Raw genomic sequence first — 57,671 nt, forward strand, 5'->3', positions numbered from 1 at the left:
GTCCGTTTGAAGACAAATGGCATGAGCTGGGCGAGAAATTACATATCATTGGTGGTGCAGACCATGCTGGGGAATTGGATGCGGTTCGCGCCATCCGCCAGGGTGTGAAACTGGCTGTCAAACTGTAAGTATCATTCTTTCTTAACTATTTTGCTGCGCCAAGTGCGCAGCTTTTTTTTGCCTACTTAACGCCTAGAAATCTAAAATTGGCTATCTAAATCCCCAGAAAACAGGTTGTTATTCGAAAGTTTGGATTATGCTAAAGTGAGCTGCGTAAAAATAATAATTCAATCAAATAAGGACTTGTTCATGGAAGCTCTCGATCTCTTGCTTAACCGTCGTTCTATCGGCAAATTGTCAGCGCCAGCACCAGAAGGGAAAGCTCTGGAAAATATTATTCGTGCGGGTTTACGTGCGCCTGATCATGCAGGTTTAACTCCTTGGCGTTTTGTGATTGCTCAAGGCGATGGCCTTAAAAAGCTTTCTGATATTTTAGTACGAGCAGCGGAAGCGGAAAATAGCGACGAGGCGGTTATTGAAAAAGTGAAGAATGCACCTTTCCGCGCGCCTATGGTGATTACCGTTATTGCAAATGTGACAGAGCATGAAAAAGTGCCAGCAATGGAACAATACCTCTCAGCGGGCTGTGCTGTTCAAGCAATGCAAATGGCGGCGGTAGCACAAGGTTTTCAAGGGTTTTGGCGTTCAGGTAAATGGATGTTCCACCCAGAGGTCCACCAAGCTTTTGGCCTAAAAGGCGAAGATCAAATTGTCGGTTTCCTTTACTTAGGTACCCCAGGTTGTACACCGATGAAAGTGCCGGAGCGTGACTTATCTCAGTTTGTTGAGTTTCAGTAACCTAGAAAGTGACGCTATAACTGTTCATCTGTACAGTTTTTCTTGATTTGTTAGGGCTACATTAGATAATGTGGTCCTAATTATTATGATTTCCAAAACCTTATGTCTCGTCTGTTTATTGCTGAAAAACCAAGTCTAGGCCGTGCGATAGCGGCTGCTCTGCCAAACCCTCAAAAGAAAGACCAAGGCTTTATTCGCTGTGGTAATGGTGACGTAGTCACTTGGTGTATCGGTCACTTGTTAGAGCAAGTCGAACCTGATGCCTACGATGAACGCTATAAAAAATGGAATATAGCTGACTTGCCGATTATTCCTCAGCAATGGCAGCTAAGACCGAGAAAAAGTGCCAGTAAACAGCTCACGGTAATACGTAAACTCCTTAAAGATGCGACAGAAGTTATCCATGCAGGCGACCCGGATCGAGAGGGGCAACTGCTGGTGGATGAGGTGTTGGACTACTGTAAGCTCTCCAAAACCAAGAAAGAAGCGACACAACGACTTCTCATTTCAGACTTGAACTTACCCGCGGTTAAGCGTGCATTGAGCTCGATGCGTAGCAATCGCGATTTCATTCCTCTTTCTGTTTCAGCTTTGGCGCGCTCTCGCGCTGATTGGCTTTACGGAATGAACATGTCTCGCGCTTATACTTTGCTGGGCCAAAAAGCAGGCTACCAAGGCGTATTATCGGTCGGGCGAGTTCAAACGCCTGTACTTGGTTTGGTGGTACGTCGCGACGAAGAAATCGAAAACTTTGTACCCAAAGACTATTTCACTCTGCATGCATTGATCCCTTATCAAGATCAAAATGGTTCGTTTGATATTCGCGCTCGTTGGAAGCCAAGTGAGGCATGTAAGCCTTGGCAAGATGAGGAAGGTCGTGTTCTTAACCGAAAGCTCGTCGAGAACGTGGCTAACCGCATTGCTAACCAGCCTGCGAAAGTCACGGAATCTGAGCAAAAGCAAACTAAGCAGTCTGCGCCACTTCCTTATTCATTATCAGCCTTGCAGATTGATGCTGCCAAACGCTATGGCATGAGTGCCCAACAGGTTTTGGATACTTGTCAGGCGTTGTATGAGAAGCACAAACTGATCACGTACCCACGTTCTGATTGTCGTTACTTACCGACGGAGCATTATTCGCAAGCGGGTTCTGTCACTTCCGCTATTGCTAACAATGCCAAAGAGCTACAAAGCGCGGTGCAAGGTGCGGATTTATCGATTAAGTCTAAAGCGTGGAACGACAAAAAAGTTGATGCTCACCATGCAATTATTCCAACGCCAAAACAAGCAAATGTGAATGCATTATCAGGTAATGAGATGAAGGTGTATCAGCTCATTGCCCGTCAATATTTAATGCAATTCTATCCAGCTGCAGTTTATGCGGAAGCGAAGCTCGTCTTTGATATTGCTGGTGGTACGTTTATCGCTAAAGGTCGCCAGCTTGTTTCTCCGGGCTGGAAAGCGTTAATGGGGAAAACAGACAAAGAAGATGAGGGTATTGATGCTGTGCCACCTTTAACAGAAGGCACCGTACTGACATGCCGTGAAGGGGAAATTAGAGATCGCAAGACAGAGCCGCCAAAGCATTTTACCGAAGCGACGTTATTACAAGCAATGACGGGTATTGCTCGTTATGTTGCCGATAAAGAATTGAAAAAGATTTTGCGAGATACCGATGGTCTTGGTACGGAAGCGACTCGAGCAGGCATCTTAGATACCTTATTCAAACGTCAATTGCTGACTCGTCAGGGTAAATCGATTTTGAGCTCACCAGCAGGACGTGGCTTGATCCACGCTTTACCAATGGACTCGACGTACCCGGATATGACTGCGCATTGGGAACACCAATTACAAGGCATGGCAGAAAGAAACCAAGCATATCAACCTTTTATGCAAGCGTTAGAACAACGCATAGACGGGCTGATGGGCGAAGTGAAATCAGGTCCGATTCCGGAATCTCTGCGTCATCTTCCTAAAGTAGAGCGACCAGCATTCAAGCGTAAGAAGCGCAGTTACAACAAATCTGGTGCATCAAAAACGACGACCACCAAACGTAAATCCTCCAAGTAATTCATGCCTTCCGGCGACTAAGCGGCACCAGCTAGTGCCGCTTTTGATATCAATATGATGACTAGTCGAACAAGTTATCGTTCTTGTCGATTGCGCCTCTGACGTCATCTTGCGTTAATACGCGTTTACCTAAATCCTGCTTTACTTGTTTACCCAAGTCGATCAATGCATCTCGATTTGCTTGAGTTTGACGCTTGCCTGCACTTCTTAAGCAGTAATTGAGCTCATGCTCTTCACTAAAATTCACCAGATCTTTATCTGCGGCCATTGTTACTCTCCTTAGTGGGGTTAATACCTCACTAAGTCTGGATAGGAAACGGTGAAATTCAAGTTAAGTAATGAGATTGGAGAATGGGCGACGAAACTGGGAACCTTTCGTCGCCTAACGTTAACTTATTGATACTTGACTATTACCAAGGAAGTTCGGTGCCATCATAGTTAATAAACTGCCCCGAATTTTCTTGCGTGCTTTGCTCAATCACTTTTGCTAAACCATCAGCAGATGTTTGGGTGTCGATAAGCGCATTGGGTCCACCCATCTCAGTACGAACCCAGCCCGGATGGAGTGCCAAGACAGTGAAGCCCTCATCGGTTAGGTCATTACTCAAACTTTTAACAACAGAGTTGAGTGCCGCTTTGGAAGAGCGATAGATGTAACCACCACCAGAGGTGTTTTCCGTCATGCTGCCGACTTTAGAGGAGATACACGCAATTTTCTTCGCTTTGCCTTGTTGTAGCAGCGGATAAAAGCTTTCCACTAACTTCAATGGAGCGATGGTATTTATCTCGAAGACTTGTCGCCACTCTTCGATGTCGGTGTTACTAAAACCATAGCCTTTAGGCCCGTAGTAACCTGCATTGTTGATCAGCAGATCGATTGCTGGGAGTTCGCTTGCGAGTTGGGCAACTCGTTGGTAATCCGTCACGTCCAATTCATGTAGCACCAAGGTATTATAATGTGATGCTAATGCGTGTAGTTCTTTACTGTCTGTGAGGTTACGGCTTGTCGCGTGAACTTGATCGCCTTGTTGCAAATAGAGCTCGGTTAAACTCAAACCGATACCGCGATTCGCACCAGTAATAAAGACTGTCTGACTCATGAGTACACCTATCTGTCTGATTCAATAAGGTTAAGTGGAAACAGAACCATTGTGTTAGCTAAGGGCGATAAAATCAACTAACCACCATGCACCTAACATCATCGACATGAACAGAGAAATCGCGCAGAAAGAACCAAAGAAAGCTCCGAGTATCGTATATAAGGTTTTATTCATAACAGGTAGAAATTTAATTGATATTGAAAATCATTATCAATTAAATTTCTTTTTAATCAACTCTGGGAGTTGGTACTATTTCACAACGTTTTATGAAAAGAATGTCCCATGCTGCCACTGATTTATCACCCTATTTACTCGCAACTCGATCTACCAGATGGTCACCGTTATCCGATCATGAAATATCGCTATCTTTATCAAACTGTGATGGAAAAACTCGCGAGTGAGGGTTGGGGAGGGCAAATTGAATTCTTCCAACCAAGCCCTCTAAGTACGGATGATATTAAACAGGTGCATGATGGGGAGTATGTCGACTTGTTGGTGACGGGAGCTATGCCTGCGGCCAAAATGCGTCGAATTGGGTTTCCTTGGAGCGAGGTCCTGATAACACGGACACTGACATCCACCGCCGGAACAGTGCTGACCGCAGAAAAGGCATTAGAGCATGGTGTCGCGATTCACCTAAGCGGTGGCTATCATCATGCGCACAAAAACTTTGGCAGTGGTTTTTGTCTATTCAACGATCTGGCGATTGCTGCTAAGCACATGCTTGATCATGAACACGTCGATAAAGTGATGATCATCGATAGTGATGTCCACCATGGCGATGGCACGGCAACGATTTGTGAAAGTGAACCCGACATTGTCACCTTGTCTTTCCACTGCGATAAAAATTTCCCAGCGAGAAAGCCAGACTCTGACCTTGATGTTCCATTAAGTCGTGGAACCAGTGATGAAGCTTTTTTGATGACGTTTAAAGAAGTGGTCGAAATGGCAATTAATCTGCATCGCCCTGACATGGTGATTTACGACGCTGGTGTGGATATTCATGTCGACGACGAACTGGGGTATTTCAACGTGTCGACGGAAGGCATATTCGAACGTGACCGCTTTTTAATGCAGTTAATGAAAGATAGAGGGATTCCTATTGCGGCTGTCGTCGGTGGTGGTTATCGAAGTGAACACGCGGATTTGGTGCCTATTCATATGCAGTTGTTGAATGCCGCTGAATTCGTTTTTAAAGACTGAATCTAGAATGTTGAAATTGAGGTAGCGGACTCAGTTCTCGAATGAACATTTAAGGCTGGGAATCCTTTCCCAATTTTATTTTCCTAGCCTTTGACGTTGTCTAAAACAACAAATGGATGGATTTAGCTAATGCAGAAAGAAGATGCTCCTGCCTTATGCCGAGGCGAATATTAGGGGGCTTCGCGGCATTTAGATAGTTATAAACACCTTACAATTCGTCTGATAAAAAATGTAATCAGCAACTAACCTGTTGATTGGCAAGCCCGCATCTCTTAATGTGGGCTTTTTTAGTGATAATGAACCATTGTCGATTAAATTCACTGAGAGAGTAGTTTCTATCACTTTGAGTGGCTTTATTTGAGCGGAATTGACCATTTAATTGTTTTTTCGGTGAATTTGAATTCATAATTAATATGTATTTTATAAATAATTGATGTTTAGTTTGCTTATGGTAGTCAAGTTTATCAATTTATGAATGAGATAGGATAACGCCTTTAAATTCATAAAATTAAATAAACTATTCGGACTGTATATGAACCATCAACGCATTTCCAATACCATCTCTTTTAAAGGGCGAGGGGGAGAGTTTTTTGGCATCTGGATTGTCAATGTTCTACTTTCTATCGTTACGCTTGGAATTTACTCTGCTTGGGCCAAAGTAAGAACAAAGCGCTACTTCTACGGTAACACGTACATCGACGGTGATAACTTTGAGTATCATGCTGAGCCAATGCAAATTTTAAAGGGGCGTTTAGTCGCGCTGGCGATTGTATTGGTATGGGGTATCGCAAACTCGTTCATTCCCCAACTGGCGCTTGTGCTCTTACTTCTGTTTTATGTCGCTCTGCCATGGTTGTTATGGAGCAACGCACGATTTGATTCTGCAATGACGAGTTACCGCAATGTTCACTTCTCTTTTAATTCGTCACTGAAAGATGCTTACATGACCATCCTTGGCCGAGGCTTTGGTGCAGCGCTGGCGGTCATGGTTTTCATTGGTATCTGTGTGGCGGCTGCGAGCGTTTCGCAAGCTGCGTCGGTTATTTTAGGGCTTTGCTCAGTTGTCGTTATGGCTGCACTTTATGGTTGGGTTGTGGTTGGCGTTCAACGTTACTTTGTTAATGGCTACCGCTATGGTGATTGGCAGTTCAGTGGCGAACTTGAAACCAGTTTCTTTGTAAAAACCTACCTGAAAGCCGTAGCAATCGGCCTTAGCACAGCTGTCGCGATTGCGATTGTAGCGGTCATTGTGATGGTTGGGAGCTCAGGGCTAATGGAAGCAGCAACGGGCGACTTGGCTTCACTGAATAAATCTAGCCCTGTCATTACAATGGTTGTCATGTACCTTGGTATGATTGGTTTAACCATCGGCTTGACGGCATACACAGCAACAAGAACTCGTAACTACTTGTTCTCTCAAATGAAGCTAGAAAAAGAAGGGCAAGAAGAAAACAACTTTACCTTTAAGTCTACCTATACAGTTGATGGCTACATGTGGCTGATTATCTCAAACTTCCTATTACAAGTTGCGACCTTGAGTATTGCGAGACCATGGGTAATGGTTCGTACTTCTCGCTATGTTGCTGACAAGACGGTCGTCGTTGGAGACATGAGCCAACTGAAAGCAGCAGACCAAGATTCAAAAGTGAAATCAGCGATTTCTGATGAAGTTGCACAAGCCTTCGATCTCGGTGTTGGAATCGGTTAATGCAGTTTGAAGGAACCGCGTTTCCACCAAAAAGCTCTGAGCGACATCAAGCCAAATTGGATGTCGCTCAAGCTAACTCGCTGAGTTTGGTTGTTGCTGACAATATTTTTAGCTGTGATCAGCAACATGCAGACATTACTGCTCCAGTCGGCAATTTACCCGTCAGATTTAAGCTGCCCAATGGTTGGGTTTTCGTTACCGAACGGACTGAAGAAGTGTCTCGGTGGCTACAGGCAAATAAAAGATCGAGCTTCATTGATAAAATAGAATCAAACTGGCTTGCTTGGGTCGTGTCTGCGATGGCATGTATTGCCGTTGTGCTCGGGGGATATTATTACGCATTACCTTGGGTGAGCGACAAAGTCGCATACGCGATTCCTGACAGTGTCTCAGTTGTACTTGGCGAAAAGGTACTTCAAAGCTTGGATTCCCGTTGGGAACCGAGCGAGCTGAGTAAAGCCGAACAAGAAGCTATTCGAAGCAGGGTAGAGCAGCACTTAACACAGTTAGAGGCGTTGCCTTACCAAGTAGAGATTGTTTTCCGATCTTCTGAGCTAGGGGCGAATGCGTTTGCCTTACCTGGTGGAAAGATTGTGCTGCTCGATGAATTAGTTGCGTTGTCTAAAAATCAGCAACAGTTGGACAGTATTATTCTTCACGAGCTTGGTCATATTCATCATCGCCACATGCTAAAGAGGTTGGTGTATTCGAGTGTCCTTTCTGTTGGTGTCGCCCTGTTAACTGGTGAAAGCTCTGGTATCGTGGACAATCTTGCCGGCGCAAGCGTGTTTGTGTTGTCCAGTGGTTACTCCAGAGAAGCCGAAATACAAGCCGATGCATTCGCAAGAGAGGCGATGCTCAAGGTTTATGGCGACACAAAGCCGATGGCTGAAATGTTTGAGTTGTTCCGTAACCAAGGTTATGAAGAGTTGCCTGAGTGGTTGAGTACTCATCCAGATCTCGATAAAAGGATTGAGGCAGCGAAAGGAAACTAACTCTTTCATACCAATACTTAACGATGAGAGCTCACTAAATATTAGTGGGCTTTTTTCTTGCATATTGAAAAGTGCTTCGAGGATTAGACAGGTTTTTTCTGGATGTGGCTGAGTGCGGGGACGCCTAGTTCGGGGTTGCGTTCAACTAGGGATTTAGAAATCCCGCAATTTCCCAAGCGCTAAAACGACGAAAGCCCGTTGATTTCTCAACGAGCTTTCTGAATGTGGCGTGAGTGCTGGGCTTGCATTCAAGGAGGGATTTGTCTAAATCCCTCTTTAAGCCTTCAGATACGAAAAAGCCCACTAATTACTTAGCGGGCTTTTTCTAAATGTGGCTGAGTGCGGGGACGCCTAGTTCGGGGTTGCGTTCAACTAGGGATTTACAAATCCCGTAATTTCCCAAACGCTAAAACGACGAAAGCCCGTTGATTTCTCAACGAGCTTTCTGAATGTGGCGGAGAGATAGGGATTTGAACCCTAGATACGCTATTAACGTATGCCGGTTTTCAAGACCGGTGCTTTCAACCACTCAGCCATCTCTCCGTTGTTGAGGCGCATAATATAAGGCTTTGAAAACCTTGTAAACCCCAAAATGAACTGTTTGGATGTTTACTGTTCAATTTTGTGTTGTTTGCGGATAAAAGAATCAAAAAAGCTCTCCGAGTGGAGAGCTTTTTTCAATTAATTGCTTTTAGAATAGAAGCGCTGAAGTTCTGTTAGTCCTTGCATCAGGACAGGCAGTTTAGGCGTTGTTTCTCTTAAGCGTTTATAGTTGTCATCATACAGCTTGTAGTTACCAAATTTATCGATAACTGTCGTTTGGGAGCTGGTGATCAGTGCGATTTCACGAGTGTCGCCCGCTAAAATCCAGCGGCGACGACTTTCGTCAAATAGGTTACGACCACTGCTGTAATCATAAGGGTTCGATGAGACGCCTAACATGTCTTGTAACAGCGTCACCGACAAGTCCAGATGGCTTGTACTGTGCGTAAATTCACCTGGCAGCATTCCTGGCCAATGAATAACCATAGGGACCTGAAGCTGGTAGCGGCTGTAATTGCTGTTCGCTCCCCAACTGTTGGTATTGGTCTCATTAAACTCGCTACCGTGATTAGAGGTGATGACCACTATCGTATTGGTAAGTAGTTGTTTTTCATCGAGATCAGAAATGATTTCAGCGACTGTCTTATCGGCAGATTTTACTGCTTTCTCATATGCTTTCTTGAATCGCTCGCTGGCTGGCATTTCTTCATTTGCCGCTTCTGGTTCAGATTCAAAGTTATCGACAGTGGTGACTTCGATATAGCTAAACCAAGGTTGGCTTGCTTGTTCGGTTAGCCATGTATTCCATGCCGCAATGGATTGTTTGTCGGTGTGTGCTTGCGTACCGTCTAACGTGTTAGCAAGATTAACTCCACGGAAGATCACTTCTGAGTAAAGGTCATCTTCAAAACCATTTCCGCTGAACAAACCAAAGCTATAGCCCTGATCTTTTAATACATCCAAAAGAACCGGTGCAGAGCCTTGTGCTTTGATGCTACTTGCGTAGCTACTTGGTAAGCCATAAAACAGACCGAATGCACCGTACGTGTCATTGCTAGAACTGTAGTGGTTTACAAAGTTTTGGTTGTCTTGTGCAAACTGGTACATGTTTGGCATTTCGTCTTGGTTTAGTGCATCTGCACGTAAGTTGTTCACACTGATCATCAGTACGTTCAATTTGTTACCACGACGATTAAATTCGAGTTTTTCGAGCGGGTAGCTCACCAGGTCAATATTACCTTGGTTTTCCGCTAAGCGTTTTAGGTATTCTTCACGGTCTAGTAGGCCATGTTTTTCCATAAAGCTCTTCGCGGTCATTGGGTAAGACAACGGGAAATTAGAGCGCTGGCTAGTAATCGGGTTATAGAAATAGGCATCAGCCCAAATATAAACCAGATGGCTAGTGATAAAGCTTAAGAAGAACACGGCAGCTAAAGGGCGGCCAACGTGTTTATGGGAAAGTTTGCGTTGTTTACGCCAAACCCATTCTGATAAGCCTAACTGAACCAAGAAGATAAGTGGCATAACCACAAAAAGGTGCTGCAAGTCAGAGCTGATGGCACTTTTATCTTCGCTAAACAACAACTCCCAAACCACGGGGTTTAAGTGCAAGTTGATGGATTGGTAAGCTTGGGTATCGATCAGTAAGACCGTTTGACCGACGGTTGCGAATATCACTGCCACCAAACGGAAAAGCTTCCTAGATGGCAGGACAAACGTCAGCGGGAAAAGAACCAACAAGTAGAGCGCGAAAACAAGAAAGCCAAAATGGCCAACCCAGGATACCGCCAGATAGAATTGCCCCATAAGGGTCTCTGGCCAAGGCGACTGAACGATATAGCGCGTACCTATCAACATCGATGCAACGATGTTGAAGAATGCAAACCAGTGACCCCAACCAACCAGTCGAGATACACGTTCGCCGTATGAGTTTCCGCTGTCTACCATGTACTTGTTCTATTATCCGTTATTAGTGTGATTTTGGCACTTCAAGAGAAGATACGAGCGCCTGAGCAAATTTTTCAGCAATAACTTTGCGTTGTGAAGCAGCAACTTGTTGATTTAAGACATTGGTTGCGATATTTCCGGCAATCATTAGCGTCAACTCAGGAGAGGCGGCGTGTTTTTCTAGTACAGCGCCCACTTCAGCAAGAATTTTCTCTACTTGTTCGTCAGTATATTTAGATGTAATCGGCATAAAGACTCTAATAATGATAGTAAAAGCGGCTTATGATAACCTACAATGCCCAACAACTTAAACCTTGTAGCAAGATAAAATCACTATGAGCCTTCATCTTTCAAACGTTATTCTGCATCAATTGTGCAAAAACGATCAGGACGAACTGGTTGTTAAACTTCGCCCGGCATCGTTAGAGAACGATACCGCTACAGAAAACCTCGTCGCGGAACTGCATCGCGTATTCCATTCTAAAGCAGGTAAAGGTTTTGGCTCTTTCCAGTCAGACAGCGAATTTCAATTTTGGCTTCAAGAAATGCGCAAAGGAGAGCGAGATTTTTACGACTTCTCACAAATTAGTGCAAATCGCTTGAAAGAAGAGTTGATTAAGTACCCATTTGCAGACGAAGGCATTTTAGTGTTTGCGGAATACCAAAGTTTAGCAACGGATTACTTGTTTATCGGTATTTTGCCTATGAACCAGAGCCTAAAGGTAACTGAAGGCTTGGATATTGATGCAACAGATTATCTAGACATCACTAAAATGGATATTGCTGCGCGCATTGACCTATCAAGCTACGATACTGACCGTGAATCAAATCGTTACCTTTCTTACATCAAAGGACGTGTTGGCCGTAAAGTGGCAGACTTCTTCTTAGATTTCTTACAAGCCGATGTTGGCTTAGATACCAAACAGCAAAACCAAGTGTTGATGCAGGCAGTTGAAGACTTTTGTGCAGACTCTAAGCTTGAGAAGCAAGAAGCGAATGAGTACAAAAAGCAAGTTTACAACTACTGTAACGAGCAAATTAAAACTGGTGATGAAGTTCAAATTTCTGAGCTATCTGGTGAATTACCGCCTAGCCAAGATGGCACCAGTTTCATGGACTTTACTAAAGAACAAGGTTACGAATTGGAAGAGTCTTTCCCAGGTGATCGCTCAACCGTACGCAAATTGACGAAATACGTAGGAGCAGGTGGCGGTTTGAACATTAGCTTTGACAGCCTGTTGCTTGGCGAGCGTATTTTCTACGATCCGGAGACGGATACGCTGACCATTAAAGGGACGCCTCCGAATCTGAAAGATCAGTTGAGTCGCAACTAATTCAAGAAAGAGAGAGCCATGTGCTCTCTTTTTTTATGTGAAGTGTGCACAGTTTGAGCATGAATCATGGTATATGCTTGTTATTAATAGAAATAGTCGAGGAATGAGTGTTGCAGCAATTAAAAGAGGGAATAAGACGAGTCGTCTGGATTTTATTTGTTGTGTGGTGTGCGTTTGCCGTAGGTATATGGCTTCAGGCGCAACAAACCATGAGAACGATGTCTACCGTGGACGAACTTGGTAGCAAAGTAGATGAAGTAAGAAATATTTTTCATTTCGAACTTCCATATCGTGCTCAACATGTCGATCAAGTTTCTCTTAAGCTCCAATTGGTTTATGCGGTTCGCTTACAACTCGAAAGTGAACAGGGCCAAGGACTGGGTGCTCCAGATTTAACCCAACTTCTTTATTCGACAGACCGTTTTTTAGAGGGTGCGAAGAGCTTTATTGGTAGTGATAGTGAACTCGTCGCGCTCGCAGACCAATTACGCAACAGTCGAGAGTCGGCAAGCAACTCTCAATCACTACAGACGATGTACTTTCGGCTCGGTGCATTAGTGCTAGAAGCGATGTTTAGTGACTCTGCGACGAGTGCAGACACTTATCAAGAATTAGATTTGTTGTTTACAGAATCGAAAACTTTAGCGCTTGAAGAACAGTCCTCTTTCCAACGTCGCCTTGCTCAAACATCCAGCGTGCTTGCTGCTCACGCAAAAGGCAGCCATCTTTCGAGCCAATTGCTCAACCCTGAATTCCCGAACCAGCTGGCTGCGATTAGTGCTTCGCTAGAACAAAAACTGTTGGTTTACCTCTCGCTGTTGATAATGGTAAGTGCTTCCTTACTTGTATGTGTTTGTTGGGCTTTGTCTTCTATAGAGTCAGTTCTAGCCGAAGGAAATCAATCCGATTCAGAAAACATAAATTCGCCAATACAACCACTCTCTCACCAACTTGATAGGGTTGAGCGGGGGAGTGAGCAGACGGAGGTTGAACCAGCAAATTCAACTGAGGTGACGAACGGGCCTGAGAGAAGCGATTCCGAGTCCCACCAACAGTTGTTAAATGAAAGTCCCGAACCTTACATTGATATAGAAAGAATGCTTGATTCTTTGTCCGACGATGAAGAGTCCGTGCGCATGCTGTTAGACGTGTTTATTCAAGATCATACTGATGACGGCAGTAAGCTAAGAAGGTTGTTACTGGAAGATAAAGAACATGCTCAGCGAGTTGCGCACAGCTTGAAAGGGGTATCGGGCAGTATAGGTGCAATGCCTCTACACTATATCTCTGGAGATATCGAATCTTTAATTAAACAAGGCGAGCAAATTTCAGACGATAAATTGAGTCAGTTAGAAGATACGTTAAAGAAAACGACACTTTTTGCCGAAAGAGTTCTCATTAGTGAAAACATTCGAGAAGTGCTAACGGATTGATATTCCTCTGACTTAAAATATAGGGTGCTGAGGTATTAAAGGTGCGTTCACGAACCTGATGCCTTGGTTCGTTCTGTTCCTGTTCTACACATTTTGACCATAGGTAATTTCATGTCCATCCGTCGACTGTCCTCTTTGATGGTAGCTTGCTTGGTTTTGAGTCTTTCAGGGTGTTCCCTGCTAGAGGTGAAAATCGACAGCCAAACTGTACCGCTCACCAAACAAGAACTCAACATGCGTATAATGACGCGTGAATACGCACAACAGTTTTTTGCTCAAGTCGAACAAGCTGCTGATGTGCTCCAAAAAAACTATGAGCCGAGCGACAAAGTAAACCAATCTTATATTCTGCTGTGGAAGATCAATGCTGAAGAAGGTCTTCAAGCGGCGGCTTATCAAGTTTCCCCAATGGCTGCGTTGATTGATACGTGGGTGTTCACTCACCAGATGAACCAGTTTTACAGCGAAGGGACGGGCAAAGATTTGTTTGCGATGGGTGAAGCTAAACAAGTCTCTGCACATCTAGCCAAAGAAGTCGATAAACTCGCTCAGTCTCTTTTGAAAAAAGACGTTTATGAAAACACCAAAGTGTTTGTCGCTGACTTTGTAGAGAAATACCCATTCGCGGATTTAAGCATGATTCGTACACCCGCTTACCGTGCTTGGCTTGAGGCTAACCAAATCAGTGAAGAAGAAGCTGTCACAACATTGGGCACGATGCCAGAAGCCATCGGTGATGTTTCTGACCGCTTAAGTTTGGTATCTGAGCAAACGCCTAAGATCATGACGTGGAAAGCGCAACTATTGGCGTTAAATAGTTCCGCAAGTATCGAGCAAGTAAACGCAGCACTAAATAGCTTGAAGGTGACTTCTGAGTCGTTAAAGGACTTTATCGATAATAACCCTGAGTACATGCGTAACTTAGCCGAGCAAATGGCGGTACAGTTACAGCCTTTGGTTGAAGACATTGACCAGAAAACGGAAGAGCGTTTGTCTCAGTTGAGTGAAGAGCGTCAAGCTCTGGAATTGATGGTGGCAAGAGAGCGCCAAGAAATCGCACAAATTATTACGAATGAGCGTGAGAAGTTTGCACAAGACCTAGACCATGTTTCACAAGAAGTTGTGAATCTAGCGATGGACAAATTGATTCAATTGGTTAAGAGCACAATTATTTACTTCATTCTATTTATTTTGGTTATCTTCTTTGCTCCGTTGGTACTGGGTTATGCATTAGGTAAGCGTTCAGCAGTAAGAGCAGGGGCTAAATCAGCTTGATTACCTGTGCGTAAATACTAAATGACAAACATAAAAAAGGACCGATGATTCGGTCCTTTTTTATTTACGGAAAGTTTCTATCTATGGAAAGCTGATTTAAGCCGTTTGCTGCTCGAGTTCACTTTCTGATTGTTCTTCCGTTGCTGGTGCTGTTGGTTCGCATTTATCAACAAACCAGCCCATGTAAGAAGTAAAGATGGTAACGATAATGCATACGAAGCTCAGCCACATGAACGGCGCGTATGATAATGTTGCCACACCCAAGATGCTTGCCATGTAGATTCCGTTGTCACTCCACGGCACCATACCTGATGTCAGTGTGCCACCGAACTCTGCGTTACGAGATAAGTTTTTGCGTTTGTAGCCAAGGCGGTCGTAGTTCTTCGCACAGATCTTAGGCGTAAGAATCAGTGATACGTACATCGCAGAGCCAAATACGTTACCCATGAAGGCCGTACCAATCGTGCTCGTCGCAAGTGAACCCGCGCTCTGAACACGTCGTTCGAACAGCTTTGCAATAGTCTCAAGCACACCTACTTTGTCGAGCAGGCCACCGAAACCAAGACCAAACACGATTACCGCTACAGAGCCCAACATAGAAGACATGCCGCCACGGTTGAGAATCGAATCAATGAAGTCGACTCCTGAAGAAATCGCAAATGGCGCCCAAGCCGTGTTAAACGCTGTCAGGAAGTCCACATCCTGAATCATCACTGCCCAGATAATACCTAGCAGAGAGCCAAAGCTAATCACAGGGAAAGAAGGCATACGCATCGCAAGTAGAGCCAATACGATGACCACTGGAACAAAGGAATAAGGCGTAATGAAAAATTGTTGCTCCATTGCCTGAATAACAGAATCCACTTGGCTCATGTCCACTTTACCAGCGAAGTGAAAGCCAAATGCGGTAAACATGATACCAGTGATAATGTAGCTGATCAGCGCGATAGGTAGCATACCCTTGATGTGCTCAACGACTTCTACATTCGACATAGAAGAAGCAAGGATCACAGAGTCTGAAAGTGGAGACATCTTGTCACCAAAGTAACAACCCGATAGCACCGCGCCTGCGGTGATTGGGGCTGGAACTCCAAGACCTTGACCAATACCCATCATGGCAATACCGGCTGTACCCGCAGCACCCCAAGAAGTTCCCGTTGCTAGCGCAGTCAAAGAACAGATGATCATGGTAGCAAGCAAGAAGATAGAAGGGTGGATTGCTTTCAAACCGTAATAGATGATGGTCGGAACAATACCGCCTGAGATCCAAGTACCGACTAAGGCTCCTACAGCAAGAAGAATTAGCACGGCACCTAGGCCATTAGAAATGCCATTTAATGCGGCTTTTTCTAGGTCTTTGTATTGATGGCCGAGCCTTAAACCCAACAGTATGATAATGAACCAACCAATGTACAGCGCTAGCTGAATAGGAAGGTCTAATTTGGCAGTAAATGAAAATGCCAAAAGTAGAAACAAACCTAGTGAGATAAATACCTGTATCAGACTAGGTAAGCGTGTTGTAACTTGCTTCATATGTGCCTCTGTCGTTCTTGGAGCAATAGAGGAAGGCCGCTCCCTGTTTTAATCGGCGCCTAACATACATTAACAAAAATTATATTTCGAACATTTGGTGCTTTATCTTGATGTTCGTCGGTAAAAACGTTTGCTTGTGAAATTAATCACCATTAATTATTAATATTAACGGTTTGAAATGTTTTGTGATGTAAAAATTATGTGCTTCAAATGTTGTTTTCTCATTGGGTGGTAGGACCATCGGTGTTGATTTCACACTTTTCTTTCGTCATTTATCCAGTTGAGCGTAAAGAAAAAGGAAGAAAATGGACTTGATTATAAAATTTCGCCGCAAACGTTAAAAAAGTTGCGTTTATTTGCAAATTAGGGCTTGAGATTTTGTGTCGAAAATTGAACTATGGAGAAAGTTTCAGAAATATACATGGAGAGTTAATGCGATGAGAGTAGGTTTAGTTGGTTGGCGTGGCATGGTTGGTTCAGTCCTTATGCAGCGCATGGTCGAAGAGAAAGACTTCGATTTGATCGAGCCAGTTTTCTACAGCACGTCTCAAATAGGTATTCCTGCACCAAACCTAGGTAAAGATGCTGGTCTACTTCAAGATGCGTTCGATATTGAAAGTTTAAAACAGCTTGATGCGGTCGTTACGTGTCAAGGTGGAAGTTACACTGAAAAAGTTTACCCAGCATTACGCCAAGCGGGTTGGAAAGGTTACTGGATTGATGCTGCTTCTACATTACGTATGGCACAAGATTCTATTATTACCCTAGACCCAGTAAACCTTACGCAAATTCAGCAAGGTATTCATGGTGGAACCAATACATTTGTTGGTGGTAACTGCACAGTAAGCCTAATGCTAATGGGTCTTGGTGGCCTATTCGAGAAGGGTTTGGTTGAGTGGACAAGCGCAATGACGTACCAAGCGGCGTCTGGCGCAGGTGCACAAAACATGCGTGAGCTGATTTCTCAGATGGGTGTGATCAACGATTCTGTAAGCTCTGAATTGGCTAATCCAGCAAGCTCTATTCTAGACATTGACAAGAAAGTTGCAGACACAATGCGCAGCTCTTCTTTCCCTTCAGAAAAGTTTGGTGTGCCACTAGCTGGCTCTCTTATCCCTTGGATTGATGTTAAGCGTGATAACGGCCAAAGCAAAGAAGAGTGGAAAGCGGGCGTAGAAGCGAACAAGATTTTGGGCTTCCAAAATGCGCCAGTGCCAATCGATGGTACATGTGTCCGCATTGGTGCGATGCGCTGTCACTCTCAAGCTCTGACAATCAAGCTGAAGCAAAATGTACCAATGGATGAGATCGAAGAGATCATCGCAACGCACAACGATTGGGTGAAAGTCGTTCCTAACGATCGTGACATTACAGCTCAAGAACTTACACCAGCGAAAGTGACAGGTACGTTGTCTATTCCAGTAGGCCGTCTACGCAAGATGGCAATGGGTGATGACTTCCTAAATGCATTTACAGTAGGTGACCAACTATTGTGGGGGGCTGCTGAGCCACTACGCCGCACTCTACGAATCATCCTTGCTGAGAAAGCTTAATTTGTCTCAATGTTGAGATGGTTATTTTGAAAGCGCCCAATTGGGCGCTTTTTTGATATTACAATGACAGTAAGTTGACTTTTGTTGCATACCGTTGCCGCGAAATTAATCCATTGGAGTGCGGTAATGAAACAAAATACAAAAGGTTTTACTCTCATAGAGTTAGTGGTTGTCATCGTCATACTCGGCATTCTAGCCGTCGTTGCCGCACCTAAGTTTTTAAATCTTCAACATGATGCTAGAGCTTCCTCTATTCAAGGTATGGCTGCTTCTGTGCACAATGCAGCGGAAATGGCATATGGGAAAGCAGCCGTTGAAGGAGAAGAAAACTCGCCGTCGTACCATGTAGAAGGTGCGGGTAACGTACACTTTGGCTATCCTGCAGTAGAGAATGATGGTTTGGAAGATTTCCTAGATGCAGATCTGGGTTACAAAGACGGTACAAAAGACTGGGTTTGGGATGCGTACAATACTGGTGGTAGCGTAGCCGACCCAGACTATAAAGTTATTACCCAATCAGAATGGGTTCAAAAGTATGACCGCGAAGCAATCAAAGCGAGTAACTGCTACGTGAAGTACACCGCGGCAATGGAGCCGGGTGACGAATACAACGTGGAAGTGTTTACTGACGGTTGTTAAATCGAGAATAGACTTTTCCATAGGGTTTGTTTATTTCCTGAGAGCCTACAACTATGCAAAAGCCGATGTGAGTTCATCGGCTTTTTTGAGCTTAGAGTTGGAGTTCAGGGTCGTTGGGAACGCTACGCTCCAATACTTGGGAGCACTCTGCTTTAAGAATCGAGAGGATTTTGTTGGAGCGCTAGGCAAGAAAATACGTTCTAAAAGGCGTTGACAGAATTTGTCCCCAGAAAGACAAAATATCGCCGATTCCCGATTCCCGATTCCCGATTCCCGATTCCCGATTCCCGATTCCCGATTCCCGATTCCCGATTCCCGATTCCCGATTCCCGATTCCCGATTCCCGATTCTAATCTTCCTCATCCGCTCTGACGACGCGATTATCAGGATCTGCCAGCTCACTACCACAATGCTTGCAGTGCATCGCATCAGAATCATGACCGGAGCGATTACAGTTGGGGCATTTCACAAGCTCTTTGTGAGCATTCATCTCATTGCTCAGTTCTGCGGTAATAATCCCGGTTGGAACTGCCAATATCGAATAACCAAGCAACATAGTTAATGACGCGATTGCTTTACCGAGATGCGTTTGCGGCACCATGTCGCCATAGCCTACCGTAGTAATCGTCACAATCGCCCAGTAGATGCTTTTTGGGATACTCGTAAAACCGTTGTGTGGGCCTTCAATAACAAAGATCAGCGCACCAAAAATGGTGACCAGAATACCTACAGTACTGAAGAAGATAAGAATCTTGCGTCGCGCCATTAAAAGGGAGCGCAATAAAATATTCGAGTCTTGCAAATAGCGAACTAACTTTAAAATACGGAAGATGCGCATAACACGCAGCAGTCTAACGACCCCCATAAAGGAAGCGCCAGGGAAGATGATAGCTAAGTAGGTTGGCAGTATCGCTAAGAGATCGACGACACCATAAAAGCTGGTGGCGTAGGACTTAGGTTTGGGCGAACAATACAGTCGTAGCAGATACTCAATGGTGAATAAAGCGGTGAAAGTATATTCCACGTAGCGCAACTCTTGCGACCATTCTGTCATTACAGTCGGCAGAGATTCCAGAATAAGAACCACGAGAGATGCGATGATCGCGACGATCAGCGCGATATCAAAGATGCGTCCGGCACGAGTATGAGTACCGAAAATAATCACATATAAATGATGCTTTAGAGACTTGCGAGGCATGATGTTGCACTATCGACGTTAAAATGAAACGGATTGCAACATCATACCAGAAGTTAAGAAACTTAGGCTAAACCAGGAAACAGGTTTCTTAAACCGTTCGCGATAAACTCAATACCAAGCGCGCCGAGGATTAGGCCCATAATACGAGTGATCACGTTGATGCCAGTTTGTCCAAGGAAACGCACAATTAAAGGCGCGGAGCGGAACAGTAACCAAGAGCAGAAACAAAATAAAACGATCGTTAAGCTGATACCAACTGTATCCAGCGCGCTAGGGTAGCGTGCGCCGTAAACGATGGTTGAGCTAATTGCACCTGGACCTGCCATTAACGGCATGGCAAGTGGTACGACACCAATTTGTTCACGGCTTACGTATTCCGTCTTCTCTTGCTTGTTTTGCTTATCTTCACCCAACTTACCACTCATCATCGAGAATGCGATGCTTAGAAGCAGTAAACCGCCAGCTACGCGAAACGAATCGAGCGAAATACTGAACATGTCCAGCAGCAACTGACCAGCAAACAAAGAAATAATCAGAATACTCGCGACAGCAATATTGGCTGTCGTGGCGGTTTTGCTTTTCTCTTCTGGCGTCATATGCCCAGTCAAAGACACAAAAACAGGCATGATGCCTACCGGGTTAACTGCGGCGACCAAACCGAGGAAAAACTGTAGGAAAATAGCTAACTCTAAAGTCTGCATGTTGCTTACTCGTAAACGTTCACAATAGTGAAAAAGAGAGGGGGTAATTTTAGGCGGTAATGTAAGGCAAAAGTGCGTTGGGAAGAAATGAAAAAAACTAACGTATTTGGGCTAGTATTTGTGAGAAAAACTAATTATTGAAAGAAATGTATGCATTCTGGAAACGAATTGTTACGTAGAAGGCTGGTGAGAACCTGAACTGATTTACACAAACGTTAACATTCGCACATTTTTCACAAAAAGAAGGGTGGTTTGTAGAGAGATATGACGCATTCGATATACTCTCAGTAGCACAAAAATTAGGGTCCACATGTAATTTTGTTGGCTAAAAATGAAACTTTTTTACAGATTGTTGTTGTTTCTTTTATTTTTAAGTTCGTTTGCTTCTTTTTTGTGCAATTAAAAGTTAAGCTTAATTTGCTTGTTTATCAATTATTTAGCTGGTTTTGTTGTGGTAAACCACTACTTTGGTGGTATTTCAGTTGTGAGAACTGATCCAAGTCAATTTTTTTCACACTCTGAAATATTATACTCAGCCCTGAAAGCAATTTACTAAGATGGTTGTTAGTTAAAACGCTGATAAACAGTCAAAACGAAAGACAATAGCCTTACTAAAAAGTTTTTAATATTTATTATTTTAGGAGATCCACCATGCCTGTAACTAACTTAGCTGAACTAGATGCTCTAGTAGCACGCGTTAAAGCAGCACAAGAAGAATTCGCAACGTTCTCACAAGAGAAAGTAGACGCAATCTTCCGCGCAGCTTCTCTTGCAGCTAACCATGCTCGTATCCCACTAGCACAACAAGCAGTTGCTGAATCTGGAATGGGTATTGTTGAAGATAAGGTAATCAAAAACCACTTCGCTTCAGAATTTATCTACAACAAATACAAAGATGAAAAAACATGTGGCATCTTGGAAGAAGATGACAACCTAGGCACGATGACTATCGCAGAGCCTGTAGGTATCATCTGTGGTATCGTTCCAACAACGAACCCAACTTCTACAGCAATCTTCAAATCTCTAATCTCTCTAAAAACTCGTAACGGCATTATCTTCTCGCCACACCCACGTGCGAAGAACTCAACTAACGATGCTGCGAAACTAGTTCTAGATGCAGCAGTAGCAGCGGGTGCACCAAAAGACATCATCGGTTGGATCGACCAACCATCTGTAGAGCTTTCTAATGCTCTTATGAAGCACGACGGCATCGCTCTTATCCTTGCAACTGGTGGTCCAGGCATGGTTAAAGCAGCTTACTCTTCTGGTAAGCCAGCAATCGGTGTAGGTGCAGGTAACGTTCCTGTAGTTATCGATGAAACAGCTGACATCAAACGTGCTGTTGCTTCTATCCTTATGTCTAAGACTTTCGATAACGGCGTAGTATGTGCTTCTGAGCAAGCTGCAATCGTAGTTGGTGAAGTATACGACGAAGTGAAAGAGCGCTTCGCTTCTCACAAAGCTCACGTTCTATCTAAAGCTGACGCTGATAAAGTACGTAAAGTACTTCTTATCGACGGCGCACTAAACGCGAAAATCGTAGGTCAACCTGCTCCAGCAATCGCTGAAATGGCTGGTGTTAAAGTTCCTGCTGATACAAAAGTACTTGTAGGTGAAGGCCTAGGTAAAGTTTCTTACGATGATGAATTCGCTCACGAGAAACTATCACCAACTCTTGGTCTATTCCGCGCTGACGACTTCGAAGATGCAGTTGCTCAAGCAGTAACAATGGTTGAAATCGGTGGTATCGGTCACACATCTGGTCTTTACACTAACCAAGACGTTAACGCAGACCGCATCCGTTACTTCGGTGACAAGATGAAGACTGCACGTATCCTTGTAAACATCCCAACTACTCACGGTGGTATCGGTGACCTTTACAACTTCAACGTAGCACCTTCTCTAACTCTAGGTTGTGGTTCATGGGGTGGTAACTCTATCTCTGAAAACGTTGGTCCTAAGCACCTTATCAACAAGAAAACTGTAGCTAAGCGAGCTGAAAACATGTTGTGGCACAAACTACCTAAGTCTATCTACTTCCGTCGTGGTAGCCTTCCAATCGCAATGAGCGACCTAGAAGGTAAGAAACGCGCATTCCTAGTAACTGACCGTTTCCTATTCAACAACGGTTACGCTGACGAAGTAGTTAAACTGCTTAAAGAGCAAGGCATCGAAGTTCAAACATTCTTCGACGTAGAAGCGGATCCAACACTATCTGTTGTTGAGAAAGGCGCAGAAGCAATGAAGAGCTTCCAACCTGACGTAATCCTAGCTCTAGGTGGCGGCTCACCAATGGATGCTGCGAAGATCATGTGGGTAATGTACGAGCACCCAGAAACTCACTTCGAAGAACTAGCAATGCGCTTTATGGACATCCGTAAACGTATCTACAAGTTCCCTAAAATGGGTCAAAAAGCTGAGCTTGTATGTATCACTACAACTTCAGGTACGGGTTCTGAAGTTACTCCATTCGCGGTTGTTACAGACGACAAGACTGGTGCTAAGTACCCACTAGCTGACTACGAAATCACGCCAAACATGGCTATCGTTGATGCTAACCTAGTAATGAACATGCCTAAGTCTCTAACAGCATTCGGTGGTTACGATGCTGTAACTCACGCTCTAGAAGCTTACGTATCTGTTCTTGCTAACGAATACTCTGATGGTCAAGCTCTACAAGCACTTAAGATGCTTAAAGAATACCTACCATCAAGCTATGCAAACGGTGCAAATGACCCAATCGCTCGTGAGAAAGTACACAACGCGGCAACTATCGCTGGTATCGCGTTTGCGAACGCATTCCTAGGTGTTTGTCACTCAATGGCGCACAAGATTGGTGCTGAGTTCCACCTACCACACGGCCTTGCTAACGCGCTACTAATCTCGAACGTTGTACGTTACAACGCGAACGATAACCCAACTAAGCAGACTGCATTCTCTCAGTACGACCGTCCACAAGCACGTCGTCGTTACGCTGAAGTTGCTGACCACCTAGGCCTAAGCCAAGCTGGTGACCGTACTGCTCAGAAAATTGAACGTCTACTAGCATGGCTAGAAGAGCTGAAAGGTGACCTAGACATCCCGCTGTCGATTCAAGCAGCAGGCGTTGCAGAGTCTGATTTCGTTGCGAAACTAGACGAGCTAGCGGTTGAAGCGTTCGATGACCAATGTACTGGTGCGAACCCACGTTACCCTCTAATCACAGAGCTAAAAGAAGTACTAATGGCTTCTTACTACGGTAAAGCATTCGTTGAAGGCGAAACTTTCGAAGGTACAACTGTTATCAAAAAGAAAGCAGACCAAGTAGCGAAAGAAGCAGCACCAAAAGCTAAGAAAGAAAAAGCTAACGCATAAGCAAGATGTTAGTTATGGGATAGGTTTTCGCTAGCACGAAATCTACCATCGGGAAAAAGCAAAGCCCCAGTCGAGAGACTGGGGCTTTTTTTATGCTTTTCAAATTATGAGAAGTTCTGCTCGAAGAGGTGTTTTGGTTAGGAGGTTTACTTAGACTTCGGTCGTTACGACTCGACCGCTAAAGTACTCGTTAGCAACAATATAAGCCGTATTCCTCACTAGCTCGTCTTGAATTTGCGCCCAATGTCGTTCATCTATATCTTCATTCGTATGATTTACTGAAGGGATGACACCACCAACCCGGATGTTGAAAGGGGTCAGTTCTTTTGCCCAGCTGTGCGTAAAACCAGAGACTAATGCCGCCATGCTTTCCACACCCGTGAGATCTTCATGATTATCATGAGAAATGACATTGACGATTACGCCTTTCTTTTCTCTGGAGCGGAAGCGCTCTGCGCTCACTTGACCATAGGTATAAAGAAAGCGAGCCGCAGATGAAAGATGATCGATATAAGTACTCATTGGTTCTGGAGCCATCAAACTTGGCATTGGTGAACTGGTCCAACAATTGACGATGACATCTGGTGTCGCACCAAGCTGAGATTCTATTTGGTCAAACAATAAATTGATGGACGTGGTGTTATCACTGCACACATTAATGGCGTACACCTTATCTGAAAAGGCGCTAATTTGCTCATAACTGGCTCTCAAGGCCGTTGGATTCTGGTCGCAAAGAACAATCGTTGCCCCTAAGTGGGCAAAGTGACTAGAGCATGTTCTGCCGAGGATAGTTCCTGCGGAAGTGACGAGAATGATTGATTCTTTAATATCCATAGCACCTACACTGTCATTTCTTGTGTTAAACAATACATCAGTGGTTTGTGCTAACAGCATGGATGAATTTTTATGAGCTCAGTGTGAAAAGCTTCAAAGTAACGCTTTTGAACCGCAACTATTGTTTGGGAATTTGTAAGGCGTCACATTTCTGACGTGTGCAGAATGCAATCTGTTGGGGTGAACACGGAGCGTTAAGCTTGCGCTTGGATTTGATACTGACGCTGTGCCGTCACTAATTGATTGTAAAGCCCTGCGTCAGGAATCAGTGTTTTGTTACGTTCGCCTAAACTACGGCGCTCATGACCGGAAAGGTTGTGATAGACGTTTTCCGGTAGGTTGAACGTGTCTTGAGGCAAATAGGTTAGTGCATCAGGTTTAAGGTAGTGGCTTAGCTTAGCAGACGGTAAACCCGCATCATGGAACTGCTTTGCTTGCTCTGCAGCTAGCTCGTAACTGCTGCTGTCTGAGCGAAGCGCTTGTGGTTGTGATAAACCAAAATGTTTACGAAGGAGGTCATCGCTTGTAATGACTTCTTGTACTTCTTCAACCGGGACTACATCGCGAACATCATTAGAGAACATAGACAGAATCAGCGAGAAATCAGCGCGGCGACCTTCATGTACAGCATGGTTAATACCATTGCCGAACTGAAGTTCGTTGATGATTACTGCCTTGTCTAAAGTATGGATTTGCATGATGTTCCTCGCTTAATGCACTTTTAACGGCAACGAAGGGAAGAACTTTAGGAAAAAGAGGGGATTAATTGAAAAAATAGGTCGGAGAAGCAATAAAAAAGCCCGCAATAATGCGAGCTTTTAAATATGACTAAATTGAACTTAGGGGGAAGTAAATTACTTCGCTAGGTTCTCAGCTACGAAGTCCCAGTTTACAAGAGCCCAGAAGCCGTTCATGTAATCAGGACGTACGTTGCGGTAATCGATGTAGTACGCGTGTTCCCAAAGGTCAACAGTTAGAAGTGGAGTAGTACCTTCTTCTGTTAGAGGCGTTGCAGCGTTAGAAGTGTTAACGATCTCTAGAGAACCGTCAGCTTTCTTAACTAGCCAAGTCCATGAAGAACCGAAGTTGTTGATTGCTGAATCAGTGAACTTCGCTTTGAATTCTTCGAAAGAACCGAATGCTGCGTTGATTGCTTCAGCAACTGCACCAGTTGGTTCGCCGCCCGCGTTTGGAGCTAGACAGTGCCAGTAGAACGTGTGGTTCCAGATCTGTGCTGCGTTGTTGAATACGCCACCAGTAGAAGTCTTGATGATTTCTTCTAGTGTTTTGCCTTCGAACTCAGTACCAGGGATAAGACCGTTTAGCTTAACTACGTAAGTGTTGTGGTGTTTACCGTGGTGGAAATCTAGAGTTTCAGCAGAGATGTGTGGTTCTAGTGCGTCTTTCGCGTAAGGTAGAGCTGGTAGTTCAAATGCCATTGCTCAATTCTCCATAGATATGAAAGGGTTACCTTTCGATTGCTTCCAGTGTTTTTATTTATATGTAGTCTTTACGACTGACTTGAAAAGTATTTTAGCAAGTTTTTACTTTATTAAAACCCCGATATGAAAATATTTTAAGATAAAACCCACAAAGACTTACTAATTATATGGTTTTTATTCTGTGGTTATTGAGTAAAATGTGGCAATAATTAAAGTTCACATCCATGAATGAGGAAGCGATGGAAACTATCGATAAAATCAAACAGCAGATCTCTGAAAACACAATCTTGCTGTACATGAAAGGATCACCGAAACTGCCTAGCTGTGGTTTCTCTTCTCAAGCTGCACAGGCGCTAATGGCTTGTGGCGAGAAGTTCGCTTACGTAGACATTCTACAAAACCCAGACATCCGTGCTGAGCTACCAAAATACGCTCAATGGCCAACATTCCCACAACTATGGATTGAAGGCGAACTGATCGGTGGTTGTGACATCATTTTGGAAATGTTCCAGAAAGGTGAGCTTCAGCCTCTTATCAAAGAAGCGGCAGCACGCGTTGAAGGTGACGCTGAGTAATTCGTAAATACTCAAATTTGGCGATAGAATACAAAGGAGCCGCATTGGCTCCTTTTTCTTTTTTAGGTTAGTGGAATGAACATAAAGCTTTACTACGTACATGACCCAATGTGCAGTTGGTGTTGGGGTTACAAACCAACCATTGAAAAATTAAAACAACAGCTGCCGGGTGTCATTCAGTTTGAGTATGTGGTGGGTGGCCTTGCGCCAGATACTAATCTGCCGATGCCTCCAGAAATGCAACAAAAGATCGAACAAATTTGGAAGCAGATCGAGCGCCAGCTTGGCACCAAGTTCAATTATGATTTCTGGACCTTGTGTACGCCAGTAAGAAGTACATACCAATCATGCCGTGCGGTTATCGCCGCGGGGTTCCAAGATTCTTATGAGCAAATGTTAGAAGCAATTCAGCATGCGTACTACCTGCGAGCTCTTCCTCCTCACGAAGAAGCAACGCACCTGCAATTGGCAAAAGAGATTGGTTTGAACGTTCAACAGTTCAAAAACGATATGGATGGCGCTTTGTTAGAAGGCGTGTTCCAAGATCAGTTGAGTCTTGCAAAAAGCCTTGGTGTGAACGGGTACCCAAGCTTGGTACTGCAAATCAACGATGCTTACTTCCCGATTGAAGTTGATTATCTATCGACTGAGGCGACGCTAAAGCTTATTCGAGAGCGCATCGTTGATAATATGCCCGCTCAATGATTGAATTGAAGACTCTAAAGCGTTATTCGTAGGTATTCAAATTAACAAAAAGCCGCTCACTCGAGCGGCTTTTTCGTAACGAATTGTATCCATTCAAATGATGCGATTACAGCACCATTGCAGCAATCCAACCGAAGATGATCAGTGGAATGTTGTAGTGGATAAATGTCGGAACAACGGTTTCCCAAATGTGCTCGTGTTGGCCATCCGCATTTAGCCCCGATGTTGGACCTAACGTTGAATCAGAAGCTGGAGAGCCTGCATCACCTAGCGCAGCAGCAGTACCGACTAGTGCGATAGTTGCCATTGGTGAGAAGCCGAACGCTAGTGATAGCGGGACATAGATAGTTGCAAGGATTGGAATCGTAGAGAACGATGAACCAATGCCCATAGTGACCAATAGACCAACGATCAGCATAAGCAGAGCAGCTAGAGGTTTGTTATCGCCGATGCTTGTTGATAGTGATTGTACTAGTGTTTCAACGCCGCCAGTTTGCTTCATTACCGCCGCAAAACCTGCGGCTGCAATCATGATGAAGCCGATCATTGCCATCATGTGTACACCTTTAGTGAACACATCGTGCGTCTCTTTCCATGCGATAACACCACCGAAGGTGAATACCATAAAGCCAGCTAGTGCACCGATGATCATTGAGCCCGTGTATAGCTGTACGCTTAGCGCAGCAAGAATACCCAAGCCAGCAACCAAAATGTGTTTCTTATTTAGCTTCTCTTCAGATTCTTGAACAACGGTCAGTTCAGTTTCTTTGTATTCACGAGGTTTACGGTAGCTAAAGAAGATTGCCGTCAGAAGGCCAAACAACATACCTGCGCCCGGCAACAGCATTGCTGTCGGTACTTGGCTTGCCACGACATCTGTTAGACCATTGTCATGTAAGTTCTTCAATAGGATGTTGTTTAGGAAGATGCCACCAAAACCGATTGGTAGAATCATATAAGGCGTGATCAAACCGAAGGTAAGCACACAAGCGACCAAACGACGGTCCAGCTTCAGCTTAGCGAAAACGCCCAAAAGAGGTGGAATCAAAATTGGAATAAAGGCGATGTGTACCGGAATCACGTTTTGAGATGACATGGTGACAAGGACAAGCGCAACCAATACTGCGTATTTAAGACCAGTAGTCGACGCAGAGCTTTCTTTGCCATTTAGGCGCTTGATAACGCTTTTAGCAAGTAGGTCAGTAATCCCAGAGCGAGAAATAGCAACGGCAAATGTACCAAGCATTGCATAGCTTAATGCGATGGTTGCACCGCCGCCGAGTCCGCTTTCAAAGGCAGAAACAGTATCGGTAAGACTCATACCAGCAACAAGGCCACCAACGATGGCACTAAACGTGAGGGCAACCACCACGTTTACGCGCATCAATGCTAACACGAGCATGACGCACACAGATATAACGACAGGATTCATACTTTTCCTAATATGTTGTGTTTATTTATTATTCTTCGCTAACAAGCGGCCAACCGCCTAGGGCCTTCCATTTGTTCACGATGCCGCAGAATAGCTCTGCAGTTTTTTGTGTATCGTAAAGCGCAGAGTGTGCTTCACGATTGTCAAAGTCCATCCCTGCTGTTTTGCATGCTTTAGCCAGAACAGTTTGGCCATAAGCAAGTCCACTTAATGTCGCGGTATCAAAAGTGGCAAATGGATGGAAAGGGACTCTTTTTAGTTTGCAGCGTTCGTTGGCTGCATTAACAAAACTTAAGTCGAAAGCCGCGTTATGCGCCACCATGATTGCACGCGAGCAATCTTCTGCTTTTTGCTCTTTACGGATCAACTTATAAATTTCTTTCAGCGCTTCTTGCTCAGAGACAGCACCACGGAGTGGGCTAAAAGGGTCACGAATGCCGTTGAATTCTAGCGCTTCTTTTTCTAAATTCGCGCCTTCAAAAGGTTCGATATGAAAATGAATGGTGGAGGCAGGATGCAAATCGCCGTTTTCATCCATGCTCAACGTTACGGCACAGATTTCTAAAAGTGCATCAGTTTGAGCATTGAAACCTGCGGTCTCAACGTCAACTACCACTGGAAAATAACCACGAAAACGCTTTTTCAGGGTTAGAGCTTCATTTTCTATTGTCATGTTGGCTTATTTTTGTGTGACGAAGGCTGCATTATTGCAGATTCTATCGATGAGAAAAACCGCAATTTGGATAAATGTAGAATTCTGTTTCGTCCGTATTGGGTGAGACTTATAACTAAAAATAAGGGGGAAGGTCACCTGTTATTCTCGTGATGTTATTTCCCATTTTACGCGCTTGCCAAATCGTCCCTTAAGTCCTTCTATCAAGTTGCTATTTTTATGTTGGCGGGATTTTTGCATTCTTTCACGTGTTTTTAATTCAGGCGAATAAGCGGCAATAGAGTGCCGTTTGAGAGATAGTACCTAGATGAATAAATGGCTTGTAACCAGTGGTGTCGCGTTATCTTTACTCAGTGCACATAGTTTTGCATCAATGGGTAAACGCTACGTTGCCACTCCGCAACAGTCACAATGGGAAATGGTGATGAATACGCCATTGGAATGCCAACTTGTGCATCCTATTCCTGGATTTGGTGACGCGGTATTTTCGTCTCGTGCGAGCAAAAAGATCAATTTGGATTTCGAACTGAAAATGCGCCGCCCAATGGGTGAAACACGCAACGTGAGTTTGATTTCAATGCCGCCTCCTTGGCGTCCGGGAGAGCATGCGGACCGAATCACTAATCTTAGGTTCTTTAAGCAGTTCGATGGTTACGTGGGTGGTCAAACGGCATGGGGCATTTTGTCTGAGCTAGAAAAAGGGCGCTATCCGACATTTAGCTACCAAGATTGGCAAAGTCGTGACCAACGTATTGAAGTTGCCTTGTCTTCGGTGCTTTTTCAGAGCAAATACAATGCCTTTAGTAACTGTATTGCTAACTTGTTGAAGTACAGTTTCGAAGATATTGCCTTTACGATTCTTCACTATGAACGTCAAGGCGATCAGTTAACAAAAGCGTCGAAGAAGCGTTTGGCTCAAATTGCTGATTATGTTCGTCACAACCAAGATATCGATTTAGTCCTTGTTGCAACCTACACAGATTCAACGGATGGCAAGAGTGCGAGTCAAAGTCTTTCAGAAAGAAGAGCAGAGTCACTTAGAGCGTATTTCGAATCTCTGGGTTTATCGGGTGATCGTATTCAAGTGCAGGGCTACGGCAAGCGTCGACCAATTGCTGATAATGGCTCACCAATTGGTAAAGATAAGAACCGCCGTGTGGTGATTTCGCTAGGACGAACTCAGGTTTAATTGAAATGCTAACCAAATAAAAACGCCAGAGTCAGACTCTGGCGTTTTTATATCACTGTGTTCTTGTTGAAAGTACTTATGCGCTTGTGTTGCTACCTTCATGTCACTTCAGCTAGTTTAAGCGAAATTTAGCAATGATTTCGCAATTCGTCGCCGTATCAATCTTTTCGACTTGTTTTGCAATCGCTGGATTCGGATGTCGTTTCATAAAATCAATCAGTGCTTTTGTACAGCAGCCAATCGAATCAATAAAGCTCGCGCAATCTTTGTTTGGGCACTGAGGAATCAGTGTGAGTACTTTTTCAGATGCGAGTTGCAGATATTTGAGTTCATACTCGGTATCGCCAGCCCAGCGCCAAAATTGAGCGAGGTTATGGCATGAAATCACTGAAATTAGTAAGCGTTCATCAGCTTCTATTTCCACGCATTCGCTAATATCTTCACTCAGGCTAAGGGCTTGCTGGTAATGAAGAATGCTGCGAACAGGGTCATCTAGTTGAAGAGCAGTATCGGCTAGAAGTGTGTGTTTTTCCCATTCACTGATCATTATCGTTTGTCCCACATATCGATGTTGTGAACAAATCTAAACGATAATTATTATCAAGTAAAGGTATTTGTTTATAAATGAGCAGGCAGCTCTCAGAACTGCCTGTCATCTTTTACAGCATTTCAGAATGGGGGCTGGGTTTAGCCCTCTAAACCTGCTGATGCTTGCTTGTTTTGGATCAGCTCGATCATGTAGCCATCAGGGTCTTTCACGAAAGCGATGTGCGTTGTACCGCCTTTTACTGGGCCCGCTTCACGAGTGACATTGCCACCTGCTGCTTTGATTGCGTCACAAGTTGAGTAGATATCGTCTACGCCAATTGCGATATGGCCAAATGCAGAGCCTAAGTCGTACTCGGTTGTACCCCAGTTGTAAGTCAGCTCGATGACGGCACCTTGAGACTCATCACCGTAACCTAAGAATGCTAGCGTGTATTCGTACTCTTTATTTTCATTGGTACGAAGTAGCTGCATGCCCATTACTTCAGTGTAGAACTTGATAGATTTGTCTAGATCACCCACGCGTAGCATGGTGTGAAGAATTCGACCGTTTGACATTATTTGCTCCTAGCGATTGTTTCAGACGGGTTTATTCGTCTGGGTACACTTTTTCTTTGTATTCACAGAGATCTTCAATGATGCAGCTACCACAGCGCGGTTTTCTTGCCACACATGTGTAACGACCATGAAGGATCAGCCAGTGGTGTACATCAAGCTTAAACTCTTTTGGCACCACTTTTAGCAGTTTTTCTTCTACGTCATCGACGGTTTTACCCATCGCAAACTTTGTACGGTTAGAAACACGATAGATGTGTGTGTCCACCGCGATAGTTGGCCAACCGAAGGCGGTATTCAGTACCACGTTAGCGGTTTTACGACCGACACCCGGCAAAGCCTCTAGTGCTGCACGATCTTCTGGTACTTCACTGTTGTGCTTCTCTAGTAAGATCTTACAAGTCTTGATGGTGTTTTCGGCTTTTGAATTAAACAGACCGATGGTTTTGATGTATTCCTTTAAACCATCGACACCCAAATCAAGAATGCCTTGAGGCGTGTTCGCAACAGGGTAGAGCTTGTCTGTTGCCTTGTTTACGCTTACGTCCGTCGCCTGCGCAGAAAGCAGTACGGCGATAAGCAACTCAAACGGCGTGCTCCAGTTGAGCTCTGTCTGAGGATTGGGATTGTTTTCTCGGAGTCGTTCGAGAATTTCAATTCTTTTGACTTTGTTCATTGCTGACTTCCAAACCCGTCTTTGCGGTTTATGAAAAAGGCCCTACGAGTGGTAGAGCCTTGATTTTAGAATTCTTGTATTATGCGTTAGTTACGCGGGCGCGCTCAATGGCTGGTTTTTCTTCTTTCGGCTGACGTTCCTGAATTGAGCTGTCGATAACGTTTTTCAACGCAATCAAAAGTCCTACGCCGATAAACGCACCTGGCGGCAATAATGCCAGTAAGAAGCTGCTATCGAAGTGGAAAACTTGAATACGCAGTGCCGCAGCCCAGTCACCCAATAATAGGTCTGCACCATCGAATAAGGTGCCGTTGCCGATAAGTTCACGCATAGCGCCAAGTACAACTAATACGGTTGTCATACCAAGACCCATCCAGAAACCATCCAATGCTGCTGGTAATGGATCATTCTTCGATGCGTAAGCTTCCGCACGGCCGATGATAATACAGTTGGTTACGATCAATGGGATGAAGATACCCAGAGATAGATACAGTCCGTAGGCATAAGCGTTCATCAAGAGTTGAACACAAGTTACCAAGGCTGCGATGATCATAACGAAAACCGGAATACGGATTTCTTTTGGTACGTAGTTACGAATCAGTGAAACCGTCAGGTTAGAGCCGACAAGCACCAACAAAGTCGCAATACCTAGACCAAGGGCGTTGGTAATGGTCGAAGAAACCGCAAGTAGAGGACACAAACCCAGAAGTTGCACTAGGGCAGGGTTGTTGCTCCACATGCCGTTTTTCATTAGCAGTTTATTTTCACTCATGGTTGCCTCCTGCGCAGTCTAGGGGCTGATTCAGAATCTCATCACGAGACTTATTTACGTAGTTTACTGTGTTTCTCACCGCTTTCACTACTGCACGAGGGGTAATGGTTGCGCCAGTAAACTGATCGAAATCGCCACCATCTTTACGAACTCGCCAAGAATTCCAGTTACTTTCTGTCACTTGCTTACCGGTGAAGCTCAAGATCCAATCCGTAACGCGTAAATCAATTTTATCACCCAATCCAGGCGTTTCTTGATGGCTTAGGATACGAGTACCAAGGATCTTGCCTTGGTTATCGATGCCGGTGATGATTTTGATTTCACCGTTGTAGCCATCTGGTGCGATAGACTCAATTGCCATTGCCGTTGGTTGACCATCTTTGGTGGCAATGTAAGCTGGCATCGAGCGAACCGTACCTAGATCGGGTGCAGATACCATAGTACATGCCGCGACAAGGTTGTTGTCGTGCATTTCTTCCGGAATCACTTGGTTAAGAACCGATAGCAATTGCTTTTGTTCCTGAAGCTTAATTTGATCTTTTGTTAGGTACTGAGTCAGTGCCACAAGACCGGTTGTTGCACAGGCGAAGATCGCCAATGTCAGACCATTTTTTCTAATAGCGGTTAACATGTTTACCTCAGTGACCGTAAGTTCTTGGTTTGGTGTAGTAGTCGATCAACGGTACACACATATTGGCAAGCAGAACGGCGAACGCAACGCCATCTGGGAAGCCACCCCAACTACGAATAATGAATACCAACGCGCCGATGAGAGCGCCGAAAATCAAGCGACCTTTCACAGTAGTTGACGCTGAAACAGGGTCGGTAGCGATAAAGAACGCGCCTAACATCGTTGCACCTGAAAGTAGGTGGAAGATTGGTGATGCGGTTTCTCCCGGCATGATCAAGCTAAACACGGTGCTAAACAGTGCCAAACTACCTAGGAAACCAACAGGAATGTACCATTGGATGATGCGCTTTTTGATCATCACTAGGCCACCAACCAAGTAAGCTAGGTTTACCCATTGCCAACCGATACCCGCAAGTCCGCCAAACATTGGTTGTGATAGCACCTCATTTGGCGTAGCACCAGTATGAATACCAGTTTTGAATGCATCTAATGGGGTTGCCATTGTTACGCCATCCACACCAGCGCGAACTTGTTGCAGTGACAAACCATCAAAGTCATAGCCAGTGAAGATCAGAGACAACGCGTCTGCAAAAGTCACGTGCTCAGACATCAATGAAACAGGCGCGCTCCAACTTGTCATTTGGACAGGGAAGGAGATAAGCAATACGACGTAAGCGACCATCGCTGGGTTAAATAGGTTTTGGCCAATACCACCGTATAAGTGCTTTGCAATAACGATGGCAAAAATCAAACCGATAACCATGATCCACCAAGGAGACCATGGTGGGATTGCCACAGCTAATAGCCAGGCTGTCACAATGGCACTGTTATCACGCAGCGCACGCATTGGAGAACGTTTACGCACAAGCATGACTAATGCTTCAAGTGACACTGCGACCGCAATAGCGAACACAAGTTGAATGATGGTGCCCCAACCAAAGAAATAGGTTTGAGCCACTAAGCCAGGAATAGCACACAGTGCTACCCATTTCATCAAATCAGGCGTGCTGCGACGGCTGTGAGCGTGTGGTGAACTGGCAATAAAAAACGACATTACTCGTTCTCCTCAGTATTGTTCTTATTCGCTTCTTGCTGAGCTTTACGTGCTTTAGCGCGAGCAATGGCAGCGGCAACAGCAGCTTTCTTTGGATCCACTTCTGGTTCTTCAGAAGGAGCCTCTGCTTCTACAGGTTCTGTTTGCGATTCTTGCTGCGCTTTACGTGCCTTAGCACGAGCAATAGCTGCGGCAACCGCGGCTTTCTTCGGATCCACTTCTGGCTCTTCAGAAGGCGTTTCTTCAACAGATTCTGTTTGTGCTTCTTGCTGAGCTTTACGTGCTTTGGCACGAGCAATGGCAGCGGCAACAGCAGCTTTCTTTGGATCCACTTCTGGTTCTTCAGAAGGAGCTTCCGCTTCAACAGATTCTGTTTGTGCTTCTTGCTGAGCTTTGCGTGCTTTAGCACGAGCAATGGCTGCGGCAACAGCAGCTTTCTTCGGATCCACTTCTGGTTCTTCAGAAGGAGCTTCCGCTTCAACAGATTCTGTTTGTGCTTCTTGCTGAGCTTTGCGTGCTTTAGCGCGAGCAATGGCTGCGGCAACAGCAGCTTTCTTTGGATCTTCAGATTGTTCTGCAGGTGTTTCCGCTTCTGCAGATTCCGTAGAGTCTTCTTGCTGAGCTTTGCGCGCTTTAGCACGGGCAATGGCAGCGGCAACAGCGGCTTTCTTCGGATCTTCAGCTTGTTTAACAGGTGCTTCCGTTTCTACAGATTCGGTCGAATCTTCTTGTTGTGCTTTTTTCGCTTTAGCTCTGGCGATAGCTGCTGCGATGGCTGCTTTCTTATCACCAGCTTCAGTAGGTGTTGATGCGTCTTCTTGTTGAGCTTTCTTCGCCTTAGCACGGGCAATCGCTGCTGCAACCGCTGACTTCTTGTCGTCAGCATTATCCGTAGATGCGTCGCCTTGTTCTTTTTGCACTTTGCGTTCGCGAGCAAGGCGTTTGCGTTCTTCGCGTAGCTTCGCCATTTCTGAGTTATCAGGCTCGGCTGCGCCAGATTGAGCCGCTGCAGCTTGTTTCGCTTTTGCTTTGGCAATCGCGGCAGCAACCGCTGGTTTCACTGCTGGCTCGGCTTTCGCTTCAGTATTATCTTTTTGTGCTTTCACGCGAGCGATGGCTGCGGCAATCGCATCATCACCGCCAGAGGCTTTCATGTCTTTACGACGATCATCCGCGGCTTTCTTAAAGCGATTTTCACGTTCTGCTTTTTCGCGTTCCATACGCGCTTTCTTCTCTTCAAAGCGCAGCTTAGCTCGTTCAGCGGCTGCCGCTTCTTGAGCGCGTGTTCGGATTTCAGCTTTCGCTTGACGATAGTATTGAACCAGTGGGATTTCACTCGGACACACAAACGCACACGCGCCACATTCAATACAGTCTTTTAAGTTCAGCTCTTCCAGCTTTTCGTATTCTTGGCTTTTTGCATACCACTGAAGCTGCTGTGGCAATAGCGAGGCAGGGCACGCTTCCGCACATTGGCTACAACGGATACATTCCATTTCGTATTGGTCAGAAGCGATCTCACGACGCTTCGGTGCCAGAATACAGTTTGCTGTTTTAGTGATAGGAACCTGAGCGTGGGGTAGGGTAAAGCCCATCATTGGGCCACCCATGATCAGGCGCTGCAGTTTCTTATCTGATTTGTAGCCGAACTCGTCTAACAGTGCTTGTACTGGCGTACCAAGTAGCGTCCAAACGTTACGTGGTTGCTTGAAGGTCTTACCTGTCAGAGTCACGATGCGATTTACCACAGGTTCGCCATCAATCACTGCACGTTTAATTGAGTAGAGAGAACCAACGTTTTGAACCAGAATGCCAATATCAGCAGGGATAGCGCCGCTAGGAACTTCTTTGTTGGTTAAAATCTTGATGAGCTGCTTCTCACCACCTGAAGGGTATTTGGTTGGGATAACGCGAATCACGATGTCTTTGTTCATCGCAGCTTGTTCCAGCGCTTTGATTGCTGCTGGCTTGTTATCTTCAATACCAATGATGGTCAGTTTTGGCTTAAGGATATGCTCGACGATCTCGATCCCTTGGATCAGTTCGTCCGCATGCTCCTGCATGAGTTTGTCATCGGCGGTGATGTAAGGTTCACATTCAGCCGCGTTAACGATAAGAATTTCGGTACGCGCTATACCCGATTGGATCTTCTTCGCCGTTGGGAAGCCTGCGCCACCCATGCCAGAGATACCAGCAAGGCGAATCACATCGATCAACGCATCTGCAGATTCTTGGGTGTAATCGGCTACTGGCATTTTCTCACACCAAGTATCGTTACCATCTGGCGTAATCACTGCGCACAGTTCGCTTAAACCTGATGGGTGCGCAACAGTGCGTGGCTCAATAGCTGTCACTTGCCCAGAAGTTGGAGCATGAACAGGAACAGTAAAACCACTGTCTGACGCCGTTAGCTGTTGACCTTTCGACACTGTGTCACCAACAGCAATCAATAGATTACCTGCTTTGCCGATGTGTTGTTTTAAAGGTAGGACGATTTCTGACGGAATGGCTGCATGAACCAATTCAGCTTTGTTGGATTGCTTTTTGTTTTCTGCCGGATGCACGCCGCCTGGGAAATCCCATAGCGAACCAGTACGAATTTGTTCAATCAAAGACAACATACGAAACCTTATTTAATTGAATCAGTCACGTTCGCTGCGTTGGCAGCATCCGTAATGTTAACCACTGGAATGGCGTTAAGTTTCCATTTCCAGCTCTCTGTGGTGGTTTCCACAGGAATCATTTCAATACAGTCAGTTGGACAAGGCGCAACGCACAAGTCACAACCCGTACATTCGTCTTTGATCACGGTATGAAGGGCTTTAGTACCACCAACAATCGCATCGACAGGACACGCTTGAATACACTTGGTACAACCGATACACATGTCTTCATGAATGAAAGCAACGGTTTTGACTTTGCTGTCGAGATCGTGTGCCGACTCTTCTGCTTCAACGCCCATTAGGTCCGCCAGTTTTTCAATGGTGGCTTGACCACCTGGAGGACATTTATTGATTTTATCGCCATTCGCGATTGCTTCTGCGTATGGACGACAACCCGGGTAGCCACATTGGCCACACTGAGTTTGAGGAAGAATAGAATCGATTTGATCGACAATCGGGTCCGCTTCGACTTTGAAGCGAATCGATGCAAAACCAAGTATGGCCCCAAATACAGCGGCGAGGGCAGCAAGAGCGATGATCGCAATTAAAATCGTACTCATCGTTTACTTCACCAAACCTGTAAAGCCCATAAAGGCAAGAGACATAAGGCCTGCGGTGATCATCGCAATCGATGCGCCTTTAAATGGCACAGGTATGTCAGCAGCGGCAATACGTTCACGCATTGACGCAAATAGGATCAGTACCAAAGAGAAGCCAACCGCTGCGCCAAAACCGTAAATGATCGATTCGATAAAGTTGTGGTTCTCGTTGATGTTAAGTAGAGCAACACCTAGAACCGCACAGTTCGTTGTGATCAGAGGTAGGAAGATACCCAACAGACGATACAGCGTTGGGCTGGTTTTGTGCACGACCATTTCGGTGAACTGTACAACAACAGCGATCACCAAAATAAAGCTCATGGTTCGTAAATATTCGATGCCCAGTGGACGCAAAACATAGCTTTCCACCAAGTATGCACACACAGACGCGAGCGTTAGTACAAAAGTTGTAGCTAAGCCCATGCCAATTGCTGTTTCCAGTTTTTTAGACACGCCCATAAAAGGACACAAGCCTAAAAACTTCACCAGTACAAAGTTGTTCACCAGCACAGTGCCGACCAACAACAAAATATATTCGGTCATAGTTATTACGTTCTTAAAATCCGATCCCAATATTATCGTGTTTTGTGACACCAATAACAACCAGAGAACGGTGTGGTTTTATGCGCCCGATGGAAAATTATACGTGTATGTGATGTGAGCAGATGAATTAATAAGAAATTGAAAAGTTTGGTGAATGGTTGTTAACAAAGAAAAACGCAATTTCCGCCACCGATTTAACGCACGCGTTGTTGATGATTTTGGTATCACTTCGTGTGGTTAGCTAGAAATGACAAAAGCTCATACCCCTAATGAGTTAGAGGTATGAGCTTTGATTATTTTACAATCTCGCGATTACAGTTTTTCTGTAAAAGTTCGGCTGATCACGTCTTGTTGTTGCTCTCGAGTTAGCGAGTTAAAACGTACCGCGTAACCGGATACTCGAATCGTCAACTGAGGGTATTTCTCTGGGTGTTCAACCGCATCCAATAACATCTCTCGGTTCAGAACGTTGACGTTAAGGTGTTGACCACCTTCAATCGCAATGCCCTCGTTGCTTGCTTCGTGATGGAAGTAACCATCCATTAGCGCGGCTAGGTTTTTCTTCTGACTCAAGTCATCTTTACCCAGCGCGTTAGGCACAATTGAGAAGGTGTAAGAAATACCATCTTTTGCGTAAGCAAACGGCAGTTTAGATACCGATGCCAAAGACGCAACCGCCCCTTTTTCATCACGACCGTGCATTGGGTTTGCACCCGGGCCAAAAGGCATACCTGCGCGACGGCCATCTGGTGTATTACCCGTTTTTTTGCCGTAAACCACGTTAGATGTGATCGTTAGGATCGATTGAGTTGGCACTGCTTCGCGGTAGGTGTGCATCTTCTGAATTTTCTTCATGAAGCGCTCAACCAGATCACAAGCGATGTCATCAACACGGGCATCGTTGTTGCCAAATTTTGGATAATCACCTTCGATTTCAAAATCAACGGCGATGCCATCTTCATCACGAACAGGTTTCACGGTCGCGTATTTAATGGCCGCCAAAGAGTCAGCGACAACAGACAGACCTGCAATACCACACGCCATAGTGCGGTGCACGTCGCGATCCATCAATGCCATCAGTGATGCTTCGTAGCTGTAACGGTCATGCGAGTAATGGATGATGTTCAACGCTGTGACGTATTGCGTTGCTAGCCATTCTAACATGTTGTCGAAGCGTGGCATCAAAGCGTCAAAGTCGAGAATTTCATCTTGAACTTTGTCCACTAGCGGACCAACTTGCGCTTTCGATTTTTCATCGATACCACCGTTGATGGTGTACAGAAGCGCTTTTGCAAGGTTGGCACGTGCGCCAAAGAACTGCATGTGCTGACCAACAATCTGCGGGCTCACACAACATGCAATCGCGTAGTCGTCATTGTCGAAATCAGGACGCATTAGATCGTCGTTTTCGTATTGAACAGAAGAGGTATCAATCGATACTTTTGCAGCGTATTGTTTGAACGCTTCAGGCAATTGCTCTGACCAAAGAATCGTCATGTTTGGTTCAGGAGCAGGGCCCATAGTATGTAGCGTATGTAAGTATCGGAATGTCGTTTTAGATACTAGCGTACGGCCATCAACACCCATACCTGCCATCGCTTCTGTTGCCCAGATTGGGTCGCCAGAGAACAATGAATCGTATTCTGGTGTACGAAGGAAGCGAACCATGCGCAGTTTCATGATGAAGTGGTCGATCATCTCTTGCGCTTGCGATTCATCAATCAAGCCATTTGCGATATCACGTTCTAGGTAAACATCTAGGAAAGTTGATGTACGACCCAATGACATTGCTGCGCCATTTTGAGACTTAACTGCCGCCAAGTAACCAAAGTAGGTAAATTGAATCGCTTCTTGCGCTGTTTTTGCAGGTAGCGACATATCAATTCCGTATTTCAAACCCATTTGACGAATGTCTTCAAGTGCTTGAACTTGGTCTGCAATTTCTTCACGTAGACGAAGCGTTTTCTCAAGATCGCCACCGCGCTCTAGGAACGTTTGTGTCGAGTTGTATTGCTCTTTTTTGTCCGCTTTTAAGAAGTCGATACCGTAAAGGGCTATACGGCGGTAGTCACCAATGATACGACCACGGCCATAGGCATCAGGAAGGCCAGTGATGATGCCTGATTTACGACACGCTAGGATTTCTTTGGTGTAAAGGTCGAAACACGCTTTGTTGTGAGTTTTACGGTACTCAGTGAAGATCTTTTCGACTGTTGGATCCAATTCGCGGCCATAAACTTCGCACGAGTTTTTCACCATGCGAATACCACCATTAGCGATGATTGCACGTTTTAGAGGCTGATCGGTTTGTAAGCCAACGATCTTTTCCAGATCTTTGTTGATGTAACCCGCATCGTGAGAAGTAATCGTTGATGGCAGATCGGTATCGAAATCAACAGGAGCGTGTGTGCGGCTTTCTTGTTTAATGCCTTCAAGCACTTGGTTCCATAATGCTGAAGTGGATGCGCTAACCTCGGCTAAGAAGGACTCGTCTCCCTCATAGGGTGTGTAGTTTTTTTGGATGAAGTCACGAGTGTTGACAGAGTTTTGCCACTCACCAGCAGCGAATCCAGCCCATGCGTCTAGCATATCAGTCGTCGGAATAGTCATAAGTAAATCCCTAAGTTATTGATAAATAGAATGGAGGCGACGAGTAGGACGGAACCATTCTTAACCCTGTCAATCGTATGGATTTAATCTGTATGAGTAAAATGAATGCTTTTCATTTTTTTAATGATTATTTTGCATTTATATAAAAATCAATGGATTAATTGTGTTTTAAGGCCAAAAAGAAGAAATAAATCTCTAAGAATAGAAAATAAGGCGGAACTTAAAAAGGGACGTTGCGCTAGAGTTAGTGAAGGACGGTACTGGCAACGAGATGCTCTGAGGCGCTTATTGGTGCTGAGAAGTTGAATTTAGATACGAAAAAAGCCCAGTTTTTCAACTGGGCTTTTCGGGAATTTGGCTCCTCCTGCTGGGCTCGAACCAGCGACCTGCGGATTAACAGTCCGTCGCTCTACCAACTGAGCTAAGGAGGAATTGCTTTGCTTGAAAGCGGGACGAATCTTACCGAGCACCCACAAAGCTGTCAACACCCAAAAAACACATTTTGAGCAAAAAAGTTAGTTTTTACATCTTTACTTTTTTGTACTCCTTGCCAGTAAAGGGCTGGAGTTAGTTATCCACCAAAATTGTGGATAACTATGTTGATGAGATCTGAGTAAAGATTATTGTTATGCAACTGGGTGTGCTTTGTGTGAATTTTTACGCGAGAATATTCACTGATTAGTCAAGTAAAACAGTAATTTATTAAATTTACTATGAAATCAATCAAAGTGGATAAAATTTACACTTTTGGGGATAAAGGATGATTTTTGTGTTTTTTGGGGAAAACTTGTGGAAATTATATCGTGATGAGTGCAGACGCTTCATCGACTAGGGCGAAAGACTATATCAGAACGTGTTAAATAAGGCTAGATCAAAGTAGAGAAAGCACAAAATTTAATAGTAATGAGCTATAAATCATAGATAGACGTAGATTTCATCTTTGAAGGTGTATATATATACAGCCAAAGTGCAGTAATTTTGAGGAAGGGTATGAGTAAAGTTTATGAACTGGTCTCTGATTATCAACCATCTGGTGATCAACCAACAGCCATCAAGCAGTTGCTAGAAGGGTTAGATTCCGGTCTTGCCCACCAAACACTCTTAGGTGTAACGGGGTCTGGTAAAACATTTACATTAGCGAATGTTATTGCAGAAGCGCAACGACCAGCGATTCTACTCGCACCCAATAAAACACTTGCTGCTCAGTTGTATGGTGAAATGAAGTCTTTCTTCCCCAATAACGCGGTGGAGTATTTTGTTTCGTACTATGACTACTACCAACCGGAAGCGTATGTTCCGACCACGGATACCTTCATAGAGAAAGACGCGTCAGTTAACGCGCACATTGAACAAATGCGTTTGTCCGCTACAAAAGCACTACTAGAACGTAAAGATGCCATTATTGTCGCGTCGGTATCGGCTATCTATGGTTTGGGTGACCCTGAATCGTATCTACAAATGATGTTGCACCTGCGTCGCGGTGATGTGATTGATCAGCGCGATATGCTACGCCGCCTTGCAGAGTTGCAATACTCACGCAATGACGTCGCATTTGAACGCGGTCAGTTCCGTGTTCGTGGTGAGGTGATTGACATCTTCCCAGCCGAGTCAGATCAAGATGCTGTACGTGTAGAAATGTTTGATGATGAAGTGGATTGCATTAGCGTATTTGATCCATTGACTGGGGTCGTAAAGCAACGCGATTTACCTCGTTACACCATTTATCCTAAAACGCACTATGTTACGCCACGCGAGCGTATTTTAGATGCAATTGAAAGTATTAAAGTTGAGTTAGAAGTTCGTAAGAAACAACTACTAGACAATAACAAGTTGTTGGAAGAACAGCGTATCAGCCAACGTACTCAATTCGATATTGAGATGATGAACGAATTGGGTTTCTGTTCAGGTATCGAAAACTACTCTCGTTACTTGAGTGGTCGTGCCGAGGGTGAGCCGCCACCGACACTATTTGATTACTTGCCTCACGATGGTTTGTTGATTATCGACGAGTCGCACGTGACGGTTCCGCAAATCGGTGCCATGTATAAAGGCGACCGTTCGCGTAAAGAAACGCTGGTGGAATTTGGCTTCCGTTTACCTTCTGCTTTAGACAATCGTCCGATGAAATTTGAGGAATTTGAGTCGATCTCACCACAAACTATTTTCGTGTCGGCAACTCCAGGCAATTACGAATTAGAAAAATCTGCAGATGAAATTGCCGATCAAGTCGTGCGCCCAACGGGTCTGCTTGATCCTGAATTAGAAGTTCGCCCAGTGGCAACTCAGGTCGATGACTTGTTGTCTGAGATTCGAATTAGAGCGGCGAAAGACGAGCGTGTTTTGGTAACTACACTAACCAAACGTATGGCAGAAGACTTAACGGAATACCTGCATGAGCATGATGTTCGAGTGCGTTACCTTCACTCAGACATCGATACTGTCGAGCGAGTCGAGATCATTCGAGATCTGCGTTTGGGTGAGTTTGATGCGCTGGTTGGGATCAACTTGTTACGAGAAGGTCTTGATATGCCAGAGGTATCACTGGTGGCGATTCTTGATGCGGATAAAGAGGGCTTCTTACGTTCAGAGCGTTCTTTGATTCAGACCATTGGCCGTGCGGCACGAAATATCGAAGGTCGAGCGATTTTGTATGCAGACTCGATTACAAAATCGATGAAAAAAGCAATGGATGAAACGGATCGTCGTCGTGAGAAACAGAAAGCTTACAACGCAGAGATGGGTATTGAGCCTCAGCCTCTGAAACGCAATATCAAAGACATCATGGAATTGGGTGATATTACTAAATCTAAGCGCCAGCGTAATACCAAGCAGGTACCATTATCTAAGGTGGCAGAACCTTCGCAGTCTTACGACGTGATGTCACCACAGCAATTGGAAAAAGAGATCAGTCGTTTAGAAGCTGCGATGTACCAACATGCTCAAGATCTTGAGTTTGAATTGGCCGCACAAAAACGCGATGAGATAGAGAAACTACGAGCGCAGTTTATTGCCAATAGTTAACTCTTTAGGCCTACCAAAACCCGAGTGCATTTGTATTTGGGTTTTATATTTCCCCAAAAAACAGACAAAAAAGAAGCCAATAGGCAGTCGGGTCTATTGGCTTGTTTTGTGAACATATCGTTCACTAACAACGTCAGTTGGCTAGGTGACCCGAGGGGTCATTAAACAAACAGCATGGTTTGTGCCATATTTTAACCTGTTGATATTCGGTTTAATTTGTTTAGAATACCCACAATCTAACGAATGTTTATTTGCAAAATGCAAAGCGTAATGCGATTATTATTTAAAACACAACAAAAAATCGGCTAGGCTATGCAACAGATAACAGAAGGTCAAAAGTCACGTTACCTATTAATGGTCGAAGATACCGCTTCCGTTGCGGCATTGTACCGTTCTTACCTAACGCCACTCGGCATTGATATCAATATTGTTGGAACAGGCAGAGATGCAATCGAAAGCCTGAATCACCGTATTCCGGATCTTATTCTTCTCGATCTTCGTCTGCCAGATATGACGGGGATGGACGTATTGCACGCGGTGAAGAAAAGTCACCCTGATGTGCCAATTATTTTCATGACTGCTCACGGTTCTATCGATACCGCGGTAGAGGCGATGCGTCATGGCTCTCAAGATTTCTTAATCAAACCCTGTGAGGCTGATCGGCTGCGCGTAACGGTAAATAACGCGATTCGTAAGGCAACGAAATTAAAGAATGAAGCCGACAACCCAGGTAACCAAAACTACCAAGGCTTCATCGGCAGTAGCCAAACCATGCAGCAGGTTTACCGCACCATTGACTCGGCAGCGAGCAGCAAAGCCAGTATCTTCATTACTGGTGAAAGTGGTACTGGTAAAGAGGTGTGTGCCGAGGCGATTCACGCAGCAAGCAAACGTGGCGATAAGCCGTTTATTGCGATCAACTGTGCTGCTATCCCGAAAGATCTGATCGAAAGTGAGTTGTTTGGCCACGTTAAAGGTGCGTTTACCGGAGCAGCAAATGACCGTCAAGGTGCAGCTGAACTGGCTGACGGCGGGACGTTGTTCCTTGATGAACTATGTGAAATGGACTTGGATTTACAAACCAAGTTATTGCGTTTCATCCAGACGGGTACGTTCCAAAAAGTAGGCTCTTCTAAGATGAAGAGTGTGGATGTTCGCTTTGTGTGTGCGACTAACCGCGACCCGTGGAAAGAAGTACAAGAAGGCCGTTTTCGTGAAGACTTGTATTACCGCCTTTACGTGATTCCTTTACATTTGCCGCCACTACGCGAACGTGGTGAAGACGTGATCGAAATTGCGTATTCTTTGCTAGGCTATATGTCTCACGAGGAAGGCAAGAGTTTTATTCGTTTTGCACAAGATGTGATTGAACGTTTCAACAGTTACGAATGGCCGGGTAACGTTCGTCAGTTGCAAAACGTGTTGCGTAATATCGTGGTGCTGAACAACGGCAAAGAAATTACTCTGGACATGCTACCACCACCACTGAATCAACCGGTGGTTCGTCAATCGATTTCAAAATTTATTGAACCTGAAATCATGACGGTGTCAGACATTATGCCGCTTTGGATGACTGAAAAAATGGCCATCGAGCAGGCGATTCAGGCGTGTGATGGCAATATTCCACGCGCTGCGGGTTACTTAGATGTCAGCCCTTCAACCATATATCGCAAGTTGCAAGCTTGGAATAATAGGGAAGAAAAACAAAACGTATGAGCATGGATGTATTGAATCAGCAAAAAATCGACGAATTGGCCGCTGAAATTGGCCTAGATAACGTTCCTATTTTGCTGGATATTTTCCTCGGAGAAATGGATGTCTATATCACCAACTTGTCGCAATACCAAGGCAGTGAGCAACTGATCTATCTAAAGGAAATCAGTCATGCTTTAAAAAGCAGTGCCGCCAGTTTTGGGGCTGATCGCTTGTGTGATTTGGCCGTAGCGATTGATAAGAAAGCTAAATCAGGTGAGTTAGTAGAAGGGGGGGGAGACATTACTTCGATGTTAAACTTGCTTCACATTACTCGTGATGCGTATCGTTTATGGACGCAGTAGCCCTGTATTAAACCTTATAAAAACAAAGCCCTTCACGTCGGTGAAGGGCTTTGTCATTTTATACGCTCAGGTGCCTCAATTGTAGGCCACTTCCTGTGTTATTTTGCAACCAATTGGTTTTCAATCGCTAACTTAAGTTTGTCACGATCATGACGCCAGTCGCGGTTGGTAGACGCCAATGACTCGGTGACCACATTCCAGTTATCCAGAACCTCTTGATCGGTTTCCTCTGCAAGTACGACATCAATCTGTCTGCCTTGGCATGCTCGCTCACACCATTCCAGCTTTTGTTTCATCGTCATACGACCCGCTGGACCATATTCTGGACTAAGGTTCGCCACAAAAATGACTTTTGCTTTTTGGTTCGCTGCGATTGCTTTCCCCAATTCAGGTAAGAGTAGCGGTGGCATGATACTCGTTAGGAAGCTACCAGGGCCGAGGATGATGGCGTCAGCTTCTGCAAGAGCGGTTACCGCCTCTTTTGTTGCTGGCACTTCTGGTGAAAGGTCTAATCGGCGAAGATCTTTATCCATTTCATCCACATTAGTTTCACCTGTTACCCATTGCCCATCTACAGACAAAGCAGTGAGGTCGGAAGGATGTTCAGACATAGGAAGAATGTTTACATCGACTTTCAACATATTGCGAATCAGATTGATCGCGTCTAAAGGGCGGACGGAGAGGTTATCCAATGCCGTGAGCATCAGGTTCCCCAAGTTGTGGCCATCTAATTCACCAGTCCCTTTAAAGCGGTACTCAAACATCATCGAGCTGATCGATGGCTCAGTGATCAACTGGTTGATACAGTTTCGTGTATCGCCCCAAGCTATTCCGCCTTGACAATGGCGGATACGGCCAGTTGATCCGCCGTTGTCAGTGGTTGCCACAATGCCCGTTGCATTGCTGCCAAAATCATTAAGTGCGGCCAGCATTCGACCTAAACCGTGACCACCGCCAACTGCGACCACTTTCTTATTGGTGTAGATATTCATTACGTTCTTCTAATAATCTTGTAAAAAGCGACTACAATTTATCTTAATGAGTGTCTTAACGGTACTCACTTAGCGGTAAATTGTGTTTCTAGAGAGTTTTTTATCACTCTGCTCTGGATTCCATTACAAATTTTAAGTATTTTACACGGCAAAGCTATCAGGGGGCTTTCCTCTGGTTGCCATAACTCCGAGCTCACTATGCTAAGTCTAAGGATAGGCGTTTTGAGCCAGTGACATACTGTCACAAGGGCATAATTGGAAATGATTATGCCTCCCGTGTTTGGAAAGGTGTTCCGTGGCGCAACAATTCGAAGACAAATTTCATCGTAAGTTCTATTACTTGCGTCTGTCTGTGACCGACGTTTGTAATTTTAAATGTACCTATTGCCTTCCTGACGGCTACAAGCCATCGGGCAATAAAAACTCGTCTTTTTTATCTCTACCAGAGATCAATCGTGTCGTAAGAGCGTTTGCAGATTGTGGTACCTCAAAGGTACGCATCACTGGTGGTGAGCCGAGTTTACGCAAAGACTTTACTGACATTATCCACTCTGTCGCAACCACGCCGGGTATCAAAAAAGTCGCAACAACGACAAACGGTTACCGCATGGCGAAGCACGTTGCTGACTGGCGTGAAGCTGGCTTGACCAACATCAACGTAAGCGTGGATAGTTTAGACCCTCGCATGTTCCATCAAATCACGGGTGAAAATAAGTTCACTGAAGTGATGAATGGTATCGAACGTGCGTTTGAAGTGGGTTACGAGCAAGTCAAAGTTAACGTGGTACTAATGAAAGACCTCAACCATAACGAGCTGCCCGCATTCCTTAACTGGATTAAAGATCGTCCAATTCAACTGCGTTTTATCGAATTAATGCAGACTGGTGAAATGGATGATTTGTTTGCGAAACACCATGTTTCTGGTGTTGCTATTCGAAATCAATTAATTGCTAACGGTTGGTTACTCAAAGTTCGTTCTCATAATGATGGCCCTGCACAAGTGTTTGTTCATCCGGACTATAAGGGCGAAATCGGTCTTATCATGCCTTATGAAAAAGACTTCTGTGAGAGCTGTAACCGACTTCGCGTCTCTGCTAAAGGTAAACTGCACCTGTGTCTGTTCGGCGATCATGGCGTAGAGTTACGGGACCTATTAGAACGTGATGACCAAGAAAATGAATTGATTGAGCGTATTCAAGCTCAGCTGCAAACAAAATCGGTCAGTCACTTCTTGCATGACGGCAATACGGGTATGACGCCACATCTTGCGTCTATCGGCGGTTAAATTCAGATTTTACATTGGGAGCTGACGTGGCTTCCGATGACTTTTCCAGAATCGATACTTTGCGTATCAAAATCAAATTAAAGAATAGGTGAACAAATGGGTCACGCTGAAAGCAAATTTCAACCTGCAAATATTGCCGTTCTAACGGTATCTGACACGCGTACAGAAGAAAACGATACTTCAGGCGGCTATCTAGTTGAGCACGCAAAGGAAGCGGGTCATAACGTTGTTGATAAACAAATCGTTATCGATGATATGTACAAGATTCGTGCAATCGTTTCTCAATGGATTGCTGACGAAAACGTACAAGCAATTATGATCACTGGCGGTACAGGTTTTACTTCACGTGATAGTACTCCAGAAGCGCTTAAGCCACTATTTGACAAAGAAGTGGAAGGCTTTGGTGAATTGTTCCGTCAGGTGTCTTACGAAGAGATTGGTACATCAACCATTCAATCTCGCGCCATTGCGGGCTTTGCTAACCACACTGTTATCTTTGCAATGCCTGGTTCTACAGGTGCATGCCGCACGGGTTGGACGAAGATCATCAAGCAGCAGTTAGACGCGAGTCACCGCCCTTGTAACTTCATGCCGCACCTATCTGTATAACCTTTCCTAAAAGCGAAGGAACAACAATGACCCAATTTACACATATTAATGCGTCTGGCGAAGCTAACATGGTCGACGTGTCTGCAAAAGCGGAAACCGTTCGTGAAGCGCGTGCAGAAGCATTTGTACACATGGCGCCAGAAACACTGCAACTGATTGTTTCAGGCCAGCACCACAAAGGTGATGTGTTTGCAACCGCGCGTATTGCTGGTATTCAAGCGGCAAAGAAAACATGGGACCTGATCCCACTTTGCCACCCTTTATTGCTTTCTAAAGTTGAAGTCCAGCTAGAAGCGATTGAAGCGGAGAATAAAGTACGTATCGAATCAGTATGTAAGCTGGCGGGTAAGACAGGCGTGGAAATGGAAGCGCTTACTGCCGCTTCTGTTGCTGCACTGACAATTTATGATATGTGTAAAGCGGTGCAAAAAGACATGGTTATCGAGCAAGTCCGCTTATTAGAGAAAACGGGTGGCAAATCTGGGCATTTCAAGGCGGAATCATGATTAGAGTACTTTTCTTTGCTCAAACACGAGAGTTAGTTGGTATCGATGGTCTTGAGCTCGAAGGCGCGTTTGATAACGTTGAAGCGATTCGTGCACATTTAGTGGATGCTGGTGTAAATAAAGAGGGTAAATGGGACCTTGCGCTTGAGCCGGGTAAACTGCTTGCCGCAGTAAACCAGTCTATTGTTCCGCTAGACGCAGAAGTGAAGTCAGGTGACGAAGTTGCCTTCTTCCCACCAGTAACAGGGGGCTAAAATGGATCCTCGCGTTTCAGTGCAAGCTGAAGACTTCTCTGTTGATCAAGAATACCAGCGTCTATCAGAAGGGACAGCCTCTGGTGCTGTGGTCACTTTCATCGGTAAAGTTCGTGATATGAACTTAGGTGATAATGTCATTGGCCTTCATTTAGAACATTATCCTGGCATGACAGAGAAAAGCCTGATCGATATCTGTGACGAAGCCGAATCGCGTTGGCCGTTATTGGGCATCCGTGTAATTCATCGTGTTGGCGATCTCGACACTGGTGATCAAATCGTTTTTGTTGGTGTTTCTAGTGCCCATCGAGGTGCTGCCTTTGATGCTTGTGAGTTTGTTATGGACTATTTAAAGACCAAAGCACCTTTCTGGAAAAAAGAACGCACGACCAGTGAAAATCGCTGGATCGAGTCACGTGATACGGACCATCAAGCAGCGCAACGCTGGGAGAAGTAGAACTCTTATTTGTTCTACAGCTTAATCCTAAAAGGTCAGATGTATAGAGCAGCTGGCCTTTTTTCTTTTTTACTCTGCCAAGTTATCTCCAATCCAATTCTCCAGCGTGCGTAAAAGCCGTGTATTCCTCCATTTTTGCTCCCGGTGACCTTGTTCACAATAAAAAATATCAAACAAGATATATGCAATTATTAATTAGACTCAATGTGTCATAAATGTTAATTTTTGTTCATATATCTAGCATAAGATGCTATCAAAGAGTTTGATTTTAGAGTTATCGAAAGTTTAAGCTGCCAAATGGATGCTTGAATCCTTATTTCGCTAGGCAATACTTTTTGATTAGTATTTATTGCTAAATATGAGCACTAATTACAGAATTATTAGTTTTTTTGCTACATTTTTATGGCAAATTACTTTGAGGATTGCTAATGTGTGCCGCAGTCTTTGTAAGGTTTTAGACGTTTATGCTCAAAAAGTGCACTAAAAAGTTCTAAAATGCTGACCGTTCCAGTCCCTTGCAAAGAAGTCATGGATGCTAATGAAAAACTTGGAGTTTTACGCATGTATAAGAACAAAATCACTAAAGCCCTTCTTCTAGGTGCTGGTTTGGCAGTGGCTGCCACTTCAACTACCGCTTTCTCTGCTGATGTTCCAGCAGGCACTAAACTTGCTGACAAACAAGAACTCGTTCGTGGTAACGGTACTGAAGTTGCGACAATTGACCCGCATAAATCTCAAGGTGTTCCTGAATCTCATGTGATTCGTGATCTTCTTGAAGGCTTAGTGAATCAAAATGCAGATGGCGATACTATCCCAGGTGTTGCAGAAAGTTGGGAAACGACAGACAACAAAACGTTTACTTTCCACTTACGCAAAGATGCAAAATGGTCTAATGGCGACCCTGTAACAGCGCAAGATTTCGTATACAGCTGGCAGCGTGCTGTCGATCCAGCAACGGCTTCGCCTTACTCTTGGTACATGGAATACACCAAGATGAAAAATGCGAAAGACATCGTTGCAGGTAAAAAAGACAAGAGCGAGCTGGGTGTTAAAGCGACTGATGATCACACGCTTGTCGTTGAGCTAGACACTGCGGTTCCTTACTTCGTAATGATGGCTGGCCACACAACAATGAAGCCAGTGCACAAAGCAACAGTCGAAAAGTTTGGCGACCAATGGACAAAACCTGAAAACTTCGTAGGTAACGGTGCATACGTCGTAAACAAGTGGGTAGTGAACGAGCGTCTTGAACTTGTACGTAACGAACAGTACTGGGATAACGATAAGACCGTTATCAACAAAGTTACGTACCTTCCAATCGAGAATGGCGTTGCTGAAATGAACCGTTTCCTATCTGGTGAAATCGACTTCACGTCTAAACTGCCAACTGAGCACTTTAAGCGTTTGAAGAAAGAATACCCAGAGTCAGTATCGGTTGAAGGTAGCCTATGTACTTACTACTACTCATTCAATACGAAGAAAGAACCATTTAACGATGTTCGTGTACGTAAGGCGATCTCTTACGCGATTGACCGTAACATCGTAGCAAACGCAATTCTTGGCCAAGGCCAGAAACCTGCTTACTTCCTAACGCCTGAAATTACAGCGCACTTCAACCCTGAGCTACCAGCTTACGGTAAAATGACGCAAAAAGAGCGTAACGAAGAAGCGGCACGTCTACTTGCAGAAGCGGGCTACGGCAAAGACAACCCTCTTAAATTCTCTCTTCTATACAACACAGATGAGAACCACAAGAAACTGGCGGTAGCGCTAGGTTCAATGTGGAAGAAAACTCTAGGTCTAGACGTAACGCTAGAAAACCAAGAGTGGAAAACATACCTATCTACTAAAGACCAAGGTGATTTCGAAGTAGCACGCGCAGGTTGGTGTGGTGACTACAACGAAGCATCTTCATTCCTAACCCTTATGGTTAGCTCGAACACTACGGGTGGTCAGCACTGGGGTAATAAAGAGTACGATGCTCTGATCGACAAAGCGATTAAATCGACTTCGGAAGAAGAGCGTACCAAAATTTACCTAGAAGCTGAGCAGCTAATGGCGAAAGATATGCCTATCGCGCCTATCTACCAGTACGTTCGTTCTCGTCTACTAAATCCGCATGTTGGTGGTTTCCCAGCAAATAACGCGGAAGAAAAGATCTACTCAAAAGATCTTTACATCAAAGCAGACTAATAAAGTCGCTTCAAGACTATAAGAAAAAGGCCCACACGTCCTAATCACTGGACGTGCGGTGCCTATCATCAAATTTTTAACTGTCACAGACTGAAAGAGTGAGTTTATGCTTAAATTCATCGCAAAAAGGATATTTGAGGCGATCCCAACTATGTTGGTTTTGATCACCGTATCTTTCTTTCTCATGCGTTTCGCACCGGGTAACCCATTCTCGAGCGAGCGTCCATTACCGCCAGAAGTTATGGCGAACATCGAAGCTAAATACGGCCTAGATAAGCCAGTATTTGAGCAATATACGACTTATCTGACCAACGTTCTCCAAGGTGACTTTGGTCCTTCATTTAAATACTTAGACTACACAGTAAACGAACTGATCTCGGTTGCTCTTCCTGTGTCAGCAAAGGTAGGTTTCATTGCCTTTATCTTTACTGTCATTCTTGGGGTAAGCATAGGGACGATCGCAGCCCTCAAACAAAATACTTGGGTGGATTATGTGATCATGTCGACCGCCATGCTCGGGGTGGTTATGCCTTCATTTGTATTGGCGCCCGCTTTAATCTATCTGTTCTCGTTGCACTGGAACTTATTCCCTGCCGGCGGTTGGAATGATGGCGGATGGCAATACCTCGTACTCCCAGTTATCGGTATGTCACTGCTCTATGTCGCGACGTTCGCTCGTATCACCCGTGGTTCGATGATAGAAACGTTGAACAGTAACTTTATTCGTACAGCACGTGCGAAAGGTCTAAGCTACCGTTACATCGTTATCAAACACGCACTAAAACCAGCACTACTTCCTGTTGTGTCATATATGGGGCCTGCCTTCGTAGGTATCATCACAGGTTCGGTTGTTATCGAGACCATCTTTGGTCTACCTGGTATCGGCAAGTTATTCGTCAATGCTGCTTTCAACCGTGACTACTCGCTAGTAATGGGGGTAACCATCCTGATTGGTTTCCTATTCATTCTATTCAACGCCATCGTTGATATTCTACTAGCAATGATTGACCCGAAAATTCGCTACTAACAGGGAAGTATGGTTATGTTAACGAAAAAAGAGAATCTTGAAGCGGTCGAGAAATTTGCAGAGAATCTGGAAGTTGAAGGCCGTAGTTTGTGGCAAGACGCCCGTATCCGCTTTATGCGTAACAAAGCGGCAATGGTGAGCTTGTTCATTCTTACATTGATGACACTGGCGGTAATCTTTTTACCAATGATTGCCCCATACACATTTGATGACACTGACTGGTATGCGATGCACGTCGGTCCAAGTGCTGAACACTGGTTTGGCACGGACAGCTTAGGCCGTGACCTTTATGTGCGTACGCTGATTGGCGGTCGTATCTCTCTAATGGTTGGTGTTCTAGGTGCATTGGTTGCGGTTGTGATTGGTACGCTTTACGGTGCGGCTTCTGGTTTCATCGGCGGTAAAGTTGACCGTATCATGATGCGTATTCTTGAAATCCTGTACGCGGTTCCGTTCATGTTCCTAGTTATCGTACTGGTAACATTTTTCGGTCGTAATATTGTTCTTATCTTCGTCGCTATCGGTGCTATTGCGTGGCTAGATATGGCTCGTATCGTACGCGGTCAAACGCTAAGTCTACGTAGTAAAGAGTTTATTGAAGCGGCACACGTTTGTGGTGTGAGTAATTGGAAAATCATCACTCGCCATATCGTTCCAAACGTACTGGGTATTGTCGCGGTTTACTCGACACTGCTTATCCCAAGCATGATTCTGACAGAATCATTCCTTTCATTCCTTGGTCTTGGTGTTCAAGAACCGATGACAAGTTGGGGCGCACTTCTACAAGAAGGTTCGCAAACAATGGAAGTAGCAATCTGGCAGCTGGCGTTCCCAGCAGCGTTCATGGTTGTGACTCTATTCTGCTTCAACTACGTCGGTGATGGCCTGCGCGATGCGCTGGATCCAAAAGACAGATAATTAAAAATAGAAAGAATAAAGGAAGCAATGATGAGTTTATTAGATGTCAAAGATCTGCGCGTAGAATTTACCACTCAAGATGGTATCGTGACCGCAGTAAACGATTTGAACTTCTCTCTAAACCAAGGTGAAACCCTAGGTATCGTAGGTGAGTCGGGTTCAGGTAAATCACAAACCGTATTCGCTATCATGGGTTTGCTAGCGAAGAACGGTATCATTTCTGGTAGCGCGAAGTTTGAAGGAAACGAGATCCTTAATCTGCCAGAAAAAGCACTGAACAAGGTTCGTGCGGAACAGATCGCTATGATCTTCCAAGACCCCATGACGTCCCTTAACCCATACATGAAAGTTAGTGATCAGCTGATGGAAGTACTGATGCTGCACAAAGGTATGGGCAAAGCAGAAGCGTTCGAAGAATCTGTTCGCATGCTTGAAGCGGTTAAAATCCCAGAAGCTCGTAAGCGTATCACTATGTACCCACACGAGTTCTCAGGCGGTATGCGTCAGCGTGTAATGATCGCAATGGCGCTACTGTGTCGTCCAAAACTGCTTATTGCGGATGAGCCAACCACGGCATTGGACGTTACGGTTCAAGCGCAGATCATGGATCTGCTGAACGAACTGAAATCTGAGTTCAACACTGCAATCATCATGATCACGCACGATCTTGGTGTTGTTGCAGGTTCATGTGACAAAGTACTGGTGATGTACGCAGGTCGTACCATGGAGTACGGCACTGTGAACGAAATCTTCTACAACCCAAGCCACCCTTACGCGGAAGGTCTATTGAAGGCAATCCCTCGTTTGGATACAGAAGGCGAGATCCTGCCAACAATTCCAGGTAACCCGCCAAACTTACTGCGTCTGCCACCTGGTTGCCCTTACCAAGAGCGTTGCCACCGCGTGATGGATCGTTGTAAACGCGAAGCACCAATCTTGACACCATTTGGTGATGGTCGTCAGCGTGCATGTTTTTCTGAATGGGAGGCTTGGAGCAAATGAGTACAGATAAAAAACTAATTCTGGATGTGTCTGATCTGAAAGTTCACTTCAGCATTGCATCGAAATCAGCGTGGCCTTGGTCAAAGCCTTCGAGCCTAAAAGCCGTAGACGGCGTAAATGTTCGTCTGTACGAAGGCGAGACTCTTGGTGTAGTAGGTGAGTCTGGTTGTGGTAAGTCTACGTTTGCTCGCGCGATCATTGGTCTTGTTGAAGCTACCGACGGTGAAGTGGTTTGGTTGGGTCAAGACCTGACGAAAATGAAAGACGTTCAACGCCGCGAAACGCGTAAAGAAATCCAAATGATTTTCCAAGATCCTTTGGCTTCTTTGAACCCGCGTATGACAGTGGGCGACATCATTGCTGAGCCGCTAGAGACATTCTACCCAGAACTGACTAAGCAAGAAGTGAAAGACCGCGTTAAAGAGATGATGGCGAAGGTAGGTCTATTATCTAACGTGATCAACCGTTACCCACACGAATTCTCAGGCGGTCAGTGTCAGCGTATCGGTATTGCTCGTGCTCTTATCCTAAAGCCTAAGATGATCATTTGTGACGAGCCAGTATCGGCGCTTGATGTATCGATTCAGGCTCAGGTAGTTAACCTACTGAAAGAGCTACAAAAAGAGCTTGGTCTTTCTTTGGTATTTATCGCGCACGATTTGTCCGTTGTAAAGCACATCTCTGATCGTGTACTGGTTATGTATCTTGGTAATGCGGTTGAGCTCGGTGAATCAGACGCTTTATTTGCCGATCCAAAGCACCCATACACTCGTGCCTTGATGTCAGCGGTTCCAATTCCTGATCCGGAGTTAGAGCGCAACAAAAAGATTCAAATGCTAGAAGGGGACTTACCGTCACCTATTAGCCCACCATCAGGTTGTGTTTTCCGCACTCGTTGCCCACAAGCGACGGATGAGTGCTCGAAGATTAAACCAAATATCCAAGGCTCTGATGTTCACGCAGTTTCCTGTTTGAACGTAGCGATATAATCTAATTCAGCCTGTGACGGGCTTAAGCGCGGCTCCTTTTATAGGGTCGCGCTTTTTTTATGCATACGATTTTTGTTGGTTTAAGTTCATTCGAAATTCTTGAACAAGATGTACTAAGTGAACGGATTCTAAGCTCAGTATGAATCGCTAATATAGTAGAAGACAAGATATGAGGAGAGCAGTTATGGGTAAGTTAGTTGAAGGCGTTTGGCAAGACGTATGGTATGACACTAAATCAAGCAGTGGTAAGTTCGTTCGTGAAGATGCGGGTTTTCGCCAGTGGGTAAAGAATAAACCGGATGCAACATTCCAACCTGAGTCAGGCCGTTACCACCTTTATGTTTCGCTTGCTTGTCCGTGGGCACATCGCACACTGATCTTCCGCAAACTCAAAGGTTTGGAAAAACACATAGACGTCACGATCGTTTGCCCAGATATGCTAAGTGAAGGCTGGCAGATGGGGCTGCCAGAGCCACTGTTTGGCCATACTCGAATGCACCAAATCTACACTCAAGCCAAGTCTGATTACACAGGTCGCGTTACTGTTCCGGTTTTATGGGATAAAAAAACCAACACCATCGTGTCGAATGAATCGTCTGAAATCATCCGAATGTTTAACACCGAGTTTAACGATTTAACGGGGAACAAAGATGACTACTACCCAGAGCAACTTCAAAGTGTGATCGACCAGTGGAACGACTACATTTATCCGAACGTGAATAACGGTGTTTACCGTTGTGGGTTTGCGACAACGCAAGAGGCGTACGAAGAGGCGTTTGATTCATTGTTCGCAGCACTGGATAAAATCGATGCTCATCTTGCGACGCATCGCTACCTAGCGGGCAACAAAATCACCGAAGCCGACTGGCGCTTGTTTACGACTCTTGTTCGCTTTGACGCAGTATACGTAGGCCATTTCAAATGCAATAAACAACGCATTGCCGACTACGCAAACATTCAAGGCTATTTGAAAGAGCTATACCAAGTAGAAGGCGTGGCAGAAACTACTGACTTCTACCACATTAAGCGTCACTACTATTTCAGTCATACGGGTATCAACCCTACGCAAGTGGTACCAAAAGGCCCGGCGATAGATTTGGATTCACCACATCGGCGAGATGTTTTGAGCTTGCTATAAATTGCAGTAGAAAACTCTTTAATTGGACTTTTCTGAAGCGAAGCTGAACAGCTGTCCTTTATGGTTTCTGCCCGTAATATTGCGGGCGGTATAGTGGTCGGCTGTTTTTTAGTGAGATACCTACAGTGAACAGCTTTGCTACTCAATCTTTATCAGCTTTTAGCTCACAGCTTAAGCGTGAATTAACGTCAATTTTAAAGTTTATACAAGGCGATTACCCAATTTATTTTTTGATTGGAATCGTTACGCTTACGGTAACTACGTTTGCCCACTTGAATGG

General features: G+C 44.8%; 53 protein-coding genes, 2 tRNA genes and 1 riboswitch (2 of these 56 only partly in view). Of the genes, 30 read left to right on the forward strand and 25 right to left on the reverse strand.

The features are described from left to right. The 3 genes from ITG12_RS16100 to ITG12_RS16110 all read left to right on the forward strand — a co-directional run. Positions 1-128: the final stretch of an NADPH-dependent 2,4-dienoyl-CoA reductase gene (locus tag ITG12_RS16100; RefSeq protein ID WP_042601262.1), read on the forward strand. Its footprint begins 1,885 nt before the window's first position; 128 of the gene's 2,013 nt are visible here — the last part of the coding sequence; its start codon lies beyond the left edge, outside the window; its stop codon occupies positions 126-128. 181 nt (positions 129-309) lie between these two features. Further along, complete coding sequence (locus ITG12_RS16105; RefSeq protein ID WP_248873236.1) at positions 310-858, forward strand: NAD(P)H nitroreductase; 549 nt, start codon at positions 310-312, stop codon at positions 856-858. A 102-nt stretch (positions 859-960) separates the two neighbouring features. Next, positions 961-2,928, forward strand: coding sequence for a DNA topoisomerase III (locus ITG12_RS16110; RefSeq protein ID WP_038871241.1), 1,968 nt, complete (start codon positions 961-963; stop codon positions 2,926-2,928). A gap of 61 nt (positions 2,929-2,989) precedes the next feature. Here the strand turns inward: ITG12_RS16110 and ITG12_RS16115 are convergent, their stop codons facing one another. Continuing rightward, positions 2,990-3,196, reverse strand: a complete 207-nt coding sequence (locus ITG12_RS16115) for a hypothetical protein (protein ID WP_038881886.1) — start codon at positions 3,194-3,196, stop codon at positions 2,990-2,992. A 142-nt stretch (positions 3,197-3,338) separates the two neighbouring features. After that, complete coding sequence (locus ITG12_RS16120; protein WP_102389529.1) at positions 3,339-4,028, reverse strand: SDR family oxidoreductase; 690 nt, start codon at positions 4,026-4,028, stop codon at positions 3,339-3,341. A gap of 282 nt (positions 4,029-4,310) precedes the next feature. Here ITG12_RS16120 and ITG12_RS16125 point away from each other — a divergent pair, with 282 nt between their 5' ends. The 3 genes from ITG12_RS16125 (at position 4,311) to ITG12_RS16135 (ending at position 7,934) form a co-directional block, all read left to right on the forward strand. After that, on the forward strand, positions 4,311-5,231 hold the full coding sequence (locus tag ITG12_RS16125; protein ID WP_248873237.1) for a histone deacetylase: 921 nt from the start codon (positions 4,311-4,313) through the stop codon (positions 5,229-5,231). Between the two features lie 532 nt (positions 5,232-5,763). Next, the gene (locus ITG12_RS16130) at positions 5,764-6,939 is read left to right on the forward strand and encodes a YjgN family protein (RefSeq protein ID WP_248873238.1); all 1,176 of its coding nucleotides are present in this window, start codon (positions 5,764-5,766) and stop codon (positions 6,937-6,939) included. After that, positions 6,939-7,934 carry a M48 family metallopeptidase gene (locus ITG12_RS16135; RefSeq protein ID WP_248873240.1) on the forward strand — a complete coding sequence of 332 codons (996 nt, stop codon included), beginning with the start codon at positions 6,939-6,941 and terminating at the stop codon, positions 7,932-7,934. Before ITG12_RS16130 ends, ITG12_RS16135 begins: the two co-directional genes overlap by 1 nt. A 452-nt stretch (positions 7,935-8,386) precedes the next feature. On the opposite strand, the gene ITG12_RS16140 is transcribed toward ITG12_RS16135, so the two are convergent. The 3 genes from ITG12_RS16140 to ITG12_RS16150 all read right to left on the reverse strand — a co-directional run bounded on the left by ITG12_RS16140 (position 8,387) and on the right by ITG12_RS16150 (position 10,674). Beyond that, positions 8,387-8,477, reverse strand: a tRNA-Ser gene (locus ITG12_RS16140). A gap of 138 nt (positions 8,478-8,615) precedes the next feature. Next, complete coding sequence (locus ITG12_RS16145) at positions 8,616-10,424, reverse strand: DUF3413 domain-containing protein (RefSeq protein ID WP_045405717.1); 1,809 nt, start codon at positions 10,422-10,424, stop codon at positions 8,616-8,618. A gap of 22 nt (positions 10,425-10,446) precedes the next feature. Next, positions 10,447-10,674: a YejL family protein gene (locus ITG12_RS16150; protein ID WP_038869203.1), complete on the reverse strand. Its 228-nt coding sequence runs from the start codon at positions 10,672-10,674 to the stop codon at positions 10,447-10,449. Positions 10,675-10,759: 85 nt separating this feature from the next. On the opposite strand from ITG12_RS16150, the gene yejK reads away from it, so the two are divergent. The 3 genes from yejK (at position 10,760) to ITG12_RS16165 (ending at position 14,466) form a co-directional block, all read left to right on the forward strand. Continuing rightward, complete coding sequence (yejK, locus tag ITG12_RS16155) at positions 10,760-11,758, forward strand: nucleoid-associated protein YejK (RefSeq protein WP_038869205.1); 999 nt, start codon at positions 10,760-10,762, stop codon at positions 11,756-11,758. Positions 11,759-11,868: 110 nt separating this feature from the next. After that, positions 11,869-13,191, forward strand: a complete 1,323-nt coding sequence (locus ITG12_RS16160) for an Hpt domain-containing protein (RefSeq protein WP_248873241.1) — start codon at positions 11,869-11,871, stop codon at positions 13,189-13,191. A 111-nt stretch (positions 13,192-13,302) separates the two neighbouring features. Then, entirely contained in the window at positions 13,303-14,466 is a 1,164-nt protein-coding gene (locus tag ITG12_RS16165; protein ID WP_248873242.1) for a chemotaxis protein, read from the forward strand. A 96-nt stretch (positions 14,467-14,562) separates the two neighbouring features. On the opposite strand, the gene nhaC is transcribed toward ITG12_RS16165, so the two are convergent. Then, positions 14,563-15,999 carry a Na+/H+ antiporter NhaC gene (nhaC, locus tag ITG12_RS16170; protein WP_038869209.1) on the reverse strand — a complete coding sequence of 479 codons (1,437 nt, stop codon included), beginning with the start codon at positions 15,997-15,999 and terminating at the stop codon, positions 14,563-14,565. A 437-nt stretch (positions 16,000-16,436) separates the two neighbouring features. Here nhaC and asd point away from each other — a divergent pair, with 437 nt between their 5' ends. Next, the gene (gene asd / locus ITG12_RS16175) at positions 16,437-17,552 is read left to right on the forward strand and encodes an aspartate-semialdehyde dehydrogenase (RefSeq protein WP_039974093.1); all 1,116 of its coding nucleotides are present in this window, start codon (positions 16,437-16,439) and stop codon (positions 17,550-17,552) included. A 126-nt stretch (positions 17,553-17,678) separates the two neighbouring features. Continuing rightward, entirely contained in the window at positions 17,679-18,191 is a 513-nt protein-coding gene (locus ITG12_RS16180; protein ID WP_104026991.1) for a type II secretion system protein, read from the forward strand. 349 nt (positions 18,192-18,540) lie between these two features. Here the strand turns inward: ITG12_RS16180 and ITG12_RS16185 are convergent, their stop codons facing one another. After that, a complete protein-coding gene (locus ITG12_RS16185) occupies positions 18,541-19,389 on the reverse strand; it encodes an ion transporter (protein WP_248873243.1) in 849 nt (282 codons plus the stop codon). Positions 19,390-19,451: 62 nt separating this feature from the next. Continuing rightward, positions 19,452-20,090, reverse strand: coding sequence for a YchE family NAAT transporter (locus ITG12_RS16190; RefSeq protein ID WP_038869216.1), 639 nt, complete (start codon positions 20,088-20,090; stop codon positions 19,452-19,454). A 651-nt stretch (positions 20,091-20,741) separates the two neighbouring features. On the opposite strand from ITG12_RS16190, the gene adhE reads away from it, so the two are divergent. After that, on the forward strand, positions 20,742-23,444 hold the full coding sequence (gene adhE / locus ITG12_RS16195) for a bifunctional acetaldehyde-CoA/alcohol dehydrogenase (RefSeq protein ID WP_042606169.1): 2,703 nt from the start codon (positions 20,742-20,744) through the stop codon (positions 23,442-23,444). A gap of 150 nt (positions 23,445-23,594) precedes the next feature. On the opposite strand, the gene ITG12_RS16200 is transcribed toward adhE, so the two are convergent. From ITG12_RS16200 to sodB, 3 genes are all read right to left on the reverse strand, one after another. Continuing rightward, positions 23,595-24,338, reverse strand: coding sequence for an SDR family oxidoreductase (locus ITG12_RS16200; protein ID WP_248873244.1), 744 nt, complete (start codon positions 24,336-24,338; stop codon positions 23,595-23,597). Positions 24,339-24,472: 134 nt separating this feature from the next. Then, positions 24,473-24,976, reverse strand: a complete 504-nt coding sequence (locus ITG12_RS16205) for a VC2046/SO_2500 family protein (protein WP_248873245.1) — start codon at positions 24,974-24,976, stop codon at positions 24,473-24,475. A 156-nt stretch (positions 24,977-25,132) separates the two neighbouring features. Next, entirely contained in the window at positions 25,133-25,717 is a 585-nt protein-coding gene (gene sodB, locus ITG12_RS16210) for a superoxide dismutase [Fe] (protein ID WP_038881576.1), read from the reverse strand. 242 nt (positions 25,718-25,959) lie between these two features. Here sodB and ITG12_RS16215 point away from each other — a divergent pair, with 242 nt between their 5' ends. Continuing rightward, complete coding sequence (locus tag ITG12_RS16215; protein WP_038869223.1) at positions 25,960-26,295, forward strand: Grx4 family monothiol glutaredoxin; 336 nt, start codon at positions 25,960-25,962, stop codon at positions 26,293-26,295. Positions 26,296-26,370: 75 nt separating this feature from the next. Further along, the gene (locus ITG12_RS16220; RefSeq protein ID WP_039974569.1) at positions 26,371-27,000 is read left to right on the forward strand and encodes a DsbA family protein; all 630 of its coding nucleotides are present in this window, start codon (positions 26,371-26,373) and stop codon (positions 26,998-27,000) included. Between the two features lie 106 nt (positions 27,001-27,106). Here the strand turns inward: ITG12_RS16220 and ITG12_RS16225 are convergent, their stop codons facing one another. Beyond that, on the reverse strand, positions 27,107-28,432 hold the full coding sequence (locus ITG12_RS16225; protein ID WP_038869333.1) for a Na+/H+ antiporter family protein: 1,326 nt from the start codon (positions 28,430-28,432) through the stop codon (positions 27,107-27,109). Positions 28,433-28,460: 28 nt separating this feature from the next. Then, complete coding sequence (gene rnt / locus ITG12_RS16230; RefSeq protein ID WP_038869335.1) at positions 28,461-29,105, reverse strand: ribonuclease T; 645 nt, start codon at positions 29,103-29,105, stop codon at positions 28,461-28,463. Positions 29,106-29,412: 307 nt separating this feature from the next. On the opposite strand from rnt, the gene ITG12_RS16235 reads away from it, so the two are divergent. Next, positions 29,413-30,294 (forward strand): OmpA family protein, encoded by an 882-nt coding sequence (locus tag ITG12_RS16235; protein WP_038881582.1) that lies wholly within the window; start codon positions 29,413-29,415, stop codon positions 30,292-30,294. Positions 30,295-30,406: 112 nt separating this feature from the next. Here ITG12_RS16235 and ITG12_RS16240 read toward each other — a convergent pair whose 3' ends face one another. The 11 genes from ITG12_RS16240 to ITG12_RS16290 all read right to left on the reverse strand — a co-directional run bounded on the left by ITG12_RS16240 (position 30,407) and on the right by ITG12_RS16290 (position 41,374). Beyond that, a complete protein-coding gene (locus ITG12_RS16240; RefSeq protein WP_005439686.1) occupies positions 30,407-30,841 on the reverse strand; it encodes a DUF2753 domain-containing protein in 435 nt (144 codons plus the stop codon). Between the two features lie 140 nt (positions 30,842-30,981). Further along, positions 30,982-31,398 carry a lactoylglutathione lyase gene (gloA, locus tag ITG12_RS16245; protein ID WP_020196364.1) on the reverse strand — a complete coding sequence of 139 codons (417 nt, stop codon included), beginning with the start codon at positions 31,396-31,398 and terminating at the stop codon, positions 30,982-30,984. Between the two features lie 31 nt (positions 31,399-31,429). Next, a complete protein-coding gene (gene nth, locus ITG12_RS16250) occupies positions 31,430-32,071 on the reverse strand; it encodes an endonuclease III (RefSeq protein WP_038881585.1) in 642 nt (213 codons plus the stop codon). Between the two features lie 79 nt (positions 32,072-32,150). Further along, a complete protein-coding gene (locus ITG12_RS16255; protein ID WP_005439683.1) occupies positions 32,151-32,843 on the reverse strand; it encodes an electron transport complex subunit E in 693 nt (230 codons plus the stop codon). Then, on the reverse strand, positions 32,836-33,474 hold the full coding sequence (gene rsxG / locus ITG12_RS16260) for an electron transport complex subunit RsxG (protein WP_061035814.1): 639 nt from the start codon (positions 33,472-33,474) through the stop codon (positions 32,836-32,838). The genes ITG12_RS16255 and rsxG overlap by 8 nt, the downstream gene beginning before the upstream one ends. 7 nt (positions 33,475-33,481) lie before the next feature. After that, complete coding sequence (gene rsxD, locus ITG12_RS16265; protein WP_042601275.1) at positions 33,482-34,528, reverse strand: electron transport complex subunit RsxD; 1,047 nt, start codon at positions 34,526-34,528, stop codon at positions 33,482-33,484. Then, on the reverse strand, positions 34,528-37,149 hold the full coding sequence (gene rsxC / locus ITG12_RS16270) for an electron transport complex subunit RsxC (protein ID WP_248873246.1): 2,622 nt from the start codon (positions 37,147-37,149) through the stop codon (positions 34,528-34,530). The genes rsxD and rsxC overlap by 1 nt, the downstream gene beginning before the upstream one ends. An 8-nt stretch (positions 37,150-37,157) precedes the next feature. Next, positions 37,158-37,751, reverse strand: a complete 594-nt coding sequence (rsxB, locus tag ITG12_RS16275; RefSeq protein ID WP_005439677.1) for an electron transport complex subunit RsxB — start codon at positions 37,749-37,751, stop codon at positions 37,158-37,160. A 3-nt stretch (positions 37,752-37,754) separates the two neighbouring features. Then, a complete protein-coding gene (rsxA, locus tag ITG12_RS16280) occupies positions 37,755-38,333 on the reverse strand; it encodes an electron transport complex subunit RsxA (RefSeq protein WP_248873247.1) in 579 nt (192 codons plus the stop codon). A gap of 312 nt (positions 38,334-38,645) precedes the next feature. Further along, positions 38,646-40,943 (reverse strand): formate C-acetyltransferase, encoded by a 2,298-nt coding sequence (gene pflB, locus ITG12_RS16285; protein WP_038881591.1) that lies wholly within the window; start codon positions 40,941-40,943, stop codon positions 38,646-38,648. A gap of 355 nt (positions 40,944-41,298) precedes the next feature. Beyond that, positions 41,299-41,374, reverse strand: a tRNA-Asn gene (locus ITG12_RS16290). Positions 41,375-41,933: 559 nt separating this feature from the next. Here ITG12_RS16290 and uvrB point away from each other — a divergent pair. From uvrB to luxU, 3 genes are all read left to right on the forward strand, one after another. After that, positions 41,934-43,964 carry an excinuclease ABC subunit UvrB gene (uvrB, locus tag ITG12_RS16295; protein ID WP_038881594.1) on the forward strand — a complete coding sequence of 677 codons (2,031 nt, stop codon included), beginning with the start codon at positions 41,934-41,936 and terminating at the stop codon, positions 43,962-43,964. 312 nt (positions 43,965-44,276) lie between these two features. After that, positions 44,277-45,680: a quorum-sensing sigma-54 dependent transcriptional regulator LuxO gene (luxO, locus tag ITG12_RS16300; protein WP_038869346.1), complete on the forward strand. Its 1,404-nt coding sequence runs from the start codon at positions 44,277-44,279 to the stop codon at positions 45,678-45,680. Then, positions 45,677-46,021, forward strand: a complete 345-nt coding sequence (gene luxU, locus ITG12_RS16305; RefSeq protein ID WP_080869631.1) for a quorum-sensing phosphorelay protein LuxU — start codon at positions 45,677-45,679, stop codon at positions 46,019-46,021. Before luxO ends, luxU begins: the two co-directional genes overlap by 4 nt. 98 nt (positions 46,022-46,119) lie before the next feature. Here the strand turns inward: luxU and ITG12_RS16310 are convergent, their stop codons facing one another. Beyond that, positions 46,120-47,013 carry a YvcK family protein gene (locus ITG12_RS16310; RefSeq protein WP_038869348.1) on the reverse strand — a complete coding sequence of 298 codons (894 nt, stop codon included), beginning with the start codon at positions 47,011-47,013 and terminating at the stop codon, positions 46,120-46,122. Between the two features lie 173 nt (positions 47,014-47,186). Next, positions 47,187-47,320: riboswitch (molybdenum cofactor riboswitch) on the forward strand. On the opposite strand from ITG12_RS16310, the gene moaA reads away from it, so the two are divergent. The 12 genes from moaA to ITG12_RS16370 all read left to right on the forward strand — a co-directional run. Next, entirely contained in the window at positions 47,309-48,298 is a 990-nt protein-coding gene (moaA, locus tag ITG12_RS16315) for a GTP 3',8-cyclase MoaA (protein ID WP_038869349.1), read from the forward strand. (Overlaps the previous riboswitch by 12 nt.) A 96-nt stretch (positions 48,299-48,394) precedes the next feature. Further along, positions 48,395-48,907: a molybdenum cofactor biosynthesis protein B gene (moaB, locus tag ITG12_RS16320; RefSeq protein WP_038869350.1), complete on the forward strand. Its 513-nt coding sequence runs from the start codon at positions 48,395-48,397 to the stop codon at positions 48,905-48,907. Between the two features lie 26 nt (positions 48,908-48,933). Then, positions 48,934-49,413 carry a cyclic pyranopterin monophosphate synthase MoaC gene (moaC, locus tag ITG12_RS16325; protein ID WP_038869352.1) on the forward strand — a complete coding sequence of 160 codons (480 nt, stop codon included), beginning with the start codon at positions 48,934-48,936 and terminating at the stop codon, positions 49,411-49,413. Beyond that, the gene (gene moaD, locus ITG12_RS16330; RefSeq protein ID WP_038869356.1) at positions 49,410-49,667 is read left to right on the forward strand and encodes a molybdopterin synthase sulfur carrier subunit; all 258 of its coding nucleotides are present in this window, start codon (positions 49,410-49,412) and stop codon (positions 49,665-49,667) included. The genes moaC and moaD overlap by 4 nt, the downstream gene beginning before the upstream one ends. A gap of 1 nt (position 49,668) precedes the next feature. Beyond that, the gene (moaE, locus tag ITG12_RS16335; protein WP_038881598.1) at positions 49,669-50,124 is read left to right on the forward strand and encodes a molybdopterin synthase catalytic subunit MoaE; all 456 of its coding nucleotides are present in this window, start codon (positions 49,669-49,671) and stop codon (positions 50,122-50,124) included. Between the two features lie 561 nt (positions 50,125-50,685). After that, positions 50,686-52,317, forward strand: coding sequence for an ABC transporter substrate-binding protein (locus tag ITG12_RS16340; RefSeq protein ID WP_038869516.1), 1,632 nt, complete (start codon positions 50,686-50,688; stop codon positions 52,315-52,317). A gap of 106 nt (positions 52,318-52,423) precedes the next feature. Next, positions 52,424-53,344 carry an oligopeptide ABC transporter permease OppB gene (oppB, locus tag ITG12_RS16345; protein WP_038869362.1) on the forward strand — a complete coding sequence of 307 codons (921 nt, stop codon included), beginning with the start codon at positions 52,424-52,426 and terminating at the stop codon, positions 53,342-53,344. A 15-nt stretch (positions 53,345-53,359) separates the two neighbouring features. Then, the gene (gene oppC / locus ITG12_RS16350; protein ID WP_038869373.1) at positions 53,360-54,262 is read left to right on the forward strand and encodes an oligopeptide ABC transporter permease OppC; all 903 of its coding nucleotides are present in this window, start codon (positions 53,360-53,362) and stop codon (positions 54,260-54,262) included. Positions 54,263-54,292: 30 nt separating this feature from the next. Further along, positions 54,293-55,264: an ABC transporter ATP-binding protein gene (locus tag ITG12_RS16355; protein ID WP_038869383.1), complete on the forward strand. Its 972-nt coding sequence runs from the start codon at positions 54,293-54,295 to the stop codon at positions 55,262-55,264. Next, complete coding sequence (gene oppF, locus ITG12_RS16360; protein ID WP_283102917.1) at positions 55,261-56,253, forward strand: murein tripeptide/oligopeptide ABC transporter ATP binding protein OppF; 993 nt, start codon at positions 55,261-55,263, stop codon at positions 56,251-56,253. The genes ITG12_RS16355 and oppF overlap by 4 nt, the downstream gene beginning before the upstream one ends. A gap of 184 nt (positions 56,254-56,437) precedes the next feature. Then, positions 56,438-57,391 carry a glutathione S-transferase family protein gene (locus ITG12_RS16365; protein WP_038881601.1) on the forward strand — a complete coding sequence of 318 codons (954 nt, stop codon included), beginning with the start codon at positions 56,438-56,440 and terminating at the stop codon, positions 57,389-57,391. Positions 57,392-57,516: 125 nt separating this feature from the next. After that, positions 57,517-57,671: the 5' portion of a phosphatase PAP2 family protein gene (locus tag ITG12_RS16370; RefSeq protein ID WP_038881604.1), read on the forward strand. 952 nt of this gene lie beyond the right edge of the window; only the first 155 of its 1,107 coding nucleotides appear in the window; it begins with the start codon at positions 57,517-57,519; the stop codon falls past the right edge of the window.

Source organism: Vibrio sp. ED002 (genome assembly GCF_023277445.1).
In the GTDB taxonomy this organism is placed as follows: Bacteria; Pseudomonadota; Gammaproteobacteria; order Enterobacterales; family Vibrionaceae; genus Vibrio; species Vibrio jasicida.

Bases quoted from the DNA above. Each gene is read 5' to 3' on its own strand.
- ITG12_RS16105 (WP_248873236.1), top strand. From the start codon at position 310: ATGGAAGCTCTCGATCTCTTGCTTAACCGTCGTTCTATCGGCAAATTG.
- ITG12_RS16110 (WP_038871241.1), top strand. From the start codon at position 961: ATGTCTCGTCTGTTTATTGCTGAAAAACCAAGTCTAGGCCGTGCGATA.
- ITG12_RS16115 (WP_038881886.1), bottom strand. From the start codon at position 3,196: ATGGCCGCAGATAAAGATCTGGTGAATTTTAGTGAAGAGCATGAGCTC.
- ITG12_RS16120 (WP_102389529.1), bottom strand. From the start codon at position 4,028: ATGAGTCAGACAGTCTTTATTACTGGTGCGAATCGCGGTATCGGTTTG.
- ITG12_RS16125 (WP_248873237.1), top strand. From the start codon at position 4,311: ATGCTGCCACTGATTTATCACCCTATTTACTCGCAACTCGATCTACCA.
- ITG12_RS16130 (WP_248873238.1), top strand. From the start codon at position 5,764: ATGAACCATCAACGCATTTCCAATACCATCTCTTTTAAAGGGCGAGGG.
- ITG12_RS16135 (WP_248873240.1), top strand. From the start codon at position 6,939: ATGCAGTTTGAAGGAACCGCGTTTCCACCAAAAAGCTCTGAGCGACAT.
- ITG12_RS16145 (WP_045405717.1), bottom strand. From the start codon at position 10,424: ATGGTAGACAGCGGAAACTCATACGGCGAACGTGTATCTCGACTGGTT.
- ITG12_RS16150 (WP_038869203.1), bottom strand. From the start codon at position 10,674: ATGCCGATTACATCTAAATATACTGACGAACAAGTAGAGAAAATTCTT.
- yejK (WP_038869205.1), top strand. From the start codon at position 10,760: ATGAGCCTTCATCTTTCAAACGTTATTCTGCATCAATTGTGCAAAAAC.
- ITG12_RS16165 (WP_248873242.1), top strand. From the start codon at position 13,303: ATGTCCATCCGTCGACTGTCCTCTTTGATGGTAGCTTGCTTGGTTTTG.
- nhaC (WP_038869209.1), bottom strand. From the start codon at position 15,999: ATGAAGCAAGTTACAACACGCTTACCTAGTCTGATACAGGTATTTATC.
- asd (WP_039974093.1), top strand. From the start codon at position 16,437: ATGAGAGTAGGTTTAGTTGGTTGGCGTGGCATGGTTGGTTCAGTCCTT.
- ITG12_RS16180 (WP_104026991.1), top strand. From the start codon at position 17,679: ATGAAACAAAATACAAAAGGTTTTACTCTCATAGAGTTAGTGGTTGTC.
- ITG12_RS16185 (WP_248873243.1), bottom strand. From the start codon at position 19,389: ATGCCTCGCAAGTCTCTAAAGCATCATTTATATGTGATTATTTTCGGT.
- ITG12_RS16190 (WP_038869216.1), bottom strand. From the start codon at position 20,090: ATGCAGACTTTAGAGTTAGCTATTTTCCTACAGTTTTTCCTCGGTTTG.
- adhE (WP_042606169.1), top strand. From the start codon at position 20,742: ATGCCTGTAACTAACTTAGCTGAACTAGATGCTCTAGTAGCACGCGTT.
- ITG12_RS16200 (WP_248873244.1), bottom strand. From the start codon at position 24,338: ATGCTGTTAGCACAAACCACTGATGTATTGTTTAACACAAGAAATGAC.
- ITG12_RS16205 (WP_248873245.1), bottom strand. From the start codon at position 24,976: ATGCAAATCCATACTTTAGACAAGGCAGTAATCATCAACGAACTTCAG.
- sodB (WP_038881576.1), bottom strand. From the start codon at position 25,717: ATGGCATTTGAACTACCAGCTCTACCTTACGCGAAAGACGCACTAGAA.
- ITG12_RS16215 (WP_038869223.1), top strand. From the start codon at position 25,960: ATGGAAACTATCGATAAAATCAAACAGCAGATCTCTGAAAACACAATC.
- ITG12_RS16220 (WP_039974569.1), top strand. From the start codon at position 26,371: ATGAACATAAAGCTTTACTACGTACATGACCCAATGTGCAGTTGGTGT.
- ITG12_RS16225 (WP_038869333.1), bottom strand. From the start codon at position 28,432: ATGAATCCTGTCGTTATATCTGTGTGCGTCATGCTCGTGTTAGCATTG.
- rnt (WP_038869335.1), bottom strand. From the start codon at position 29,105: ATGACAATAGAAAATGAAGCTCTAACCCTGAAAAAGCGTTTTCGTGGT.
- ITG12_RS16235 (WP_038881582.1), top strand. From the start codon at position 29,413: ATGAATAAATGGCTTGTAACCAGTGGTGTCGCGTTATCTTTACTCAGT.
- ITG12_RS16240 (WP_005439686.1), bottom strand. From the start codon at position 30,841: ATGATCAGTGAATGGGAAAAACACACACTTCTAGCCGATACTGCTCTT.
- gloA (WP_020196364.1), bottom strand. From the start codon at position 31,398: ATGTCAAACGGTCGAATTCTTCACACCATGCTACGCGTGGGTGATCTA.
- nth (WP_038881585.1), bottom strand. From the start codon at position 32,071: ATGAACAAAGTCAAAAGAATTGAAATTCTCGAACGACTCCGAGAAAAC.
- ITG12_RS16255 (WP_005439683.1), bottom strand. From the start codon at position 32,843: ATGAGTGAAAATAAACTGCTAATGAAAAACGGCATGTGGAGCAACAAC.
- rsxG (WP_061035814.1), bottom strand. From the start codon at position 33,474: ATGTTAACCGCTATTAGAAAAAATGGTCTGACATTGGCGATCTTCGCC.
- rsxD (WP_042601275.1), bottom strand. From the start codon at position 34,528: ATGTCGTTTTTTATTGCCAGTTCACCACACGCTCACAGCCGTCGCAGC.
- rsxC (WP_248873246.1), bottom strand. From the start codon at position 37,149: ATGTTGTCTTTGATTGAACAAATTCGTACTGGTTCGCTATGGGATTTC.
- rsxB (WP_005439677.1), bottom strand. From the start codon at position 37,751: ATGAGTACGATTTTAATTGCGATCATCGCTCTTGCTGCCCTCGCCGCT.
- rsxA (WP_248873247.1), bottom strand. From the start codon at position 38,333: ATGACCGAATATATTTTGTTGTTGGTCGGCACTGTGCTGGTGAACAAC.
- pflB (WP_038881591.1), bottom strand. From the start codon at position 40,943: ATGACTATTCCGACGACTGATATGCTAGACGCATGGGCTGGATTCGCT.
- uvrB (WP_038881594.1), top strand. From the start codon at position 41,934: ATGAGTAAAGTTTATGAACTGGTCTCTGATTATCAACCATCTGGTGAT.
- luxO (WP_038869346.1), top strand. From the start codon at position 44,277: ATGCAACAGATAACAGAAGGTCAAAAGTCACGTTACCTATTAATGGTC.
- luxU (WP_080869631.1), top strand. From the start codon at position 45,677: ATGAGCATGGATGTATTGAATCAGCAAAAAATCGACGAATTGGCCGCT.
- ITG12_RS16310 (WP_038869348.1), bottom strand. From the start codon at position 47,013: ATGAATATCTACACCAATAAGAAAGTGGTCGCAGTTGGCGGTGGTCAC.
- moaB (WP_038869350.1), top strand. From the start codon at position 48,395: ATGGGTCACGCTGAAAGCAAATTTCAACCTGCAAATATTGCCGTTCTA.
- moaC (WP_038869352.1), top strand. From the start codon at position 48,934: ATGACCCAATTTACACATATTAATGCGTCTGGCGAAGCTAACATGGTC.
- moaD (WP_038869356.1), top strand. From the start codon at position 49,410: ATGATTAGAGTACTTTTCTTTGCTCAAACACGAGAGTTAGTTGGTATC.
- moaE (WP_038881598.1), top strand. From the start codon at position 49,669: ATGGATCCTCGCGTTTCAGTGCAAGCTGAAGACTTCTCTGTTGATCAA.
- ITG12_RS16340 (WP_038869516.1), top strand. From the start codon at position 50,686: ATGTATAAGAACAAAATCACTAAAGCCCTTCTTCTAGGTGCTGGTTTG.
- oppB (WP_038869362.1), top strand. From the start codon at position 52,424: ATGCTTAAATTCATCGCAAAAAGGATATTTGAGGCGATCCCAACTATG.
- oppC (WP_038869373.1), top strand. From the start codon at position 53,360: ATGTTAACGAAAAAAGAGAATCTTGAAGCGGTCGAGAAATTTGCAGAG.
- ITG12_RS16355 (WP_038869383.1), top strand. From the start codon at position 54,293: ATGAGTTTATTAGATGTCAAAGATCTGCGCGTAGAATTTACCACTCAA.
- oppF (WP_283102917.1), top strand. From the start codon at position 55,261: ATGAGTACAGATAAAAAACTAATTCTGGATGTGTCTGATCTGAAAGTT.
- ITG12_RS16365 (WP_038881601.1), top strand. From the start codon at position 56,438: ATGGGTAAGTTAGTTGAAGGCGTTTGGCAAGACGTATGGTATGACACT.